The sequence below is a fragment of the Acidicapsa ligni genome, assembly GCF_025685655.1.
GTDB classification, from domain to species: Bacteria; Acidobacteriota; Terriglobia; order Terriglobales; family Acidobacteriaceae; genus Acidicapsa; species Acidicapsa ligni.
On sequence record NZ_JAGSYG010000004.1, the window covers coordinates 345,081 to 402,751 of the forward strand.

The window sequence follows — 57,671 nt, forward strand, 5'->3', positions numbered from 1 at the left end:
TCGTAATCCCAATCTCAGCGAACATTTCCAAGAGTCGGTCATAGGCAGCCGGATGATGTTTTTGATAGGTAAAGATGCTGATCTTGTTATTGAGGGATGATGGAGGCACAGCCTCGTAGTCCACAAGAGGATCTGTGTTCCTCATGCAGACCACCAGGGGTTCGCGTTCGAGAACGTGTACCTCCAGATCATCTCCAACAACCGGCAAAGTGATGATTGCCGTGTCGAGTTTGCTATTCCGAATGCGTTCTATAACCTGACCGGTATCGCCGCTCTCAGGAGCCATCTCACAATCGGGCAGCACCTCTTTATAGACCGCTGAAACAGAGTGCAGCAAACCCTTTTGAACGAAGGGAGAGAAGCCCAGTCGTAACGGCTGAAGAGTTGCCGAATGGATGGCTTGTAACGTTTGGATGAATCGTGTGCGTGTCTTCAGGCTCGACTTCGCATAACGATACATGAGTCGGCCTTCTGTGGTCAGAGTGTTGCTGTGTTCGCGGTCGAAGAGTTGGACATTCAGAATGTCCTCAAGCGCCCGAATCTGCGTGCTGACGGCAGATTGCGCAACATGAAGACGCGCGGCTGCCGCCGTGAAAGTACCGACCTCCACAACGGCTACAAAATATTTGAGAAGACGGAATTCGAGATGATCGTCGATGCTCATGCGGACCTCCGATGCTCGTCGGTGCGGACTACCGCTTACCGGCTATGAGCGAGGAAGGCACGCAGACATGCCGGGAATAAAATTGTCAATCATCGCCAACCAAAAGGTCAACTATCGCTTTGACAAATACCCCATAAGCAAAACAGATGGCCTCATCTCCTAGAAGTATTGGACAATTCATCGCTCCGGTAGGAAGGTGATAGGAAAGCTCGTCTGGGGGCTGAATGGAAAACACCGTCGAGAAGCTGCTGTACTCCCGCCGCGACGCTGCAGAAGCGCTGAGCTTAAGCGTTCGGTCGGTCGATTATCTCATCACTACGGGACGTCTTACCTGTAGGAAGGTTGGTGGGAAGATCTTGATTCCCGCAGGGGCTCTGCGGCGGTTTGCAAGAGAAGATCACCCCGAACACCTGCGCTCCGCGCAATTGAGAGTTGGTGATGTTCCGAAGAAGCCGCCCATGTCGGTATCGACGAAACGAAGTTCTCAGATGCAGATTGGTTTACGTTCACTAGTAGAGCCGAGCGCTTGATTACACAACTGGATCAAGCTTCTCAATCGCAGCTTGATTGTGCTCGGGAGCGAGATGAGCATAGCGCACAGTCATTGAGATAGTCTTGTGGCCGGCAAGCTCTTGCACAGTCCTCAAATCCACTCCGGCCATCACTAATCGGCTGATGAACGTGTGTCGTAGGCAGTGCCAAGTGAAGTTTGAAATCTTCGCGTCCTGAATGCAACGATCGAACCATGCGCGAGAATCGTTAAGGTCCTTGCTGTACTTCGACTGACAGACTCGGCCATCGTGCTCTCGCCTTTGGTGCAACAACTCCATTGCTGCGATGCAGCTCCTGTTCATCGGAACTTCGCGACTGCTTCCGTTCTTCGTTTCTTCGAGAAGAATGCGTTTACGGCGGAAGGATACTTGCGGCCACTCCAAGCTGTATTGCTCGCCCTTTCTCATTCCGGTGTGAAGAGCGATGTCCAGTTCGGGCATGTGATGAGGGCAACGCTTCTCGATAGCTTCCCGCAGTTTCTTCTCCTCCTCGACTGACAGAAAGCGCTTCCGACCATTCTTCTCGGGACGCTGCTCCACTAGACGAGCGGGATTGCCACTGACCTTGCCGTCCGCAAGTGCCAACTTGAACGCCTTGCTGAAGACGCTCTTGTACCGATTCTTCGTTGCCGGTGCCCAATCGTGACTCCCGAGCCATGTGTCGATATCGGATGGCTTGATCTCTTCGACGAGTCGATCGGCGAAGTCTCTGAGGATCATGTCCATCCTTAGCTTGAATGTGCGGAGGTCCTTCTGTCCGTGATTTTCATACCAGGCCACAGCCTCGTCCCCGATTACGCGGAAACGGATTCCTCTTTGTTTGAGGTTGACCGGAAGTTTGACACCTCGGAGAGCGTCGGTCTTGCGAACTTTGTAGAGCTTGATGGCATCTCCACGCCGACCAACTTTCTCACGGTGTAACGTGCCGTCGACTTTATACCGAATCCACCAGATGTCAGAACCTGGTTCTTTCTCATAGACTCCGCGTTCTCGCTTCTCAATTCGTCTGGGCACCGGCCTGCACCTCCATAAGTCGACAATAGCAAACGGAGAATCGCAATTTGAAGCTTGGAACAAAGTGACACCAGAAGTGACACCAGCCGATTTTGAGCATGAAAAAGCCTCTCGGACTGAGAGGCTTTTGTCTTTGTAAACTATTCATTTTGTGAAGCTTATCTTGGTGCCGGGAGGGGGGGTCGAACCCCCACGAGGTTGCCCTCGGCGGATTTTGAGTCCGCTGCGTCTGCCAGTTCCGCCATCCCGGCTTGGGGTGGGCCAGACAAAAGTATCGCACACGAAATGCCTGTCAGGCCAGCTTCGTGTCGAGTTCATCGCTTGGTTTGGGATACAGGCAAAACGGAGCGAATGCGTGTTTTTAACGTTACAGCCATGCGACAATAAGACGTGACCGTGATGACAACGTCTTCTTCCCCTGGGCACACGCCTGAAGCGGATTCGTCTCAGATTCCTGAGCCGACAATCGTTACTCCGGAGCTGCTGGTACGGCACAGCATCACTCCTGATGAGTATGCGCGCATCCAATCTGCGCTGGGCCGTGTTCCTTCCCTCACCGAGTTGGGTATTTACTCGGTCATGTGGAGCGAGCACTGCTCTTACAAATCTTCTAAAGTTCACCTCAAGCGGCTGCCTACCAAGAGTGAGCGCGTCGTGCAGGGACCGGGCGAAAATGCTGGCATCATTGATGTTGGCGACGGCTGGGCCTGCGCCTTCAAGATCGAGAGCCACAATCACCCCAGCTATATCGAGCCGCATCAAGGCGCCGCAACCGGTGTCGGCGGCATTCTGCGAGACATCTTTACGATGGGTGCGCGGCCCCTGGCGGTTATGGATTCGCTCCGTTTTGGCCCGATTACAGCCGGGGCAGAAGAGCCGGAGCTTGTCCGCAAGAATCATGCGATCGTTGAGGGCGTGGTCAGCGGTGTGGCCAGCTACGGCAATTGCTTTGGTGTGCCTAATCTTGGCGGCGAGACAAAGTTTGAGGCCTGTTATAGCGGCAACCCGCTGGTGAATGCTTTTGCGCTCGGGCTGGTCAAAATCGACGAGATTTTCTATGGCAAGGCCAGCGGCATCGGCAATCCCGTTATCTATGTTGGAGCCAAGACTGGCCGTGACGGCATTCACGGCGCCACGATGGCTTCGGAAGAGTTTCACGAAGGAACGGAAGAGAAGCGGCCCAATGTACAGGTCGGCGATCCGTTCATGGAAAAGCTGCTGCTTGAGGCCTGTCTTGAAGCGATGAAGACCGGTGCGATTGTCGGTATTCAGGATATGGGTGCGGCTGGTCTGACCTGCTCCACCTGCGAGATGGGTGCTCGCGGCGGGGTTGGTCTGGATGTCGAGCTCGACAACGTTCCTCAGCGCGAGACCGGCATGAATTCTTACGAAATCATGCTTTCCGAAAGTCAGGAACGCATGTTGCTTGTAGCCGAGGCTGGCCGCGAGCATGAGGTTCTGGATGTATTCAGCAAGTGGGGACTGGACGCGGTCATCGTTGGTACGGTCAAGCCCGAGCCGCGGCTGCGTATTCGTCATCATGGCGTGCTGGTTGCCGATATTCCTAACGAATCGCTGACGGACGATGCGCCGCTTTATCATCGTCCCGTTGGTACATGGAAGGCCCCTGTACCCTCGGAGCCGTCGCAGGAAGCGCTCAGTGAACTGGCCAAGACTCGCGACTACACTGCCGATTTGAAGAAGCTGCTTGCCAGCTCAAACATTTGCAGCAAGCGATGGGTGCATGAGCAGTACGACACCATGGTCCAGACCAACACGGTTCAGGGGCCAGGCGGCGAAGCTGGCGTAATGCGTATCAAGGGAACAGGCACACCGGGCCACGAACGTGGTCTGGCGATGGCTCTCGACGGCAATGGCCGCTGGGCTTATCTCGACCCCAGGCTGGGCGCTATGCATGCCGTGGCGGAGGCCTGTCGCAAGGTAGCCTGTACCGGAGCTGTCCCGGTAGCAGCAACGAACTGTCTTAATTTTGGAAACCCGCAAAAGCCGGAGATCATGGCTCAGCTTTCCGCTGCCATCGACGGCATCGCAGAGGCCTGCACTGCATTGGGTACGCCAATCACGGGCGGCAATGTTTCCCTCTACAACGAGACAAAGGGCGAGGGAATTTATCCTACCCCGGTTATTGGTATCGTCGGGATTCTCGACGATGTGACCAAGGCGGTCCCTGCTCATTTCCAGAAGACGGGCGATCTGGTGCTGCTGATTGGCGAGGGTATGGGCGCAAACGTTCCTGAAATTGCCCTGACCGAATTTGGATCTTCAGAGTATGCGAAGGAAGTCCTCGGCGAGCTTTGGGGAGAACCAACCTATCTGAATCTCGAGGCAGAGTGGCAACTGCACAAGTGCCTGCGTGAACTGGCTGAGCAGGGTTTGATTCACTCGGCATCTGATATCTCGGATGGCGGCATTGCAACAGCATTGGTTCAGGCGTCTTTGCCTAACTCAATTGGAGCGAGCATCGGGGTGATTCCGGTAGCGGAAGCGCCAACCGCGCTTGCACTTTTTGGAGAACAGGCTACACAGGTAATTTTGACCTGCTCGCCTGCGGACAAGGAAAAGATTGAGGAACTGGTCTTCGACTTCCCCGAACTGTCCTGTTGGCTCATTGGCGAAACAGTGGCCGATAAAGTTGAGATCAGTATTTCTTCTGAGACATCTAATACTGAGTTGGATGTTTTAATTGATTGTCCAATCTCTGAACTCCGCAAACCATGGGCCACTGCTCTGGAATCTGCTCTCTACGAAGAGGTGACGGTGTGAGCACTCTCGCTGCAGAAACCATCCTGTACCAGGGTGTTGAAGGCGTAGTTGACCAGTCTGAAGCAATCAAAGCAGCCTCTGCAGGCAATCAAGCTGTAATCGGCCGGGAAAGCAATGAAGACGACAAGCTCCGTGAAGAGTGCGGCGTCATGGCTGTCTGTGGACATCCCGATGCAGCGCGGCAAGTCTATCTAGGCCTCTACGCCCTGCAGCACCGCGGCCAGGAGTCGGGTGGCATCGCCACGGCGAATGGACAGAATCTCTCCAATATCAAGGGCATGGGCCTGATCTCCGAAATATTCACGGAAGACGTGCTTGCCAAGCTGCCCGGCGAACTGGCCATCGGCCATACTCGCTACTCCACTACCGGAGACTCGGCGCTGCTCAATGCGCAGCCCATCCGCGTGGACTCGACCAAGGGCCTTATCGCTATTGCGCATAATGGCAACCTGGTGAACCTCGGTAATCTGCGTGCGAAGCTTGAGCGCGCAGGCGCATATTTTCAGACCACTTCCGATTCTGAAATCATTGTTCAACTCATCGCGCACTCCAAGGCTACTTCGCTGGTGGATGCCATCGCCGACTCGCTGGGTCAGGTTGAGGGTGCATTCTCCATCGTGATGATGACGCGTGACCGCATCTTTGCTGCCCGCGATCCACGCGGCTTTCGTCCGCTTTCCATGGGCCGCATCAAGAACGCCGATGGCCCGGATACGATCGTGTTTGCTTCCGAGACCTGTGCCTTTGACCTGCTGCGTGCGGAGTATGAGCGTGATGTACAGCCCGGCGAACTGGTCATGGTTTCAGCAGACGGAGTCACTTCGCGTCAGTATTCAACCGGCACGCCGCAGACGAGCTGCATCTTTGAGCATGTCTACTTCGCTCGCCCGGACAGCCGTATCTATGGTCGCTGGGTGCAGGAGAGTCGCGAAGAGATGGGTCGCCAGCTTGCGCGTGAGTCGCATGTTCCAACGGATCTCGTTGTTCCTGTGCCTGACTCTGGCGTTACCGCGGCCATTGGATATGCAGCGGAAGCCGGACTGCCGTTTCGCTTCGGCCTGATTCGTAATCATTATGTCGGGCGTACCTTCATTGAGCCGGAGCAGCGTGTGCGTGATTTCGGCGTCAAGCTCAAGCTCAATCCTGTGCGCAATCTGCTTGAGGGCAAGCGCGTCATGCTCATCGACGATTCCATTATTCGCGGAACGACGAGCCGTAAGATTGTGCGCATGGTGCGCGGCGCGGGAGCCAAGGAAGTGCATCTTCGCATTACCTGTCCTCCAACCATCTCGCCCTGTTTCTACGGTGTGGATACGCCCAGCAAGCGCGACCTGATTGCAGCTAACAAATCGGTCGAAGAGATTCGCCAGTTTATCGAGGCGGACACCCTTGCTTATCTTTCGATGGATGGCCTGTTGCATAGCTGCGATGACGGGAAGGGAACTGGCTACTGCACCGCCTGCTATACCGGCAACTATCCTACGCAGTGGGTGGATGTAGATGAGATTCTGCCGGCCTCGGCAGATCGCTACGAAGTCCAACTCAAGCTGACAGAAGTGAACTAGAGTATTTTCCCTATCGATATATTCTCTGCAGCGGCTGATTGCGTGGCTTTTCACCAGGAAAAGCCACACTCTACTATCAGCGCAGTTTTCTGTTAGCTCAATTCAAAGAACAACACTTCCGTGCCACTCTGTCCTGCAACGATGGAGACCGAGACTTCCTCTGAAATCGCCAATCCGTCGCCCTGCGACAGCTCTTCGCCGTTCACAATAGCTGAACCGCGCGCCACCTGCACCCAGCCATGCTTGCGCGTGAATGCATGTTCGACGCGATCATTTGCGTCTATCTTCGTGGCATATAACTCCGCGTCCGTGTTCCAGGCCAGCGAGCCATCGTGTCCATCCGGAGAGACCAGCAAATGCAGCAGATTGTGCTCCGCATCGATAGGGAACTTCTGCTGGCTGTAGACGGGTGCAACACCGGCTTTGCTGGGCAGGAGCCAGATCTGCAGCATGTGCGCCGGATCGGTCTTTGAAGCGTTGTACTCCGAGTGGCGAATGCCCGTTCCTGCCGACATGTGCTGCAACTCCCCAGGCACAATCACGCTGCCCGAACCGAGCGAATCCTGGTGAGCCACGCCACCGTCGAGCACGTAGGTGACGATTTCCATCTCCTTGTGGCCGTGCGTGCCAAAACCTCCGCCACCCGAGATGACATCTTCATTGATCACTCGCAGGGCGCGAAAGCCCATCGACTTCGGATCATAGTAATCGGCGAAGGAGAAGGAGAATTTAGAGTCAAGCCAGCCGTGGTTGGCATGGCCGCGATCCTTGGATTTACGAACTGTAAGCATCTGAGTTACCCGTCTTTCCTGGATTATCTTCCAGCCATTTTCAATTGTTGGCCTGGCACAACATTCATGATTGAGTAGTTATTAAGTGGTAACTGCCAACCCGTGAATGTAATTGTCTGGTTAATAGAAAACAGCGTTCAGGCAATGGATGCGATTACCTTGAAAAGGGTTCAGATGGGCAATTCTACAGGACTTATGTCGAGGAAGACGGGGTGGTGCTGGCAGGAGCCGCCGCGGGCGCAGCCGGAGCTGCCGGTGCTGCGGATGTCGTGTTTTCCGCTGCTGCCGGCTTGGTTTCTGTACTCGGTTTTGCATCGGAACCAGCGGCATTTGCTGCCTCTGCCGTTTTCGATCCGCCCTTACCTGCATAGTCGTTTACGTACCAGCCGGCGCCCTCGAAGCGAAGCGCGGGGGCAGTCACCGGACGGATCAACTCGCCTCCGCATTTGGGGCAATCCTTCTCTGGCTCGGCGCTGAATTTCTGGATCTTTTCAAAACTGTAGCCGCACGCGGTGCAGCGATATTCATAGAGTGGCACTTGCATCCCTCCAGGGAAATCCTTCTACAGTACGATTCTATCGGCTTCTGTGGACTGGCAGGCATTCCTCGCCAGGCGTCCTCAAACCTTCCCGGAATTTTGTACAAAAAAAGTGCTTGCGTGCTCACCTCCTACATGTGTTACAGTCTGTAGCATTATGGCGAGTAACGTTACAGTCGGTCACGATATCTTGGAATCGGCAGAGCACGATCCAGCCGAATTAGGAGAGCTTGAGCGCAGCATTCTCCAGCTCATGTGGCAGCACGGCACTATGACGGCGGAACGTGTTCGCGAGGAGCTCGATCAGCAGGATCGCTCACTCAAAGACTCCACCGTGCGCACCGTTCTGCGGCGGCTTGAAGAAAAAGGCTACGTAACGCATGTGGTGGAGAACCGCACCTTCCTCTACTCCTCGGCCGCACCGGCGGAGATGGTGGCAGGGCGAGCGGTGAAGCGCATTCTGGAGTGGTTTTGCGAGGGCTCGGTCGAGCAGTTGCTGGTTGGCATGGTCGACTCGTCCGTGCTGGATCGCAAGGAACTGCAAAGATTGGCCGAACGAATCGCCTCGGCAAAGACGGAGAAAAATCCAGTGAGCACTGGCGGTAAAGGAGCAAAGGGATGATGACTCTCATTCTCGAAGCCGGTTTTCGTTCTCTCTTGATGGCGCTCGCCGTGTGGGGTGGCATTCGTTTGTTGCGGGTGCAGGCCGTGATTGCGCAAAAGATAGCGTGGGTGCTGGTCCTTGTTGCTGCGGGAGCAATGCCGCTGGTGATGCACGCTCCATTTCTGGCTGTGAATCGAGCGCTCAATATCCCGGTGTTTGGTTTGTTCGCTCATAAACAGGTGCCATCTGCGCCGTCAAAATTGATAACTGCTCCATTGACGGCTGCCCCATCTACCGCCGCTTCCACTATCGCCCTGAACATGGATGCGACAGGCACACCGCAGAGACAGACCTACAAACCGTCACGAATTGAGAAGAGCGTCAGCCCCTCAGCAGAGCGCCCTTCGCGTGCAACACAACATGTCGCGAGTGACGCATCCCCAAGCGCATCCAGCCTGAGAACGGAGCCAATCATGCAGGCATTGGCTGCATCGCCCGTCTTGACGTCGATGCAATCAGCTATGGGTTCCGTCTTAATGCAGATCTGGAGCTGGAGCAAAGTTCACGCCGGGCTGTTGCTGGCAATTGCCTACGGCATGGTCGGCGGAGTTCTTCTGCTTCGCACACTGATGGGGCTGTGTATTGCCCTGCGGATTGCGTTGAGGGCAAAGCCGGTTGCCGAGCCGCTGTCTGAATTCATTGCCGATGAAGATTCGCCACTGAGAGTGCGTGTAAGCGCAGATATTGCAACGCCGGTCACGATCGGCTCCAGCGTAATTTTGCCCGCGAACTACCAGACCTGGGATGAGGCCAAACTGCGCATCGTGTTGGCGCATGAGCAATCTCATGTGCGCCAGAAGGATTTCTATTTGCAATTACTGGCAGCCGTTCACGCGGCGATCTTCTGGTTCAGTCCGCTGGGGTGGTGGTTGCAGCGCAAATTGTCTGAGCTCGGAGAAGCTCTGAGCGACCGCGCCGGTCTGGCGCAGGCCTCCGACCCTGCCTCTTACGCCCAGGTACTTCTTGAATTCGCGGCCATACCGCGCACAACCCCGCTCGCAGGAGTAGCCATGGCACGTACCAGCAATCTTTCCAGCCGCATTGATCGCATTCTGAATGATCGCCGCTTCCGTCTTGATTTCCTCGGCGGACGCCGCCATGTCGCGCTCGCCGCTCTCCTGGTGCCCGCCGCATTGATCGCCGCTGTAGCGCTGATCCGAATCGGACCGGCAGTCGAGGCCGCCCAGTCGCAGAGCAGAACTGTTGCAAGTGCATCGATGGCAGCCTCCGCTGCTCCTCAAACTCAATCTCAAACTATTGCCCAGCCTGCGAATCAGGAGTCGGGACAGGTTACAGGGCCGGATCAGGTCACCACTATTGATTCAGCACTAACACCAGTTCCAGCGCTGACACCAACGCCCGCACCAGCACCGGCTCCAGTCCCTGCCGTTTCTGCTGTCGCCGAGCTGGAACCAGACGCGGAACCGGAAGAGGCTACGCCAGATGTTGAAGCTCCCGAGCCTCCCGATGATTCTGAGCTGCAAGCCCCCGTGGCGCCAGAGCCACCCAAGCATGGTCATGGCTTTGCCGCCAGCTATTCCATGGGCGAAGACGGACGGGACTCGTTCGCGATCCTGAGCGGAAACGGCGATACCGTGACCATGTCCGGCAGGCACGGCAGCGAGTTGGAGAAGGCACGCCAGAAATATCACACCGACTTCATCTGGTTTGAACGCGATGGCAAATCCTACGTCATCACCGATCCGGCAGTGGTTGCCCAAAGTCGCGAACTCTTCAAAGGCGATCCATCGCTCGGCATTCGGCAGGAGCAGTTGCAGAAGATGCAGGCAGAACTCGATAAGAAAATGCAGAATCTGAAGCCGGAGCTGATCAATTTGAACTCGCCCCAGTTCAAAGCCCAGATGACCAAGCTGAATGCGGAGATTGCCGAGCTACAGAAGGTGCAGATCAAGGAAATCAGCGACAAGGTAAATGCCGAAGTGCTCTCCAATCTGCAGGAAAAAATGGGTGACCTCCAGGGGCAGATTGGCGAAATTCAAGGCAAGATCGGCGAACAGCAGGGGCTGATTGGCGAACAGCAGGGCAAACTCGGTGAACAAATGGGTAAGCTCGGCGAAGAGATGGGTAAAATCGGCGAGCAGCAGGGCAAGAACGCCGAAGCCGCCAGCCGCAAAATGAAGTCGGTTATCGATCAGGCCGTGAAAGACGGGAAAGCAAAGCCCGTCGAGTAGCCCTGTCGAACCATTCCATGCGCAACACCGCCGGCGATTTTGCCCCAAGCCCCGGCGGTGCCTGCCAGGGAACATCCCTGTCGACGGATGATTTATGGCTCCGAATCAACGTCGTAGAGTAACTCCTGCCCAAAACCTGTGTCTAAGGCTATAGGGGTTACTTATGAAGTTGCGTCTAAAGGTTTCCTTCTGCGTTCTTGCCCTTGCGATTTTGATGAGCGCCGAACGGTCTGTCTATGGCCAATCTGCTCAATCCGCTCAGATCGTTCCAGAAACGAGCGAAGCACTCAGCAAGCTGGCAGACGAGCCCGCTGCCCATACCGGATTTGTCTTCGATCGTTCCATGTTGCAAGCCGCACGCTTTCTTCTGCAAGCTCAGGGAATGGCTCCCGAACGTGCATCAGCCGCATTGTCCAGCATCAGCTATGACAATTACCGCTACGCCCAGCCAGCCAATTATGCGCCGCAGACCATGGCCTCGATCATCGCCGCCTACCGGGCTGCTGGATGGAAGCATCTCGTCGATGCCCATGGCAGTATTCACGACGATGGTGGTCAACGCCGTGGCTCCATCACGGATCTATGGCTGCACTTTACCGGGTCGGACATCGACGGCATCACCGTTCTGGCGCGAGGAGTACGCGATATGAATCTAGTCCAGGTCACGTGCGATCTTCGCCCGCTTGATTTAGTCCACTTCAGCGGCCACTTCGGAATCCCCAAAGTCGATCCCAACGCCCTCATGGTTCCAGACCCCAAAGAGCATTAATATTGCCCATTAATATTGCCCACTGATTCTGGTATCAGGCACGGCGTTTGCCGCAAAAAAACAAAAGCCCCGGAGCGATCCGGGGCTTTTATGGTGAGACTTTGATGACTGTTTAGTAGCGATAGTGATCCGACTTATACGGCCCATCGACGGATACACCAAGATACTCCGCCTGCTTCGGCGTGAGCGTGGTCAACTTGACGCCGATCTTCTGCAGATGCAGACGAGCAACTTCTTCGTCGAGCTTCTTGGGCAGCACGTAGACGCCGATTTTGTAGGTGTCCTTATTGGCCCATAGATCGAGCTGTGCCAGCGTCTGGTTGGCAAAGCTGTTGCTCATTACAAAGCTCGGATGGCCTGTCGCGCAACCCAGGTTCACCAGGCGCCCCTCTGCCAGCACGAAGATGCTGTTGCCGGTCGGGAACGTGTACTGATCGACCTGGGGCTTGATGTTGAGCTTGACTACGCCGGGAGCTTCGTTCAGTAAGTCGATCTGGATCTCATTGTCGAAGTGGCCAATGTTGCAGACGATCGCCTGATCCTTCATCCGCTTCATGTCCTCAAGCGTGATGATGTCCAGGTTGCCGGTGCAGGTGACGTAGATGTCGCCGCGGCCCAGTGTCTCTTCAAGCGTGGTAACTTCGTATCCTTCCATCGCCGCCTGCAAAGCATTGATGGGGTCAACTTCGGTCACAATGACGCGTGCGCCAAGGCCGCGGAGCGAAGCCGCAGAGCCCTTGCCCACATCGCCGTAGCCGCAAACAACGGCGACTTTGCCTGCAACCATGACATCGGTAGCGCGCTTGATACCGTCCACCAGCGATTCGCGGCAACCGTAAAGATTGTCGAACTTGGACTTGGTGACCGAGTCATTGACATTGATAGCCGGGATAAGCAGCTTGCCTTCTTCCAGCATCTTGTAAAGCCGGTGCACGCCCGTCGTTGTCTCTTCTGAAACGCCGCGCCACGCCTTGACGACATTGTGCCAGTGCTGTGGATCCTCGGCAAAAACCTTCTTCAGCAAATCCTTGATGACCTGCTCTTCATGGCTTGACGAAGGACCATCGACCCATTTGTCGCCATTCTCAAGCTCATAGCCCTTGTGGATCAGCAGTGTGACATCGCCGCCGTCGTCCACGACGAGCTCCGGGCCTTTGCCGCCCTTGTGATTCAGTGCCTGGTAGGTGCACCACCAGTATTCTTCAAGGCTCTCGCCCTTCCATGCAAAGACCGGAACGCCGGTAGCAGCAATGGCTGCGGCTGCGTGATCCTGTGTGGAGAAGATGTTGCAGCTTGCCCAGCGGACATCCGCACCCAGGCTGGTCAACGTCTCGATCAGCACCGCGGTCTGGATGGTCATGTGCAGCGACCCGGTGATACGCACGCCAGCCAGCGGCTTCTGCGCGGAATACTTGTTGCGAATCGACATCAGGCCCGGCATCTCATGCTCGGCGATGTTTAGTTCTTTGCGGCCCCAATCGGCCAGGGACATATCGGCTACCTTGTAGTCCGTGCCCGCGATTTCGAGCGTTGACGTTGCCATTCAAATCTCCTTATCACTCTGACATATATCGCCGCATCGTGATATGTTGATATGTATCAGATTTCAGCTATGGCGTCAATTGTCAAAATCCTCCGCGTTGTAGCCGACCCCAATCGGCTGCGCATCCTCCTGCTCCTGCGCGGCGAGGAGCTTTCCGTAGCCGAGTTGCAGGAGGTTTTGGCTATGGGCCAGAGCACCATCTCCACTCACCTATCGCAGTTGAAACAGGCGGGTCTGGTTGAGGACAGGCGCACCGGCAAGAGCAATCTCTATCGGGTAAAAAGCAACGGCGCCGAGAATATTCTCACAGGCCTCCTGAAGATGGCGCAGCAGGAAATTCCCGAGTCTGGAAAAGATCAGGAAGCCATGCGGCGCGTCGTGAAAAAACGACAGGATAAGATGCGCAGCTTCTTCGACAGCGTGGCCGGGCGCATGGGCCGGGATTACGTTCCCGGCAAGTCATGGAAAGGCGTTGCCGAAGCGCTCCTGCGATTGATACCTCCCATGGTCATCGCAGACATCGGAGCAGGCGAAGGAGCATTCGCGCTTTTACTGGCCCAGCGAGCCACAAAAGTTATTGCCGTCGATACTTCGGCGAAGATGATTGAGGTCGGCAGCGATAAGGTCTTGCGTCACGGCGTAAAAAATGTGGAGTATCTCCTGGGAGATATGGAAGAGCTTCCAATCGAGGACGCGATCGTAGACCTGGTCTTCTTTTCGCAATCGTTGCATCATGCCCTGCATCCTGAGCGAGCCATCGATGAAGCATGGCGAATACTCAAACCAGGAGGCCGCATCGTGATCCTCGATCTCGTACAGCATCGCTTTGAAGAAGCGCGCGAAATATACGCAGACGAGTGGCTGGGCTTCGGCGAATCGGAACTCGAATCCATGCTGGAAAAGTCAGGTTTTAAAGGCGTGCAAACATCCGTGGTTCACAAAGAACCGGAGCCGCCGCAGTTCCAGACACTGCTTGCAGTCGGCGACAGATAACTCCCATTCGGCCAGGCATCAATAAAAATCTGTGCAATTCGTAAATCGCCTGGCCGAAGCTTTAAGCGTCGAGTTTCTTGGTCACCAGTTCATTCAGCAGTGCTGGATTTGCCTGACCCTTTGATGCGCGCATCACCTGGCCGACAAAGAACGCGGCGACCGTCTTTTTACCGCCACGATACTGCTCCAACTGCTTGGGATTGGCAGCAATCACTTCGTCAATCATGGCCTCGATGGCGCTTGAATCCGTGATCTGCTGCGGTTTTTCGCGCTCATAGACTGCCGCGAAATCCTCATTCTTTTCAAAGCAGATGTCGAAGAGCTGCTTGAGCTGCTTGGAGCTGATCTTTCCCTCTTCGAGCAGCTCCGCTGCCAGCACTACTCCTCGCAGCGAAACAGGGGATTTGTCCAGCTCGATTCCTGCAGCTTTGAGACGTCCGCCCAGCTCGCTGAGCAGTACATTCGCAACGCGGCGTGGACTCTTCGCCGTGCGTGCCACTGCCTCGAACTGATCGGCAAACGAGCGCTCCGCTGTGAGTGTATGCGCATCCTGCGAAGTCAGTTCATACTCGGCAATCATGCGTTTGCGGCGTGCTTCGGGCAACTCCGGCATTGTCGCGGCAATCTCTGCCTTCCATGCATCGGAGACGACCAACGGAGGCAGATCCGGCTCGGGAAAATAACGATAGTCGTGCGCCTGTTCCTTCGAACGCATGGAATACGTGCGTCCCTCGGCTGCATTCCACAGGCGCGTCTCCTGCGCAACCCGGCCACCGGATTCGATGACCTCGATCTGGCGCTCGATCTCATACTCCAGCGCCGCGCGGATGTAGCGGAAGCTGTTGACATTCTTGACTTCAGCCTTGGTGCCAAACTTGGGCGCGCCCTTGAGACGCACACTCACATTCGCATCGCAGCGCAGCGAACCCTCTTCCATGTTGCAGTCGGAGACACCCGTATACAGCAGAATTTCCTTGAGCCTGGTCAGATACTCGAAGGCCTCATCCGGCGTACGCAGATCAGGCTCGGAGACAATCTCCACCAGCGGCGTTCCACAGCGATTGAGGTCAACATAAGTCCGAGTTGCGGAGTCGGCAAAGCCATCATGAATGCTCTTGCCCGCATCCTCTTCCATGTGCGCGCGCGTCACGCCAATACGCTTAATGCTGCCGTCAGCAGTAGGCACATCGATCCAGCCATTCTCCGCGATAGGCTTGTCGAACTGGGAGATCTGATAACCCTTGGGCGAGTCGGGATAGAAGTAGTTCTTACGCGCAAATATCGATCGCTCGCGAATCTCACAGTTGATAGCCAGGCCGGCAAGCGTGGCAAACTCAACCGCTCGGCGGTTCAACACCGGTAACGCGCCCGGCAAGCCAAGGCAGACAGGGCAGACATTGGTGTTTGGGGCCGAACCATAATGGTTGGCGCAGCCGCAAAAGGCCTTGGTTTCCGTGAGCAGTTGCACATGGACTTCAAGGCCGATGACGGGCTCGTATTTGGCTAAAATTTCCGGGCTCAATGCCGCGATCGCGCTCATGGTTGACTTTAATTTTAGCAGCGCAGATCGAGTTAAGCGGCCGGTCGAACTACTCCGGCCTGGGGTCTTCCGCCGTGAACTCAGAGCAGCATGGCTTTTCGACTGCCTTGAACTCCATCAACTCCAGCCGAATGCCATCCGGATCGTAGAGATTGAACTGGTACTTGCCGTCTCTGCCAATCTGCGGATGCTTATCCGTGCGCCCAGTCAGGCGATTCTCTGCCGTGAGCTTCTTATAGCTTTCCGGGACCGAGACCACGCCAATCGAGAGATGATCCAGCACGCCCAGCGTCTGCAGAGACATACCGGCAGGGATACCGCTGTCGGAGGCTGAACCAGTCAGCATGTACTCCAGCCAGTCATGGCTATCCGGTGTCTGCTGCGAAACCCAATCGAGCTTATCCTGCTGCATACCGCCATACCAGTAGGGACGGAAGCCGAGCAGGCCCTTGTAGAACTTGTCTTCCGCCTCTCTCGAATGCACCATGATGCCGAGATGAATGATGTGATGGCCGATCACATGCACCGCCTCTGGCGACTTAGCCGCAGGTGAAAGCTGCACGAACTCCACCACGTTACCCTCCGGGTCCTGCACGCGAAACGCCTTGCTGCCATCGGAGAAGTGTTTTACAGACGGCGGCGTCTGCCAGCCATTGTCCTTGAGATAAAGCCGCAGCCCCTCGGCATTTTCCGTATTGTAGGCGGTGTGGTCGAGACGATTCACGCCCACGTTTGCAGGTAGCGGAAGCACCTCGACAAACTGTGTTGCATTAATTGCGTATCTCACTCCATGCGGATTTTCAGGATCAGGCTCGCGAACCGCGCCAATAATCTCGGCATAATAATGATCCGTGGCCTTCATGTCCGAGGCGTAAACCGACAGATGTGAGATGCCCGTGATCTTCGGGCGAGGATGGGCTCCGCTTTTCGCAGAGGTCTGGGCCACGCACGAGATGGTCATGAGTACACCGCAACCAAAAGCAGCAATGGACACCGAGGCAGCAAGCTTTAAACGCATGAAAAACTCCTTTAGAAATCCGCAGATACCATAGGTTCTTTGACCCAACGGTTGCAACTGATTTCTCAAAACATAATACGCCTCTTCGATTGAAGTAAAAGCCTTTACCTTCGCGCCTGTATTATTCGTCGACGCCTGTTCCCCCACGGGAAGTACAATCCCTCCATGCAGATTCAAAGCCTCCGCAAACTCGTTGCGCTTGTAGCAATCACCGTTGTGGGAGCTGCTCAGGCTGTCCGTGCGCAGGCTCCTGCAATCGCACCGTCTTCTCCAGCAGATGCAGATCATGCCCAGGCCCAAACCCAGACCCAGGCATTGGCCAAAGAAATCTTCAAGCAGCTCATCGAGATCAATACCACTGACACGCCACTCGGCAACGTCACCACCGGTACAACTGCGATGCAAAAGCGATTTCTGGATGCAGGCTTTTCTCCGGAAGACGTACACCTGCTTGGGCCGAACGAGCGTAAACAAAATCTCGTCGTTCGCATTCGAGGAACAGGCAAAGAAAAGCCCGTGCTTTTTCTTTGCCACATGGATGTAGTCGAGGCATTGCCCTCCGACTGGCACACCGATCCCTTCAAATTTGTCGAGAAAGACGGCTACTACTACGGCCGCGGCACGCAGGACATGAAAGAGTCGGACGCCGCCCTGGTGGCGACATTTCTACGCCTGCATCATGAAGGTTACAAGCCGCAGCGTGACCTCATTCTGGCGCTCACAGCAGATGAAGAGAGTGGTCGCTCCAATGGCGCAAGCTGGCTCGTGCAAAATCATCGCGACCTCGTGGATGCCGCCTTCGTAATCAATCCCGATTCAGGCGGCATCGAACTCGATCACGGCAAGCCTGTGACGGCGGATGTTGAGGCGACAGAAAAGGTCTATGCCGACTTCCAGGTGACCGCTACCAACCCTGGCGGACACAGCTCGCGCCCGCGTCCCGACAACGCCATCTACGAATTGACGGCCGCTCTCAACAAGCTTGCCGCCTACAGTTTTCCATTTGAATTGAACGGCGTAACGCGCGCTTACTTCGACGCATTGACGAAGAAAGAAAGTGGCGAAACGACAGCCGATATTCGTGCGATCCTCGCCACTCCACCGGACATGGCTGCTGTCGCCCGCCTATCGACAGAGCCAGATTTCAACTCCAACTTTCGCACCACCTGCGTCGCCACTCGGCTTGCGGCAGGTCACGCAAACAACGCACTCCCGCAAACCGCACAAGCTAACGTGAACTGCCGCATCTTCCCCGGGCACTCGCCGGAGCAGATTCGCCAGCAGCTAGTCCAGCTTTTTGACGATTCGAAACTGAGCGTCAAATATATCTCCGATGTTACCGACATGCCGATGGATACCGCTCCCGAGCGTAAAGCCATCGTTCCTCCTCCACCATTGCCGGAAGTCTTCGGTCCACTTACCGCATTGGTTCAGCAGATATGGCCAGGTACGCCCGTGACGGCCGTCATGGAAAACGGCGCCTCGGACAGCATTTATTTTGCCCAGGCAGGTATCCCCAGCTATGGCTTTTCCGCGATAGCTCTTGAACGTGGCGACGATCGCGCTCACGGACAGGATGAGCGTCTTCCCATCGATTCGTACATCAAGTCCGTTGATTTCTTTTATGCCTACACAAAGGCACTCGGGAAATAGCCGACGCAAAAATATGAGGCGAACTCCTGATCGGAAAAATTCGATCCGAAGAGTTCGCCTCATGTTGTATTTCTATTCTTGTTGTACGAGCTAAATGCCCAGCTCCTGCTTGGCTTCCGCAAAAGATTTGACTGCAAACTCTAGCTCGGCCCGTGTATGCGCTGCGGAGATTTGTGTACGAATGCGAGCCTTGCCCATCGGCACAACCGGATACGAAAACGCGACGACATAGACGCCCTTTGTCAGCAGCAACTCCGCCATGCGAGCAGCAATAATAGCGTCGCCGAACATGACCGGCACAATCGGATGCTCGCCCGCAAGAATCGTAAAGCCAGCAGCAATCATTGCCTCGCGGAAGTAAGTAGTGTTCGCGCGCAATTGTTCACGCAACTCTGTCGATTCGCTTACCAGATCCAGAACCTTCAGCGATGCTGCCACAATGGGCGGCGCAACCGAATTAGAAAACAAGTATGGCCGCGACCGCTGCCGCAGTAGCTGAATGATTTCTTTGCGGCCACTCGTGTAGCCACCGCTGGCTCCGCCAAGCGCTTTGCCCAGCGTTCCGGTAAGAATGTCGATACGGCCTTCAACCCCGCAGAGTTCAGGCGTTCCGCGGCCATTTTTACCGGTGAATCCCACTGCATGCGAATCATCCACCATCACCAGCGCATCGTACTTGTCTGCAAGATCGCAGATCTGCTGCAGCTTGGCAATATATCCATCCATGGAGAAAACGCCATCCGTAGCGATCAGCCGATGCCGTGCGCCACTCGCCTCTTTTAGCTTGGCTTCGAGGTCTTCCATATCGCCGTTGCGATAGCGAAACTTCGTTGCCTTGCATAAGCGAATACCGTCGATGATGCTCGCGTGATTCAACTCATCCGAGATAATCGCATCCTGCGCATCGAAGAGTGTTTCAAACAGCCCGCCATTGGCATCGAAACACGATCCATAAAGGATCGTGTCGTCCATGCCGAGAAAGCTGCTCAGGCGATCTTCGAGATGCTTGTGAATTGACTGCGTACCGCAGATAAACCGCACGCTGGCCAGCCCATAACCCCAGTCGTCCAACGCTTCGTGCGCCGCCGCGATGATGGAAGGATTATTCGCAAGACCGAGATAGTTATTCGCGCAGAGATTCAGCACCGAGCTACCGTTGGCAACAGTAATCTCTGCCTGCTGCGGTCCGGAGATGATGCGTTCCCGTTTGAACAGACCTGCGGATTCAATCTCGCTCAATCGTGTCTGTAGATGCTTCTCAAAACTTCCGTACATACGTTCTCCTGTTTGGCCGATAGATCAAAGATTCGTGAGATCCAGCACAACCTTGCCCGTCTGACCTGAAATCATCGCAGCGAAGCCCTTTTCATAATCCTCGAACGCATATCGATGCGTAATCACAGGAGAAATGTCCAGCCCTGACTCAATCATCACCGACATCTTGTACCACGTGTCATACATCTCACGGCCATAGATTCCCTTGATGGTGATCATGTTAAAGATCACCTGACGCCAATCCATCGGCAGTTCCTTAGCTGGTATGCCGAGGATCGCAATCTTGCCGCCGTGGCTCATATTCGCGATCATGTCTTCAAGCGCCAGTCCGTTGCCAGACATCTCAAGGCCTACATCAAAGCCCTCAAGCATTCCAAGCTGCTGCTGCACATCCTTGAGCGAAGTCTCACTCGGATTGATCGCCAGCGTTGCGCCCATTTTGCGAGCCAGGTCAAGTCGGTAAGGATTCATATCGGTAACCACAATATGCCGCGCGCCCGCATGACGAACGACAGGAATCGCCATGATTCCAATCGGCCCAGCACCGGTGATCAGCACATCTTCGCCAAGCACAGGGAAAGAAAGCGCCGTGTGAACCGCATTGCCAAACGGATCGAAGATCGCCGCAATCTCCTGGCTGATGCCCGGATGATGCCGCCAGATATTGGTCATCGGTAAAGAAATATATTTGGCAAATGCGCCGGGGCGATTGACACCCACGCCCTGCGTATTCGCGCAGAGATGCCTGCGTCCAGCCATGCAATTACGGCAGCGTCCGCAGACGACATGACCCTCACCGCTCACGATGTCGCCAGGGTAGAAGTCGTTCACGTTCGCCCCGACCTCAACCACCTCGCCGACAAATTCATGACCGATAGCCATCGGCACATTGATGGTTTTCTGCGCCCAGTCATCCCACTGATAAATATGTACGTCCGTGCCGCAGATGCCCGCATAGCGCACGCGAATCAGCACATCGTTAATCCCAATACTTGGCTCCGGAATATCTTCCAGCCATAATCCCTGCGCTGCCTGGCTCTTTACCAGTGCCTTCATAACCAGCCTCCATTGACTGAACTGCCAACTTTTCAACTTTAAGGCATTGGGCAACACTCGTCGAATTCGCGCCCCTTATGCGCCGTTTATCTAACATTCTTAATAGGCTGTTAAACTTGAAAATAAGATGATCCTCCCGTTCGTCCGCGAAATCCTCGCGGAGCTGGAGAAAACCACCGCTTTCGATCGCGTACGCAGGCACCTCAGCCTTGCTACGGGGCGCAGACGTGTCTCTGGACTAACCGCTACCGCTAGAGCCTTGTATATCCCGCTCTTCGCGCGCGTTGCCAAAGAGCCGGTGATTGTCGTCGTGCCGGATAACAAGGCCGCAGAGGCTCTGCAACTTGCCTTGCGCTCTGGCTGCGAACTCACCGGAGCCATCGACCCCAAGCGCGTACTTCGCCTGCCTGCACACGATGTCTTGCCGTTTGAAAATCTGTCGCCTCACCCCGACATCCAGGAGCAGCGCGCGGCCGTCTTGTGGAAGTTTGTCACCGGAGCTGCTTCCATCGTCGTCGTACCTGTAGAGGCGCTCGCCATGCGCCTATTTCCTCGCAGCTACTACACCGGCCTGGCCCTTAAGCTAGAGCGCGGGGAAGAGGTCGACATCGACATGTTGATTGATCACCTGGCGAGCGTCGGCTATTCGCAGGTGGACCTCGTAGAGATGCCCGGTCAGTTCGCACGTCGCGGTGGTATTTTGGACGTGTACTCCCCCGAGGCGGACCGTCCCATTCGCGTAGATTTCTTCGGCGATGAGATCGAGTCGATTCGCAAATTTGATCCGGAAACACAACGCTCCGCCTCCTCGCTGGAAGACGCGCTTCTGCTTCCGTTAACAGAGACGCCAGCAACGGAAAAGCTCCTCTCCGCCGTTCACGCGCGTCTCAGCCGACAGCGGGTAAGCGATCAGGATGCAACAGACGACTCCGGCTTTGGCGAAGATTCAGTAGGCCAACTGATCGCCGCCCAGGGAGTGACGATCTTCCCCGGCTGGGAGTTCTTCGCCGTCGTCGATGGAGCCGACACACACCTGCTGAAACTGTTGCCTCGTTGCTCGCTCTTTGTCGAAGAGCCAGCGATGGTGCGCAACCAGATAGATCGTTGGTGGAACAAGGTCGAGCAGCGCCATGATCGATCCGGCATTGGATCTCTGATTCGGCCTGAAGATATCTATCTGAGGCCGGAGATTCTTCAGGCCATGCTTGCCTCGCACCCTGGTTTGGATCTCGATCAACTTGGTGCCGTCGATATTCTTGATGAAGACACAACGCTGGGTGAGGTTGAATTTGCGACACGCCCAACGCTTCGCTTTCATGGATCGATTCCCGCTTTCGTTGAGCAGGTACGCACGCTCGTTGCGCAGGAGCAGCGTATCCTGCTGGCCGCGCCCAATCAGCCGGAGGTCGAACGGCTCGCAACTGTTCTTCGCGAGTATCAACTGCCCTATCGGCTGGGCAGCCGCAATCCGCATGTAGGCAGCGAAAATTTGTATGACGAAACAAGTCATCTCGCCGGGGACATGCGCGTACCCGTTATCGTCCGTGCACAATTTGCTGCAGGAGTCAGTTGCCCTGGCGAAAACTTCATTCTCTTCGGAGCAAATGATCTATCCGACGATGCCGATGTGACTGCGCGCACCGAGCCGCGCAAATCAAAGACTGCTGCCTTCGTTTCGGATTTTCGCGATCTTACTATCGGCGATTATGTCGTGCATGTCGAGCATGGCATTGGCCGTTACATGGGCCTCAAAGAGATCGAGCAGGACGGTCTGACAGTTGAATTCATGATTCTTGAATTCGCCGACCAGGCACGCCTGTATGTCCCGTTGACGCGACTCGATCTCATTCAAAAGTATCGTTCGACCGACGCCGGACCAGCGCCGGTACTGAACAAACTTGGCTCGCAGCAATGGACCAAGACCAAAGCACGCGTTAAGAAAGCCATGGCCGATATGGCCGATGAGCTGCTTAAGCTATACGCCGAGCGCGAGGCTGCCAAGGGTCATGCATTCAATGTTGATAACGAGTTTCAACTCGAATTTGAAGAAGCCTTCGACTACACCGAGACGGATGATCAGTTAAACGCAATTGCAGATATCAAGCGCGACATGGAATCTACGCGTCCCATGGATCGCCTGCTCTGCGGCGACGTCGGTTACGGCAAAACAGAAGTGGCGATGCGCGCCGCATTCAAGGCTGTGCAGGATGGCAAACAAGTCGCCGTGCTGACGCCCACAACCATCCTCGCCTTTCAGCATTTCGAGACATTCAAGAAGCGCTTCTCGCAGTTCCCAATCAACGTCGAAATGATCTCCCGCTTCCGCACTCCCAAAGAGCAGAAGATTATTCTGGAGCGCGCTGAAAACGGAAAAGTAGACATACTTGTTGGCACACATAGACTGCTTTCAAAAGACATCAAGTTTCAGGATTTAGGTTTGCTGATCGTCGACGAAGAGCAACGCTTCGGTGTACGCCACAAAGAGCGGTTGAAGCAGATGCGCAGAGCGATCGACGTGCTTGCCATGAGCGCCACGCCCATTCCGCGTACATTGCACATGTCCCTCATTGGGCTACGCGATATGAGCGTGATTGAGACTCCGCCAAAAGACCGTATGGCGATCCAGACTGTCGTTGCGAAGTTCGACGAAAAGCTGGTACGCGCAGCCATTGAGTTGGAGTTGGAGCGTGGTGGCCAGGTCTACTTCGTCCACAATCGCGTTGAAAGCATCTATGAAATCGCCGCCAAAATTCATGAGCTTGTGCCTGCCGCAAAAGTAACTGTAGGTCATGGCCAGATGAGTGAAGGCGAGCTGGAAAAAGTCATGCTCGCTTTTGTGCATCACCAATATGACGTTCTCGTTGCAACGTCAATCATTGAGAATGGCCTCGACATTTCGCTTGCCAATACGATCCTTATCAATCGCGCGGACAGGCACGGTCTAAGTGAGTTGTATCAACTACGCGGACGCGTCGGTCGCTCCAATCGCCGTGCGTATGCCTACTTGCTGATTCCTCCAGAGCAAGAGCTCACCGAGATTGCGCGACGCAGACTCGCCGCACTCAAGGAGTTCAGTGACCTTGGCGCAGGCTTCAAAATCGCCGCACTCGATCTCGAACTACGCGGTGCCGGCAACATGCTCGGCGGGGAACAGAGCGGTCATATCGAGGCCATTGGCTTCGAGCTTTACACCACGATGCTTGAGCAGGCAGTGAAGGAACTCAAGGGTGAAGGCGATGACGCACGCGCCGCTACGCAACTCAATCTCGGCATCGCCCTCCGCATTGAAGAGAACTACGTGCCTGAAGAAAATCAACGCCTGCGTCTCTACAAGAAGATTGCCGGTGCTGCAACGGATGAGGCTCTCGAAGATGTCCGCGCTGAGCTGCTCGATCGCTACGGAGTGCTTCCAGATCACACTGCCCATCTGCTCGCTGCCGCAAGTCTGCGCATTGCCTGCGAACGCATCGGCGTCGCGCAACTTGATCGTAAGCGCGATCTGCTGCACCTCCGGTTTACAGAAAAGGCAGCCGTTGATCCGGCGCGGCTGATGCGTCTCGTTGCGAAAAACGCCCGCAAGGGCGCACAATTCACGCCACAAGGAATATTGAAGTATCCTTTGTCTGCAACGACAGCTATGATTGCCCACGACCCAATGGAACTCATGCTTGAAGCGCGAGTATTGCTCGACAATATTCAGCTTGAGGCAGTTTCAGCCTGATTGAATGCTGCATCCAGAGAGAGATCCATGAAGACAGCCATCGCACTCTGCATTCTCGGAGCATCGACCTTGCAACCTATCTCAAGCCTCGCCGCGACGCATGACTGGAAGCAGACGTTTGTGAAGACTTCCGATGCCTACTTCGATGAACTCTACTTTCCCTACCAGCCAACGTTCGGCACGCTCAGCGGTTATCACCAATACGATACAAAGCTCGAAGACTATTCTCGCAAAAGTATCGATGCGGAGATTGCGGCCCTGCACGGTTTCGAGCAGCGTGTAGCGGCTATTCCCTCAGACACCTTAGATCAGACCACGCGCGCAGATCGCGAACTGGTGCTCTCCTCCATCCATTCCGAATTGCTGATGCTTGAGGTTGTTCGCCCATGGGAGAAAAATCCCGACAACTATTCCAGCTCTATCTCCAACGCAGCTTTTTCGCTGATGGAACGCAAATTCGCTTCACCAGAAGACAGGCTTCGTTCACTCATAGCGCGTGAAAAGCAAATGCCCAGAACCTTGGCCGATGCCCGCGTAAACCTGAAGAATCCGCCACGCATCTATACCGAGATCGCGGTTGAACAACTCCCGGGGATCGTTAGCTTCTTCCAGCATGACGTGCCTACTGCGTTTACGGATGTGAAGGATGCGGCACTCAATGCCGAGTTCGCCACAACCAACGCCGCTGTTATCTCCGCGCTCAACGAGTATCTCGGCTGGTTGAAGACCGATCTGCTTCCCCGCTCCAATGGCGACTTTCGTATCGGTGCGGAGACCTTCCAGAAAAAACTCGCGTACGACGAAATGGTCGATACACCGCTCGATAAACTGCTTGCGATTGGGAATGCGGACCTGCACAAAAACAAGGCAGAATTCAATCGCATCGCCAAAGAGCTGGAGCCCGACAAGGATCCACGCGCAGTGCTTGAAGAGTTAGGGCAAAATCATCCCGCTCCGGATAAATTGCTGCAGAGTTTCCGTGACACATTTGGCGAGCTGATTCACTTCATCAAGCAAAACAACATCGTTACGATCCCATCCGATGTACGCCCGATTCTCGAAGAAACGCCGCCATTTATGCGGGCGACAACGTTTGCCTCGATGGATACGCCGGGCCCATTTGAGCAACACGCAACGGAAGCTTATTTCAACGTAACGTTGCCCGACCCTTCCATGACCCCGGCGGAGGTCGAGGGTTATATGCATGCGTTCAACGTTGGAACCGTCATCAGCACGGCAGTGCATGAGGCATACCCTGGCCACTATGTGCAGTTCCTCTGGGTACCCACTGCGCCGAGTCGCGTACGCAAGTTACTGGGCGCAAATTCCAATGCAGAGGGATGGGCTCATTACTGCGAACAAATGATGCTCGATGAAGGTTACGGTCAGCCCGGTGCCGGTGCGAAGACGGAGCGTGAAGCAAAGTTCCTGCGGCTGGGACAATTGCAGGATGCACTGCTGCGCGATTCGCGTTTTGTTGTAGGGATCCAGATGCACACCGGCTCAATGAGCTTCGATCAGGCAGTCGACTTCTTTGTCAACGAAGGCTATCAATCGCACGAAACAGGCGTTGTGGAGACCAAGCGCGGAACCTCCGATCCGACTTATCTTTACTACACCCTGGGCAAGCTGGAAATACTCAAGCTGAGGGAGGATATGCGCAAGAAGCAAGGCACTTCCTTTTCTCTGCAAAAGTTCCACGACGCATTTCTCGGCCAGGGATTTCCACCGATCAAGATCGTTCGTCAAGCCATGCTCGGAGACGATTCTCCTACGCTTTAATCCGAGATTCAAATGCGCTATATCATCGGGCAAAAAATATGTCTGTAAATGCGATGCAGTACAATCTGTTTGACTTACTGTTGTAAATGGGTTCGGGAGTTTTCCCCTCGCTATCCAACCTACTAAGAAGGAAACTTGCATGAGCAAACGAGTTCGTACCGCTGTCTTCCCCGCAGGCGGCCTGGGCACACGCTTTCTGCCAGCCACCAAAGTAATTCCAAAAGAGATGCTGGCGCTGGTCGATAAACCCATCATCCAGTACGGTGTGGAAGAGGCCATCGCTTCCGGTATCGAGCACATCATTTTCATAACTGGGCGCGGCAAAGGCGCCATGGAAGATCACTTCGACATCAGTTATGAACTGGATGCGACGTTAGAGCGAAAAGGTAAAAAAGAGTTACTGGAGATATCGCGCAAGATATCTTCACTTGCACGCATATCGTATGTTCGCCAGAAGGAACCTCTCGGGCTCGGCCATGCTGTGCTATGTGCCAAGGAACTTGTCGGCGATGAGCCATTCGCGGTTATTCTGCCAGACGATGTAATCGACGCCACTGTGCCATGCATCAAGCAGATGATTGATGTGTATGAGGAGCGGCAGGGATCAGTGCTCGCGACCATGACCATTGAAGGGCCAGGGATCAGCGCATACGGAGTGTTGGCCGGTTCGCAGGACTCGTCCAATAACCGTATTTATAACTGCACTGGCATGGTTGAAAAGCCGAAGTTCGAAGAAGCCCCGTCCAAACAGGCAATCATCGGCCGTTATGTGCTGACACCGAAAGTCTTTGAATTGCTTGAAAAGACAGGCTTCGGCGCAGGAGGCGAACTGCAACTTACCGATGGGATTCTAGGCTTGCTTAGTCACGAAAAAGTGTATGGCTACACTTTTGAGGGCAAGCGGTTCGATGCCGGAGATAAGTTCGGAATGTTACAGGCGACCGTTGAGTTTGCATTGAATCGCGCTGATCTTGGTCCCAAATTCCGCGAGTATCTCAAGACTCTATCTCTCTAACTGCTCCCTGATTTATAGATCAAAAGTAAGGCCGGGAAGTTTATTCCCGGCCTTACTTTCATGCCTTCCATTTTATGTTGCAACCCAGGCTGGCGCGTTGGTCCGTCAGTATTGGCGCACCCGCAAGTACCGCATCCAGTGCAGCTCGCAGGTCTTCGCCAGTAACTGGAATATCTGTCCGCGGGCGACTTGAATCGAACTGGCCGCGATACACAAGTTCAAACTTGTCATCGAAAAGAAAGAAGTCTGGAGTGCATGCAGCCTGATAGGCTTTGGCAATTTCCTGTGTCTCGTCCAGCAGATAAGGAAAACGAAAACCAAAGCTCTCAGCCTGCTGCTTCATGCCTTCAGGGCCATCTTGCGGATAGGCAACGATATCGTTACTGCTAATGGCAACAATGCCCAGCGGCTTTTGCGCATAGTCCGCACCTAGTCTGCCGAGTGCTGACTCAATGTGTTTAACGTAAGGACAATGCGCACAGATGAACATAACCAGGAGTGCCTTGTGTCCGCGGAAATCATCGCGGCGAACAACCTTGCCGCTGACTACATCTGTAAGTTCAAAATCAGGTGCTGGACTACCCAGCGCTAACATCGTTGATTCAGTTCGTGACATGATCGGCTACCTTTAAAATAAGAGTGGAGATTGTTTGTTGGGCATATCTATCCCAAAGTGTTGATAAGCCAGCCTGGTCGCGATACGCCCGCGCGGGGTGCGATCGAGAAAGCCAATCTGGATCAGGAATGGCTCATACACTTCTTCAAGCGCATCCTCATCCTCAGCTAGAATTGCCGCCAGTGTACCCAGTCCAACCGGGCCTCCATCGTACTTCTGAATGATGGTCATCAGCAGCTTACGATCGATTTCATCAAATCCATGCGCGTCTACTTCCAACATCTTTAACGCAGCGTGAGCCGTCTTGCGATCGATCTCGCCATTACCGCGTACCTGCGCATAATCGCGCACACGGCGCAGCAAGCGGTTCGCGATGCGTGGAGTGCCGCGTGAGCGCAGCGCAATCTCCGCGGCGCCATCGGCATCGATAGGGACCTGCATCACCTCGGCAGAGCGTTCGACAATGATGCGAAGCTCTTCTTCCGTATAAAACTCAAGCCGCAGTAAAATCCCAAATCGCGAGCGCAGCGGCGACGAAAGCATTCCTGGTCGCGTCGTCGCTGCGACAAAAGTAAACGGGCGGATCTCCATTACATGCGTACGCGCCGCCGGGCCCTGGCCGATGATGATGTCCAGCTTGTAATCTTCGAGCGCGGTGTACAGCTTTTCTTCAAGCACTGACTGCAGACGATGAATTTCATCCAGAAAGAGCACTTGCCGCTCGCGTAGATTGGTCAAAATGGCGGTCAGATCGCCCTGAATCTGCAGCGTCGGTCCTGATGTCTGCTGAAATCCCACATCCATCTCGTTGGCGATAATCGTTGCCAGCGTTGTTTTACCTAGTCCCGGCGGCCCAAAGAGCAACACATGATCCAGCGCCTCGCCACGCGACTTGGCAGCTTGTAGCGCGATCGCCAATTGCTCCTTGGCCTTAGCCTGCCCGATGAACTCGCCCAGCCAGCGCGGACGCAGCTTGAGTTCAAAGCTTTCCTCTTCGCCAGCGCGCGCGGCGCTTACCAGCCGTTCCGGATCGTCCTGCCTGTCTTTCGCCATTTTGTCCCGTGCCGTACTTCTCGCAGTCTATCGGGTGCTGGCCCGACGGGCAAACTCCACCTGTTGGCTCGTCAGATGCCCTTGTTTGAAGCACTGCCTGCTCAATTCTGCTTTACGCAAATTTCAGCCCGCTGCTGGTAAAGTTGTCTGGCAGCAGGGAAACGAGGCAAAGCGTCATGATCGTAGTCGAAGAACAGGTGGAATTAGTCACTCCCTGGGGGCCTATGCGCACCCATATCGTGAAGCCGGCAGCAGCAGGGAAGTACCCTGGCGTCGTCTTCTACTCTGAGATATTTCAAGTCACCGGCCCGATCTTGCGTACAGCCAAGGCCATTGCCGGTCACGGATATATCGTCGCCATCCCCGAGATTTATCACGAGTTCGAAAAGCCCGGTGAAGTCTTCCCCTACAACCAGGAGGGAACCGATCGCGGCAATGTGCTCAAGACGACCAAGGAACTCGCCAGCTATGACGCCGACGCTCGCGCTGTGCTCGATCATCTCGCCGCGCGTCCGGATTGCACCGGCCAGCTTGGTGCAATGGGCATCTGTATCGGCGGTCATCTCGCATACCGCGCCGCGCTCAACCCGGACGTGCGGGCAACCGTCTGCTTCTACGCGACGGACATCCACAAGCACAGCCTTGCCAAGGGCATGAATGACGATTCGCTCCAGCGTGCAAGCGATATTCGCGGCGAACTGCTGATGATCTGGGGTCGCCAGGACCCGCACATTCCGCTCGAAGGCCGCATGGCAGTCCTCAATCGGCTCAACGAGGTAAACGCGCAGTTCACCTGGCACGAGGTCAACGGCGCCCACGCGTTTCTACGGGACGAAGGCGCGCGTTATGATCCCGAACTGGCTCGCCAATGCATGACACTGGCGCTCGATCTCTTCCACCGCAAGCTGGGCCAGGGCGACCTGAATGCCGCCGCCACCAGCACCAACACTCGCAACTAACTGCCCCGTAACGAACGGCAAGAAGTAGTGGCGGAAATTACGGATGCAGCGACGGTTTCTGCGCACGCAGCCAGGCCAGTAACCCGACCGGATCATCCGTGATGATCGCGTCCACATGAGCGTCGGCCAGTTTCTGCCACTCTTCTGCTGTATCCGCCGTCCAGGGAGCGACCTGCGCACCATATTGATGCGCGGCAGCCACCTGCTCCGGCGTGGCCAGCATCCATTCAGGGCTGATGATTTCTGCGCCCGTTTCTTTCGCAATCGCAACCAGATCCTTGGTCGGATCGGTATGCCCCATCAGCGCGTCGTATTGCGGACGGCCCACCAGCGCAGATAGCCGGATCGCAGGCCACTGCTTGCGCATTTCAGCAAGAGTGCGCCAGTCAAAGCTCTGCAGAATAATCCGCGACGGATCGACATTGTGCTTCTTGATGGCCGCGACAATCAATGCCACAAACTCCGCAGGAGAAGGCGTCAACTCAGGGTGATTGGGAAAGCTCTTCGTCTCCACATTGAACTGCACCGTTGTTCCCTGTGCAAGATCGAGTACTTCGTCAAAAGTCGCGACCTTGGTTCCCGGCACCGGCACCTGCGTTGGAAATCCGGGGAGCGCCACCGAGCCGCAGTCATACTCGCGAACCTCGGCCAGAGTCATAGTGCGAATCGGGGTCTTGGGAGCCAGCTTGGGGCCTGAGCAAATCCTTTCGCCGGGGTAGGAGTTCGGCGCGAGGGTCGGATTGTGCGATACGACAAGCTGATTATCCTTGGTGACAGCAAGATCCAATTCCAAAACATCCACGCCGTTTTCAATAGCAAATTTGAAGGCAGGAATCGTGTTCTCCGGCCGCCATGAACGCGCACCCCGATGTCCATGAACCAGAATCTCGGTCGGCTGTTTTTGCGGCGTCCGTGTTGAAGGATCCTGGGCAAACGATGTTGCAGTGTTTATCAAACCGAATCCAATGCCCAGCCCAGCGGCCACGAACCATCCCATAACTATTTTCACGCTTTTCCTCACAGGCAAAAGTTTACCGGCCATTTGTTGCAGGAGTGTTGCAGCACTACCGCTTCGCCACCCGGATTCAGCGTGCTGAATTCGCTCCGGTAAACTGAGTTTGGACACAGACTTCCAGATGGCTTTTCGTTTCGCGACTCTCCGCCGCTTTCGTTTCAATCTGCCTCAGCGCATCGCTGCCGGGCTTCTCCTGCTGCTGCTCGTGCAGGGCTTCTGGCTCACGTCCCGTCAAACCCTCTCCGAGCGCGACTACCAGTATGCGCGCTGCGGTCGCGAAATGTGGGAACATCCATCGCCACTGGCAGGCTACTTCACAAGCTGCGGAAATATCCACGATGGCATTCTTGCGTACCGGCTCGCTGGCCTGCCCCTCACGCTCAATCTGGAATACGAGCGCTTCACCGACAACTTCCGCAAGCCAGAGGACAAGGTAGTTCATACGCTGGACGTTCCCGCTTCCACATGGGAACTGCGTCACCAGATGACCCACATCCTGCTGCTGCTGCGTCTGCCCTTTCTTTTCGTGTCGGTGATTCTTGGCGGAGCGCTATGGTGGGTTACGCGGCGGCTCTTTGGCAATCTCGGCGGATACACAGCGCTGACACTCTACTGCTTTTCCCCGGCAATCCTGCGCGCTTCGATTGCGCCGAATCCTGAAATTCTGACCGCGCTCGGATTTTTCGGCGGCATCTATACCTGCATCGGTATGGCACATGCCATGCAAGGCCCACGTCGCAAATGGCGCCCGCGCATGGTGTTGCTGACGCTCTGTTTCGGAATTGTCGCAGCCTCCCATATCGCCGCGCTGCCTCTGCTCGCCGGTCTGGGCTTTGTGCTCATGCTGTGGATTGCAGAAGGCCGCCGCAGCCAGCTGCTTCCTGTTCTCCTGGTCGCTTCCATCGGGTCTGTCCTGCTGCTCTTCGCATGTTACGGATTCTCACCCGACGCCTTCAGTTACATCTTCCGGTCCGATGCAGGCCAGCTAGGTTTCGCGCTTGAGCCTGCCCACCGCTTCTTCTGGACGCTGAGCAACGCAGGCATCACCATCGCCTCCGTCTCAGCTCTGCTGCTCTACCTGGGACTGCGCAAGACTCTCTACTTCGGCAATACAGCGCCGCTGCTGACAGCCATCCTGCTCTTCGTCCTGATGACTTCCGGCGTACCGGGCGCTCCGTGGCTCTGGGCGCAACCATTCCTGCTCACATTCATCGGTGGAGTCTTTGCCGACGCTTACGAAAGCCCGCGCGGCAGGCTGGCCATCGCGGCCGCTGGTGCCGTCGTGCTTCTGCAAGCCATCTTCTGCGTGCTCAGCCTGCCCGGACTGCTCTGAGCCCACTCTGGCCAGGGAGAAATGCCCCTATGATTTCAGCGCCGGAACCTTCTTGCCTTCCTTCCGGGCCTTTGAAAGCCCAATCGCAATCGCCTGCTTTTTGTCTGTCACTTTCTTCCCGCTCCGACCGCTTTTGAGCGTTCCTTCTTTCATCGCTTTCATTTCCACCTCAACATCCTTTGAAGCGCCCGGCGAATACTTACGAGCGGATGTCTTCTTGGCTGCTTTCGTTGGCATATAGAATCCTCCTGCACGCTCTGATGGCCGGATCTTTCGCGTTAGTTGTATGCAAATGAAGAACTCCCACGATTTTTTGGACGCGCCGCGCAGGCCACTTAGACACGCGAATCAGAAAGGGAACTAACTCTAACCCAGGCATTTACAAGATAGAAAATGTCGGTCGCGACGCCTCTAAATTACACGCACCCGGAACCCCGGCAACGATGTTAGGCCGATACTCTTTTCAGGCATTCTTTTCTGGCGCGTAAGTTAAGGAATTATAAGGACTTATTGCTATCTTTTAACCTTGCTCTTATGCGTCGAAAAGCCTAGACTAAGAGACATAGCTAGCGAAGCCCTGGCAAATATCTTCCTGCACCTTTCCCGCCCCTTCGCTGGCGCAAACATTTATGGCAGACGATCACAATCCACAACTCCCTCTTGAAGCAGGCGGCCCACCGAATGGCGGGTCTAACATCGTTTCCATCAACATCGAAGACGAGATGCGCCGTTCGTATCTCGACTACTCGATGTCAGTCATCATCGGGCGTGCTCTGCCGGATGTGCGCGACGGTCTGAAACCAGTCCATCGCCGCGTCCTCTACGCCATGAGCGAGATGGGCCTGGAGCACAACAAGAAGTACACCAAGTGCGCCAAGGTAGTCGGCCAGACCATGGGTGTCTACCATCCCCACGGTGACTCGGCCATCTACGACACCATGGTCCGCATGGCGCAGCCGTTCTCTCTGCGCTATCCCATGATCGATGGCCAGGGTAACTTCGGTTCTGTCGACGGCGACCCGCCGGCGGCCATGCGTTACACCGAGTGCCGCCTGCAGCGTATCGCTGGCGAAATGCTCGCGGACATCGACATGGAGACCGTTGACTTCGTCCCCAACTACGACGAGTCCACCTCCGAACCATCCGTCCTGCCCACGCGTATCCCGACCCTGATCGTCAACGGGTCCAATGGTATCGCCGTCGGTATGGCGACCAACATTCCGCCCCATAACCTCACAGAAATCATCAACGCCACCATCGACCTGGTGAACAATCCCAGCGCTGGCCTGATCGATGTTCTGCGTCACGTGCAGGGACCGGATTTCCCCACCGGCGGATTTATCTTCGGCAAGACCGGCATCGCCCAGGCCTACACCACGGGCCGCGGACGCTTCCTGATGCGCGCCAAGGTCGGCACGGAGCAGATCACCAAGGAAAAGCTGGCGATCATCGTCAACGAAATTCCTTACCAGGTGAACAAGTCCAAGCTCATCGAACGCATTGCCGAGCTTGTGAACGACAAGATCATCGACGAGATCAGCGACGTGCGCGACGAAAGCGATCGCGACGGCATGCGCATCGTCATCGAACTCAAGCGCGGCTCGCAGCCTGAGATTGTGCTGAACCAGCTCTACAAGCACACCCAGATGCAGGAGAGCTTCTCCATGATCTTCCTCGCGGTGGTCAACGGCCAGCCGCGAGAGCTGGGACTGGCTCAGGCCATCCGTTGCTTCATCGATCACCGCATTGAAGTTGTTCGCCGCCGCACCGTGTTTCTCCTGCGTAAAGCCCGAGAGCGCGAACACATCTTGGAGGGCTACAAAATTGCCCTCGACAATCTCGACACTGTAATTCGCATCATTCGTGGATCGAACTCTCGCGCCGAAGCCCGCGAAAATCTCTACGTCTGGGGCAAGGGCGCCGACATTGTCGTCAACCTCGATCGCCAGCGTTTGCCCGGCGAAGAGCTCGGCCTTACCTATCGCCAGATCGATGCCATCCTCGAACTGCAACTGTATCGTCTGACCCAGCTCTCCATCGACGAAATCCTCAAGGAACTCGGCGAGATTCGTATCCGCATCGCAGAATACGAACACATCCTCGCCAGCGAGCCCAAGCTGCGCTCAGTCATCGTCAAGGAGCTTGAAGACGTTCGCGACAAGTACGGCGATGCACGCCGCACAGTCATTGTCGACGAGACCGCCGAGTTGCAGATGGAAGACCTCATCGCCGACGAGCAGGTCGCTATCACCGTCTCGCACCAGGGGTACCTCAAGCGCACGCCGATCTCCATCTATCGCCAGCAGCGTCGTGGCGGCACCGGCCGCACCGGCATGAAGACGCGCGAAGAAGACTTCGTAGCCCAGCTCATCATCGACTCCACGCACGCCTACCTGCTCTGCTTCACCAATACCGGCCGCGTCTACTGGCTCAAGGTCTACGAGATTCCCGATGTCAGCGCCGCAGGCAAAGGCAAGTCCATGCAGAGTCTCCTGAATCTGCAGCCGGGCGAAAAGGTAGTCACAATCCTGCCCGTTCGCAATCTTGAAGAAGAGGGCAAGTTCATTCTCTTCGCCACACGCAACGGCATCGTAAAGAAGACCCCGCTCAAGGACTTCAGCAACGTCATGGCTCGTGGCATCATCGCCATCGCCATCGAGAAGAGCGACGATCTTATCGAGGCCACAATCACAGACGGTAAGCAGACCATCTTCCTCGCATCCCGCGAGGGCATGGCCATCCGCTTCCTCGAAGAGTACGACGCAGAACGTAGCGGTATCGGTCTTCGTCCCATGGGCCGTAATGCCGCTGGCAACAAGGGTATTTCGCTCAAGAAGAACGACGAAGTCATCGGAGTAGCCATCACTATCTCTGATGAAACACGCGATAAAAATCGCGATGAGTACGCCGCCGCGCTCAACATGACCGACAAACTCGTCGCTCTTCGCAACGAACTCTCGCTGGCGAAGGATGCCCTGCAAAAAGCGCGCGAAGACAGGCGACATGGCGATTCCGAAGATGAAGTCTTGAAGGCTGCGGAAAAAGTGGCAGACAAGGCAGTCGATGACGCATGGAAGTCCCTGAAGGCTCTCGATGAGCGTCTCGGCGTCAGCAAATCACTCATCCTGACGGTCACTGAAAACGGCTTCGGCAAGCGCACCGATATCGACGAATATCGCCTCACCGCTCGCGGAGCACAGGGCGTCAATAACCTCAAGGCCACGCCAAAAGTCGGCAAGACTACAGCGATCCTTCCCGTGGATGAAACCTCGGAGTTGATGGTCATCAGCCAGTTTGGCAAGATGATCCGCATCGACACCAAGACCATTCGCGCCGCAGGCCGCTCCACTCAAGGAGTTAAGCTGCTTAACCTCGAACCAGATGACAAGGTCGCCGCCGCAGTCGTCATTCCTGCGGAAGAGATCAAGGAAGAAGATCAGGGCACACTACTGCAGTAGTGCTGGAGCAATTCAGGCCCTGAAGTCACGTCCTAAAGTTATTTAATAGAGCAAGTTGCAAAACACAAGAGCCATCCACTCAGTGGATGGCTCTTGTGTTTGATAAAAGGGATTTTTCCGGACGACAACTATGCCTGAAGGGAGCCTCGTGCCTATTCCTCTGCAAATCGTAGTCATGCAATTGCAACAATGCCGTCATGTCGCAGCAATACAGGAAGCATAGCTTCGGGGACGAAGTTGACCAGGACACTTCACGAGGTGATTAATTCATATGCCTACTGACCGTCGTACATTCCTTCAGTTGTTGACCACGGGCGCAATGAGTGCAGCATTTCCGGCAAGCATCGCCAAAGCACTTTCAATCCCAGCGAATAATCGAACCGGAACGATCGAAGACGTCGAGCATATCGTCATCCTGATGCAGGAGAATCGTGCATTTGACCACTACTTCGGCACGCTTCGCGGCGTTCGCGGCTACGGTGATCCACGCGCTGTAAATCTTCCCTCCGGCGATCCAGTCTGGTACCAGCCCAACCCCTCAGGCGGTTACACGCTGCCCTTTCATCCGGGAGCTCCCGACCTCGGACTCCAGTTCATTCAGGATCTGGCCCATGACTGGACCACAACGCACGGCGCCTGGAATGAGGGCAATCATGACCAGTGGGTTCCGCAAAAGGGAACAACCACTATGGCTCATCTCAATCGAAGCGACATCCCATTCCACTATGCCCTCGCCGATGCTTTCACCATCTGCGACGCGTATCACTGCTCGCTCCTCGGCCCCACCGATCCCAATCGTTATTACATGTGGACAGGCTGGGTGGGCAACGACGGCAAGAATGGCGGTCCCGTCATCGACAATGCCGAGGCAGGCTACGACTGGTCAACCTACCCAGAACGTCTGGTGAAGGCCGGCGTTTCATGGAAGATCTATCAGGACCAGGGAGAAGGTCTGAATGCCGCCAACTCCTGGGGCTGGACCGGCGACAACGCCTACATTGGAAACTACGGCGACAACTCGCTGCTTTACTTCCACCAATACCAGAACTCCCAGCCCGGCAGCCCTCTGTATCAGGCCGCTCTCACAGGTACCGATATCCTGACCGGCGGCACACTCTTTGATGAATTCCGCAAAGACGTTGCCACCAACAAGCTCCCTAAGGTTTCCTACATCGTTGCTCCCGAAGCCTATACCGAGCACCCGAACTGGCCTGCAAACTACGGCGCGTGGTATGTATCGCAAATCCTCGAAGCGCTGACTTCGAATCCTGAAGTCTGGAGTAAGACCGCGTTTCTGCTCACCTACGACGAGAACGATGGTTTCTTCGATCACTCTGTTCCCCCCACCGTTCCCCCATCCGACGCGCTCGGTAAGTCCACCATCGACACCGTGAACGAAATCTTCGAGGGTGATTCCGAATATCCAGCCGGCCCTTACGGCATGGGAGCTCGCGTGCCCATGATCGTCATCTCCCCCTGGAGCAAAGGCGGCTACGTCAGCTCCGAACTTTTCGATCACACCTCGATCATTCGCTTCATCGAAAAGCGCTTTGGCCCTCATAATCCGGAGTTGGTTGAGCCAAATATCACCCCCTGGCGCCGTGCTGTTTCCGGCGATCTCACCTCTGCCTTCAACTTCAAATCACCGAACGCCGCCAAGGTTCCGCTGCCGAGCACTACCGCTTACGTCCCACCCGACAATAACCGTCACCCCGACTACGTGCCGGTACCTCCAACAGAACAGGCACTCCCAATACAGGAGCCAGGAACGAGGCCAGCTCGCGCCGTTCCTTACGAACTGCACGTTCGCGGCGAAGCCGACTTCAATGCAGGCACCTTCAAAATTCACTTCAGCAATGCCGGTAAAGCCGTTGTGTACCAGGTGCGATCAGGCAGCAGTTCCGAAAGTGCACCCCGAACCTATACCGTTGGCAGCGGAGCCGAACTCTCCGACACCTGGAACATCAAAGGCAACGGACAAACAACCTATGACCTCTCCGTCTACGGTCCGAACGGTTTCCTGCGCGCATATCGAGGCAGTGTTTCCGGAACAGACAAAGCCAACATTGAGATCGGGAATGTGTACGACAAGCAACAGAATCGAATCATCTTCTTTGCCGTCAATCGAGGCACAGAAACACGCAAGCTCCGCCTCACCGATTCCTATACGGGAGACGTTGTGACGGGCGACTTCAAAGCGGGCGAAACCGTCGAAAAGAGCTGGTCCCTGAACCATTCTCATGGCTGGTACGACTTCACCATCGAAGACGAATCGGACGCCAGCTTCCGCTATCAATTGGCAGGCCATGTCGAAACAGGCGAGGACAGCATGACCGATCCCGCCATCGCAGCAACGAAATAAATTACCGGTAATAACTCGGGGAGTCTTCACGCTAAGCTGTGTGAAGACTCCCCTTTTCTATGTGCAGACCAGTTATCGGACCTGCGCGCACCTCTCTTAATACTCGAAAGATAAGCAACCCGCCTAGTAAACTGACCTAGCTCAGCTTCTCCGCGGACCCCGCCTATGTGCCGGTCTGCCCTGTTTTTATTGTCGATTTCGTTGGCCCTTGGTCTCACTGCTACGCCGTTGCAGTTGGCAGCCGCTCCTGCGCGCGCTCACCATCATGCAGGTGCCCGCAGCAGAGCAGGCGCAAAGACAAAGAAGATATCGGCAGCAACGAGTCGCACTTCTGCTCGCGCACATTCCGGCTCACAAACAGCTAAGCAAGCCCGTTCGCAAGCGAAATCCCGTAGAGTCAAGTCCGCATTGCCATCGCGAGCCAGGCTAACCGCACGGCCCGTGCAAACCACATTCACTTCTCGTCGCGTAAGACGCGCTATGCGTGGCAGGCGCTACAGAACCGTCCCTGAACCAATGCCGAGATTGCAGAGTGTGCACCTGGCTATGCCTCCTCCATTGCGTGGTTCGCACGAATCCCTGGTGCATCAGAATGCAATGGCCGAAGCCGATGGTCTGGAGCGCATTCTGGACGATGCCGATCTGAACGATCGCATCCTGCATGGATCTCTCGTTCCAGTTCCCACCTCATCTATGCTGCGCGTCAACACCGATCTGCCGGAAAATCGCCGCTACTGCCGCCCCTGGACAGCGAAGTTCCTCAGGGATCTGTCGCAAGCGCATGCAGCGCATTTTGTTGGAGGCTCCCTTGAAGTAACCTCCGCTGTGCGCACCGTCGAATATCAACGCAGGTTGCGCATGATCAATGGCAATGCCGCCGCCGCCGATGGAGACATCGCATCGCCCCATCTCACCGGCGGTACCATCGATATCGCCAAGCAGGGGATGACCGCGCGCGAGATCGGCTGGTTCCGCGCCTGGCTGATTCCGCTGGAGCAGGCCGGTAAGATCGATGTCGAAGAGGAGTTTCGCCAGTCCTGTTTCCACATCTCCGTATACAAGAGCTATACCGAAAAAGCCGCGCACAATAATCTGGAGACTCCACTCGCCTCTGCCTCCATGCTGGCGACACGCGGACGCTGATCCAACACAGCTACCGCAGCCGTATGATTTTGTTGGCTCGTTTTCGCCGCAGTAAAGGTACAATCTCGGGCAAAGGCCACAGTGCTTCTGCACAGCCTTTACGAGAGGCGAATACGCATGAGCGATCTCCAATATCCTGTTGTTCCTGAAGCTCCGGCACTCACCCAGGTCCAACGTGTTGTTTACACCTTCACCGCCCCATCAAAGACCTTCAAAGATATCAAGAGGAGTACGAGCTGGTGGCTGCCGTTTTTGTTGTCGGTCATCTTCAGCTACGCGCTTTTTGCTTCGATCGGCGCCAAGGTAGGTTGGACTCAGGTCACGGAAAATGCCATCCGGATGAGCCCCAAACAAGCTGAGCAGATGGATAAGCTCACGCCCGAGCAGCGCGCAACGCAGATAGCGATTGCAACCAAATTCACAGAAGGGATTTTCGCGGCTGTCCCTGTTTTTTCCATCCTGGCAACCGCGGTCATTGCCGCTGTCTTTTTTGCGACAATCAATTTCGGCTTCGGTGGAAAAGCCACCTTCTGGCAAGCCTTTGCGGTTACCTGGTATGCAGGTCTTCCCGCCCTCATCAAAGTAATTCTTGGAATAGCCGCACTCTTTGCGGGGGCTGCACCCGAGAGTTTCAACTCACGCAACTTTTCCGGCACGAATATCGGCTACTACCTGTCGCCTGATACGTCAAAGCCGATATTAGCGCTCGCCACATCCTTTGATGTTGTGACCATTTGGACATTGGTGCTGTATTCCATTGGGTTTTCTATCATTGCAGGAACCAAGCGCAGTGCCGGTTATATAACTGTTTTCGCCTGGTGGATTTTGATGGTTCTAATCGGCGCGGGTTGGGCCGCTGCCTTCGGATGAGAAGAAGAGCCCTATAAAACTAAAGCGCGAATCGATAGGATTCGCGCTTTAGTTTTTGTATATGAATTTTGAATAGTTATTCCGTCCAACGCCGCATGACCAGCGAAGCATTGATGCCGCCAAACCCGAAGGAATTCGAAAGCGCAATATCCACCTTCGCATCAATCGCCTTGTTTGCCACATAATCCAGAATGCAATCCTCCGCGACGTTATCAAGATTCGTCGTCGGTGGAATCTTCTGGTTCATCAACACCATGGCGGTGATACCGGCTTCCAAACCACCCGCCGCGCCCAGCAGGTGTCCGGTCATTGACTTCGTGCTGCTCACCTTCAGCTTCTTGCTCGTAGCGTGCTCGCCAAAGACCAGCTCGATAGCACGCGATTCATTCCCATCGCCAGCCGGAGTCGAAGTCGCATGCGCATTCAGATAATCCACATCCTCAATCGCAACTCCTGAATCACGCAAAGCCGCGCGCATACTGCGCTGTGCCCCAGCGCCATCCGGAGCAAGGCTGGTCATGTGATACGCATCCGCGCTCATGCCGTAACCGATAATTTCGCCCAGGATCTTCGCGCCGCGAGCCTTGGCAAACTCCAGCTCTTCCAGGACCAGCATTCCAGCGCCTTCGCCCAGTACAAAGCCATCCCGGTCTTTATCGAATGGTCTGCTGGCCGCCTGCGGGTTATCGTTGCGTGTTGAAAGCGCACGCATCGCCGCAAAACCGCCAACCGTCAGGCTCGTTACCGCAGCCTCTGTTCCGCCCGCAAGCATCACATCGGCTTCGCCATGCTGAATCATGCGGAAAGAATCGCCAATAGAATGCGCAGAAGTGGCGCATGCCGTTGCCGTCGCCGAGATTGGTCCCTTGGCTCCGTAACGAATGCTCACCTGGCCCGCCGCCATATTCACAATGGCCGCAGGAATAAAGAACGGAGAGATCTTGCGCGGTCCGCCAGCCAGCAGATTATTGTGCTCGCGCTCAATAATCTCAAAGCCGCCAATACCCGAGCCGATGAAAACACCCACTCGTTCTTCAATCTCCGGAGTGATCTTCAGCCCTGACTGCTCTAGCGCCTCTTGCGTGGCCGCAATCGCCAGATGAGTGAAGCGGCCCATCTTGCGCGATTCCTTCTTGTCAATGAACTGCAGCGGATCGAAGTTCCTGACCTCTGCGGCAAAAGTGACAGGGAAGCCCGTGGCGTCAAAGGCCTGGATAGGCCCAACTCCACTGACCCCAGCCAGAAGCTGGCTCCAGACGTGGGGGGTGGTATTACCTACCCCACAGATCAGTCCGATGCCCGTAATGACGACGCGGCGTGTCACTTCTTACTTGCCTGCCTTCGCGTTCTTGTCGATGTAATCGATTGCGTCCTTGACGGTCTTGATCTTTTCCGCGTCTTCGTCGGGGATCTCGATGTCAAATGCTTCCTCAAACTGCATGACCAACTCAACTACGTCAAGCGAGTCGGCGCCGAGGTCTTCCTGGAAGCTGGCGTTGGGGGTAACCTCAGCCTCGTCGACCTGAAGCTGCTCGACGATAATCTGCTTAACTTTCTCTTCCACTGCCATGTCAATCTCCTCAGAATTTTTATAAAAACTTGCAAATCATTTTCGGGCTTTCTGACTGGTCCGATTCGCAGCGTAACACACTTGGCGTCATGCCCGATGCCTGCGTTCGTGCCGTTAGCCGCAGAAATAAAGTCTGTGCAGCCCCGAAACTCCAAGTCTATCGGGGTGCACGATGGCATGTAAAGCGAACCGGCATTCTTATGCAGACATAAAGCTCGGATAATGGGAAAAATTAAGCCTTGGTTTTTGATATGGAATCACCGGCAAAAGCTCCCGACTTTGCACAGCCAAAAGGCGTAGAATAGGCGAAACAGTGGAGGGCGATTTCTGTGGGAACATCCGTAGCACTGCTGGTAGGAGTTCTGCTGGGCGTTGTTTTGGGCTTGATTGCAGGCATTTTTTTCTCGACAGGCAAGACCGAAACTCAGAAATTACTCCGTACTCAAAGCGAGCAGACCCTTCGCGACCAACTGGCCGCAGCGCAGCGCGAGTCCGATCGCTGGCGCAATGAGGCCGAATCGCTCGCCTCCCTCAAAGGGCAACTGGCCACAGAGACCACACTCGCTGCCGAGCGGCTCCGCCAGGCAGAGGCCTTGCGTACGGAGGTAGACACGCTTCGTCAGCAATGGAACGCCAGCACTGAAACAGATCGCAGCCGATCCGCGCAGATCAGCCACCTTGAGACCACGCTTCAAAAAGAGCGGGAGAGCGCGCATGAAAAGCTCAAGCTGCTCACCGATGCCAAGGCGGAGCTGACCAATCAGTTCGAGGCGCTCGCGGGCAAAATCCTGGACGAAAAATCCACCAAATTTACAGAGCAGAACAAGCTCAATCTCGACCAGCTACTAGGACCACTGCGCCTGCAGATCAACGACTTCCGCGGCAAAGTCGAAGAGGCACAAAAAGATTCGCTGGCCGGGCGCGTGGAACTGCGCAGCAAGCTCGAATCTCTCGAAAAGCTCAACCAGCAGCTCACCGCCGAGGCGCATAATCTCACCACCGCACTGCGCGGCTCATCCAAGGCCCAGGGCGATTGGGGCGAATTCATCCTGCGCGATCTGCTCGAAAAAGCAGGCCTGCGCGAAGGCGAGCAGTACAGCTTCCAGGAGAGTTTCAGCGGAGCAGTCGATGAAGATGGCGCTCGCGGTAAAGCTGCCCGTACCGACGTAATCCTCAATCTGCCCGGCGGCCGGCACCTCGTCGTCGACTCCAAAGTCTCGCTCAATGCCTATACCGACTATTGCAACGCCGCCGCCGATGAACTCCGCAAGTCCGCACTAAGGCAACATCTGGTCAGCGTTCGCGCCCATCTCGATGGCCTTTCCAAGCGCAACTATCACAAGCTGGCCGGTCTCGAATCACCCGATTTCGTCGTGATGTTCATCCCCGTCGAACCGGCCTTTTTGCTCGCCATGCAGGAAGCAGGCGACCTCTGGCGCGAAGCCTACGAGCGCAACGTTCTGCTCGTAGGGCCGACCACCCTGCTCTTCGTCATCCGCATCGTAGACAACCTCTGGCAGCAGGAGCAGCAAGCCCGCAGCGTCGCCGACATCGTCGATCGCGGCACAAAGCTCTATGAGAAATTCGTGAACTTCGTCAGCGATTTAACCAAAATCGGAGACAGCCTCCGAGCCGCTGACGCCAGCTACCAGAGCGCCATGAGCAAACTCGGCTCCGGCTCCGGCAATCTCATCCGCCAGACAGAGATGCTGAAGAAGGCAGGCATCCGCACCAGCAAGCAGCTACCGCCCAAGCTCCTCGAAACCGCAGGCCTGGACGCAGAAGAACAAGCCGAGCTGACCTTGGCCGCAAGTGGCGAAGCAACCCCGGAAGCAAGCTGATCGAACGCAACATTGCGTGTTCCAGCATTGAGTGGTCCAGCATTGCCTGATTAATCTTTCAGCTCTGCAAACGCTGTCCGCATCCGCTTCCACGTGATGTCCAACCCCTCCGGCAAAACCCGCGTCTCCGCCACCGTAGTCATGAAATTGGTATCGCCCACCCAGCGCGGCAGCGCATGCAGGTGCAGATGTCCTGCAACTCCCGCCCCGGCTGCCTCGCCCAGGTTCATCCCAAAATTTATGCCATGCGGATTGTAGAGCTTCCGCAACATCCGCTCCGTCTTCTGCGCAAGGTCCATCAGTTCATGGGCCGTCTCCGTGGGCAGAGCGGCCAGGCTCGCCTCATGCACATGCGGAATCACCATCACATGCCCCGAAGTATAGGGAAACGCATTCAAGCAGATAAAGCAGTCGGTCCCGCGCAGCACCAGGCCCGCCGCGGATTCTGCCTCATCACGCGCCATTCCGTGGGCGATCGCGTAATCCACCGAGCCCAGCAAGTTGCAGAAAACACAGCCCAGATCGCCCGGCCAACTGCCAAGACTCGGAGGAACGCCAGGACGGATTGCCGTCTCTGCATTAGTGACATAACGATAGCGCCAGGGAGTCCAGAGCTGATCCATAAAGCCGAGTATAGACAAACCCCGGCTGTAGACGAACCGGATATAGCCGAACCGATACTTCAGGTAACGCGGAAGAACAGGCAGCGCGGAAGAACAAGAGATTCCCGATCCGGAATCTCACCGGTGCTTGAGGGCCGCAAAACAGGCCAGACGGCTAAAAACACAAAACTGCCCCAGTCAGGAACCGGATTGCACCAAAAGTAGAGCACATAGTTTGAATATCTCGTTGCAAAGTCCAGATGAGCCAAAGCCTTGCATTGACGCGGTTAATCCGGCATTGCTACACTGCACGAGTACCCTTATGCGAGGATTCCAGCATACGGGTGCGGCCGCCCACTGGCCAGCTACTCCTTGACAGGTGATTCCCAGTAGATAGACGAAGCTTCGAGCCATCAATTTTTGGCACGAATCGTCGTCCCCTCAAGTGAATCAAATCTCATAGGACCGTGACTGGATGAAGCAGGATGGCCGCGTAACCTCAGCCGAAGGCAAGCGCACGGCAGAGGCGATTACCGATGACAGGAAATTTAGGTCTACCTGTCGCGGGACCCGGAATCCCGGAGCTGGCAGTCATGGCAGACGTCCTCAATCTTGAAACCGAGAGCACACCCCTGAGCACCCAACTGGAAACCCCTGAACTTGAGTCCGCGGCCGAGCTTGTAGAGTCGTCGCACGAATCCACGTCTAACCCCGTTGTCGCTGAATTGCCTGAAACCGTGGATGTTCCCACGGCAGATGCAGATCTTGGCATAGTTACAGCTGATGCGCACATTGTAGCGGCACCGGAACCCGAAGTAGTTGCAGCACCGGTCGAAGAGCCCGTTGCTGTTCTCGAACCGGCCACCGAAGTCGCAGTCGCAGCAGCCGTCGCTGAGCCGGTAGTTGAAGCGCCAGTTGCTGAAACTGCACCCGTTGTCGCTGCTCCGGCGCCCGTTGTTTCGACGCCCAAGGTTGCCGAATCCAAGGCAATCACGCCCGTCGTAGCCAACGTTGCCTCAGTTCACGATCATGATTTCGATGGTGGCGAAGACTTCTCCGCCCAACTCGAAGCCTTTGAGCGCGAGCAGGCTGCAGAGGCCGCTGCGGTTGAAGCCTATGGCGACAGTGTTGTCACCGGCACAATCATCAAGCTGACAGACAAGCACGCGGTTATCGACGTAGGTCTCAAGTCCGAAGGTCTGCTCCCCATCGAGCAGGTTCTGGATCATGCTGGCGAACCAAAGTTCAAAGCCGGCGACCAGATCGAAGTAGTCATCGAGCGCGAAGAGCCCGAGGGCGGTTACCTCGTCTCTTACGACAAGGCACAGCGCCTCCGTGTCTGGGACGTGATCGAAAAGGCAGCCAACGACAAGACCCCGATGATCGGCACCGTAGTCAGCCGCGTCAAAGGCGGCCTGACCGTCGATATCGGCCTCAAGGCCTTCCTGCCCGGTTCGCAGCTTGAAGTTCGCCCTGTCCGCAACCTGGACGGTTACCTCGGCACGCAGATCGAAGTTCGCGTCATCAAGCTAAACAAGAAGCGTGGCAACGTCGTTGTCAGCCGCAAGGAAATTCTCGAAGAAGAGCAGAACGCCAAGCGTTCTACCACTCTCGAGCACCTGGAAGAGGGCGCGATCCTGACCGGAACGGTGAAGAACCTGACCGATTACGGCGCGTTCGTCGACCTCGGCGGCATCGACGGCCTGCTGCACATCACCGACATGAGCTGGGGACGTCTCACCCATCCCCGCGATCTCGTCAACGTCGGCGATGAAATTCAGGTCAAGGTGCTCAAGTTCGACAAGGATAAGCAGCGCGTATCCCTCGGCTTCAAGCAGCTTACGCCTGACCCATGGCTCGACGCCGTAGAGCGTTACCCCATCGGAGCCCACGTTCACGGCCGCATTCTTTCGGTCACCGACTACGGCGCGTTCGTCGAGCTGGAGCAGGGAATCGAAGGTCTGGTTCACGTCTCCGAGATGACCTGGTCCAAGCGGATGAAGCATCCGTCCAAGCTGGTCAAGCCAGGCGATGAAGTGGAGACGGTTGTCATCTCCGTCAATCCTTCTGACCGTCGCATCTCGCTGGGCATGAAGCAGCTCCTCGAAAATCCCTGGGAAAACCTCACCGAGCGTTATCCCACCGGACAGATCGTTGAGGGCCGCGTTCGCAACCTCACCGACTTCGGTGCCTTCATTGAAATCGAAGACGGCATCGACGGCCTGGTACACGTCTCGAACCTGAGCTGGACCAAGCGCGTCAAGCATCCCTCGGAAGTGCTGAAGAAGGGCGAAAAGGTCAAGGCTGTCGTTCTCGGCGTTGAACCTGAAAACCGTCGCCTCTCTCTCGGCGTGAAGCAGCTCCAACCCGATGTCTGGGAGACGTTCTTCACCCAGCACCGCGTCGGCGATGTGGTTCACGGCAAGGTACTGCGGACGGCTCAGTTCGGAGCATTCGTTGAAGTTGCTGAAGGAGTCGAAGGCCTATGCCACGTCTCTGAAGCAGTCGATGCGCATGGTCAGCCGCTGACGCTCGAGCAGGGCCAGGAGCACGAGTTCAAGATCATCAAGATGAATGTGGAAGAGAAGAAGGTCGGCCTCAGCATCCGCGCCGTTGGCGAAGAAGCAAGCCGTTCCGAAGTCGAGTCCTACAAGGCTCCGTCTTCGTCCTCCTCCTCCAGCTCCACCACCACTCTTGGCGACCTAGTCAACTGGTCCAAATTCCAGCGCTAACTTGCTGTAAGCATGACGAAAGGCCACCTCGAAAGAGGTGGCCTTTTTTATTTGCCGTAAGAATCTCTTTACATAGAAGTCCGAGTGGAGTACGCTCTATTCCCATAGAACTTCGAGTGGAGGGTGTTCCGTGAAAAAGAGAGAAGAGACAAGTGCCGACATGCTGAAAGGCACCCTGGACATGATGATCCTGCGCACCCTCGTCACCGGAGACGCCCACGGACACACCATCGCTAAAGTAATAGAGCACACCTCCGAAGATGTTCTTGAAGTAGAGCAGGGCTCGCTCTATCCCGCTCTCCACCGGCTCGAAGATCGCGGCTGGCTATCGTCCTACTGGGGCCTGAGCGAAAACAACCGCAAAGCCAAGTTTTACCGCCTGACCGAAACCGGTCGCAAACAGTTGATTCATGAGACAAACCGCTGGCGCCAGATGGCCCGCGCGATCGGGCTGGTCATGGGCGAATACGTCATGGGCGAGAAGACACTCGCCGGGGAGAATGACCTATGAGCTGGAAGAGATTCTTTCGCCGCAGTCAGGCCGATGCAGAGCTGGTGCAGGAGATGGAATCCTATCTGGCCGAAGAGATGGATGAAAACCTCGCCCGCGGCATGTCCCGCGAAGAGGCCCGGCGTCGAGCCTATGTGAAGCTCGGCAATCCTCAGCAGGTGCGCGAGGGGCTCTGGCAGCAGAATACCCTTTCCGCAGCCGACAGCCTTCTACGCGACTTGAAATATGCCGTCAGAACCTTGGCCCGTTCCCCGGGATTTACCGTCATTGCGGTCCTGGTGATGGCGCTCGGAATCGGCGCAAACGTAGCGCTCTTCACCGTGGTGCGCTCCGTCCTGTTGAAGCCGTTGCCGTTTGAAGACCCGGATCGGCTGATGATGATCTCCGAAGCCGGAGCAAGCGACTCCCCCAATCATCCCGTAGCCGGCGGCATATACGCAGAGTGGAAGAAGCAAAACCGCAGCTTCGCAGACCTGGCGATCGTCGGCAGCGCTGAGATGAATCTCTCCGGATTAGGCAAACCCGGAGCGGGCAGCCAGTTGCCAGAGCAGATACAGGGCGCCAACTGGAGCTGGAACACGCTTCACGTTCTCGGAATCCAACCTGCGCTGGGGCGAGACTTCACCGCCGAAGATGACACATCTCCAGCCAATGGCACCGTGCTGCTCAGTTGGGGACTATGGAAGCGGCGCTTCGGAGGCGATCCCGCGATCCTGAACCAGACCATCTATCTGAATACCCGCGCATACACGGTCATAGGAATTCTCCCCGCCTGGTTCTCCTATCCGGATACCTCCACTCAGCTATGGACGCCCATCTATCACGACAATCCAGAGGCGGCGATGCTGGTCCTGGACAATCACCAGTTCCAGGTAATAGGACGGCTTCGTCCGGGATTCACCGCAGAACAAGGCCGGTCCGAACTCTCAGTCCTGACGCGGCGTGTGCACAACCAGCACATGGACGATCCCTTCGTGAGCCTCGGCGCGAATATCCGGCCTCTGCTGGAAGACATCGTCGGAGATATCAGGAAGCCTCTATACGTGCTGCTTGCCGCCACAAGCTGCGTACTCCTGATCGCCTGCCTGAACGTGGCAAACCTGCTCGTTGCGCGCGCAGCCTCACGCAGCAAGGAGCTGGCAATCCGCACAGCTTTAGGTGGAGGCCGCCTGCGTCTGCTGCGCGAGCGGCTCGTGGAGAGCTTTGTGCTGACGGCGGCAGGCGGCGCATGCGGGTTGTTGCTCGCATACGGAGCAGTAGCCTGGCTGGTCAGCACCCGGCAGGACATGGCGCGTATCGAAGCAGTCCATATCGATGGCGTTGTAGCTCTATTCACCGCAGGTCTGATCGCCCTGTGCGCAGTCTTCGCCGGGTTGATCTCCTCAACGAGCATTAAAGATCAGCAATTGCTGGGCTCGCTGCAAGAGTCGGCTAGAGGGTCGAGCACCGGCCAGGGACGCGCCTCATTGCGCCGGACATTGCTCGCCTTGCAGGTCGGTCTGACCGTTGTATTGCTGGTGACCGCCGGTCTTCTCCTCAAGAGCTACCAGCGCATACGCTCCGCCGACGTGGGCTGCATCACGCAAAATGTGCTCACCATGCGCCTCAGTCTTTTCGGAGCACGCTACCAGGACCCGGCCCAGCAGGTGAACTTCTACATTCGTCTGCTGGATCGCGTCCGCGCACTCTCGGGAGTGACCGCGGCAGGCTTTGCAGATGCGGTTCCAGGCCAGGGCTACTGGGGAGACACGGGATTCAAGGTGGTTGAGCATCCACCTCTGCCAATCGGCAGAGGGCTATTTGCCATCGACCGCTCAGTCGATCCCGGCTACTTTGCCGCCATCGGAATTCCTCTCCTGCGCGGGCACGGCCTCGATCCGAGCAAACGGCTCAACCTCGCAAACGAAGTCGTCATAAGCAAACTATTCGCCGACCGCTATCTCCCCAATGAAGACCCGCTCAACAAGCACCTGATCACTCTCGACGGCCATCTCTTCACCATCGTCGGCATAGTCGGAGATACCCGTTACAGCATCGCCACCGAGCCAGTCCCGATGCAGTATTTTTCTCTGTACGCCGGTCTCTCCAATCGCGGATCGTTGGTGATTCGCTCCAATCGGGATGTAGCGATGCTGGCTACACCGATACAGAGAATTGTGCAGGAACTGGACCGTGATATGCCCGTCTCCGATGTGTTGACAATGGAGCAGCTACTAGGCGATTCCACCCACGATCAGAGCTTCAGCGCCACTCTCCTGCTGGCATTCGCTGCTCTGTCTCTCGTGCTTGCCGGTGTCGGCCTCTTCGGAGTTCTGTCCTACCTCGTAGCGCAGCGCACCAGCGAAATCGGCATTCGCATCGCGCTCGGAGCACAACGCACGCAAGTGCTTCGACTGATGCTGCTCGATGGACTCAAGCCCGCAATCTTCGGTCTCCTTCTCGGCCTCATAGCGAGCGCCGGAACCGTGCGCCTCATCCGCTCCATGCTCTATGAAACGCAGCCACTCGACCCGGCAGTCTTCCTCATCGTGACCGTCGCACTCTTGTTCGTAGCAGGACTAGCCTGCGTACTGCCCGCATGGCGTGCCTCCAGGCTTGATCCAATGCAGGCTCTCCGGGCAGAATAGCTTGCGACGGAATAGCTGGCGACAGGATAGCTCGCGATCCGATCAGAGAAATCGCGCAGAATTCGCTACGATAGGTCATGGCGTCTGTTGTTCCACCGATGCGGCGATCCACCACGCGTCGCCGCTTTCTCAAGACCAGCGCTCTCGCTGTGGCCGGACTCGCCCTTTACTCTGGCGAGGTCGAACGTCATTGGATCGATCTGAAGCACATTGACATCGCCCTGCGCGGTCTTCCGCCCGCCTTTGAAGGCGTGCGTATCGTCCAGCTCAGCGATATCCACATGGACGAGTTCACCGAGCCATTTTTTCTGCGCCATGTCGTGCAGCGCATCAACGCGCTCCAGCCGGACATCGTCCTTCTCACCGGAGACTACGTCAGCGCCAACGAGCGAGCAGCCAGTTTTGCAATCGGTGCCGCGTGGCAGTGCGCCGGTATCCTCAAAGAACTAACCTGCCCGCAGCGCTACTCCATCCTCGGCAATCACGATGTCATCGTCGGTACGGACGAGGTCACCGAGGCCCTCACCGCCAGCGGTATTCCCGTGTTGAACAACACGCATCTGCCTCTCGAACGGAACGGGGATCGCATCTGGCTGGCAGGTCTCGATGATCCATTGGCCGGCCATGCCAATGCTGAATCCGCCATCCCTGCTTCGATCCGCAATGTGCCCAACGAGCCCGTCATCCTGATGTGCCACGGCCCGGACTACATAGACCACATTCTGCGCCATCCCGTGGGTCGCTCTATCGACCTCACCCTGAGCGGACATACCCACGGCGGCCAGGTTCGCATACCATTGACCCCGGCCTTTAACCTGCCTCCGATGGGGCAAAAATATGTAGAAGGGCATTTTCAACTGGGAACTATGCAGCTCTATGTAAATCGCGGTATCGGCACCGTCGGATTACCATTCCGATTCAATTGCCCACCGGAGATCACCCACATCACGCTGCGCCGGGCCTGAATCAAAAGAGCACTTACGCAGGAATTCCGCGCAGGCGCCGTTCGCGAGTTGCCAGCCACTGCGTAAGCCCCAGCCCCATCAGCACCGCCAGCGCTGCAAAAAGATAAATCGGCGGATAACCGAATCCGCCAATGATCGCACCCGCAGCCGGTCCAATGACCATCAGCGCAAAGTCCATGAACACGGCATAAGCACCCAGTGCCGAGCCCTTATCCTGCGGCGAAATATGCCGCACCGCCTCGACACCCAGCGCCGGAAAGACCAGCGAAAACCCAAACCCGGTCAATGCCGCACCCGCAAAAGCCAATCCCTCGGAGTGCGTCAGCCACAGCAACAGCAGTCCCAGCGATTCCACAAAAAGGCATGCAGAAGCGACAGTGAATCCGCCCATTTTGTTGATCGCATTCGCAAACAACAGGCGTGCAAAAACAAACAACGCGCCAAACAGCGTGAGCGCAAACGCCGCTCCCGACCACTGCCGATGAGCAAAGTCGAGCGTGATAAATGTCGCCAGCACGCCAAAACCAACACTGCCCAGCGCCAGCCCTAATCCGTATGGCGCAACCTTCCCAAACACGTGATGGAACGGCAGCTTCTCCCCATGCGTCACGGGTACCCGGGGCAGCCGCAACCCTAGCGCTATGGGCAAAACTCCCAGCAGAATGACAAAAATACCAATCGACCAGAATCCCAGCAGTTTTTCAAGGTACACGCCCAGCGGAGCCCCAAGCGCCAGCGCGCCGTAGGTGCAAATGCCGTTCCAGCTAATCACAATAGCCGTGTGCTCCGTGCCCACACGTAAAATTCCCCACATCGTAGCGCCCGTCGAAGTCATGCTTTCGCTAGCTCCCAGCAGCAGCCTCCCGATCACCAGCAGCGAAAACCCAAGCAGCGGCAGGTGCAGGCAAAATGCGGCCAGCAGGGTGAATACGCCACTGACTCCGCATGTCACCAGGCCGTAGAGCACAGTGCGTTTGGCTCCCAGCCGATCTGCCATGCGCCCCGCCTGCGGTCGCGTCACTACGGTTGCGACATACTCCATGCTGATGATCAGCCCGGCAAGCACCGTGCTGAATCCCAGGTTGAGATGTACATACGACGGCAGAATCGCGAGCTGAACGCCGATCGCCAGGTAGCACGTAAATGTAAAAAACACATAGGGAAGAATGCGCAGCGTCGCCGATCGCTGCGACGATGGCTCTGCCACCACCCCGGCAGAAGACATCGCCACGGCAGAATCGGAACCAGACGCAGACAATACGTTAGAGGGAGTCATCATTACTTTCGCTTACCCAAATTGGATGTCCGGATCGGTCCAGAAGAATCAAGTTGGCGATTGAACAGGTTGCACTGGCTGAGCAGGTAGAGCCGTTTGAGCAGTCTTTTCTATTATAGATTTTCCGGATTTTGCGCCGCCGAATCAGCCTTCGCGAAGCCCAGCCCGCGCCCGAATCTCACCCGTTGTTATCCTTATAAGGACATGGCCAGCTTTTACGTTGAAAACTTCGGATGCCGCGCCGCCCGCGCCGATGGCGAAGCCGTCAGCACCCGCCTGCGAGCCGAGGGCCTCGCCGAACTGGCCCTCCCCGATGCCGACGTCGTGGTAATCAACACCTGCAGCGTTACCGCCGAAGCAGATCGCGATGCCCGGGCCTTCATCCGCAAGGCAAAGCGCCTCAATCCCCATGCAAGAGTTGTCGTTACCGGCTGCTACGCCCAGCGCGCACCAGCAGAAATAGCCGCTCTCGACGGCGTCTCCGCAGTCGTCGGCAACAGCCACAAGGGCCTCGTTCCCGAGATTGTGCGACAGCTCACCTCAACGAACCCCCCAGCGCCTCAACTCATCTCTCCCGAAGGCCTGCTCTCCAAAAGCACCGCGCAAATCTGGGCCGACGATAGCTTCGCCCATTCCTACATAGAAGACGCACAGGTGCTGCCAGGCGCACAGACCCGGCCCAACCTCAAAATTCAAGAGGGATGCAGCAACCGCTGCACCTTCTGCATAATCCCCACCACACGCGGCTCATCGCGCAGCCTCTCGGCAGACAAAATCCTCGCCCAGGTCCGCGGATTCGTCGCTGCCGATGGCAAAGAACTGGTCATCTCCGGCATCAATCTTGGCCGCTGGGGACGCGACCTCCATCCATCGCAATCACTGGCATCGCTCATCCAAACCATCCTCAGCGAAACATCCCTTCCCAGGCTCCGCCTAAGCTCCATCGAGCCCATGGACTGGACCCCGGAGCTGATTGAATTGATCCAATTCAGCAATGAGAACGCGCCCGGCCGCATCGCCCGCCACGCGCATCTCCCGCTGCAATCCGGCTCCGACGCCGTTCTGCGCAGAATGCACCGCCGCTACCGCCCCTGGCATTACGCTGAAAAGGTCTCCGCACTGGTCGATGCAGCCGGGCCCGAACTCGCAGTCGGCGCCGATGTAATGGTCGGCTTCCCCGGCGAAACTGACGCCGAGTTCCGCGAAACCCATGACCTGATCGCCGAACTGCCCTTCACCTACCTGCATCTCTTCCCGTTCTCGCCCCGTCCCGGCACCCGCGGCTGGGATCTCCACCGCGAAAGCCCCGTCGCCCCGCAAATCGTCGATGAACGAATGGCGATTCTTCGAGCACTCGCAGCCAGCAAGATGCACAGCTTCCGCGCAAATCTCATCGGCCGCACCCTGCCCGCAATTACGCTTAACACCGCGCCAGACCTGGCCGCAAAGGGTAGAACCAGCGCCCTCACAGACAACTATCTCCCCGTGGAACTGGCTCAATCGCTGCCTGCAAACCAGCTTGTAAATGTTGATATCACGGCAATCAATCCCGCCGGAATCCTGATAAGTGAAAGACATTCATCCGAGACCAATCTGCCTGTGGCAATCTAGTAGCATGATCCAAAAGAATTTCTGGCAAGGTCTCCGGCAGATCTCCGTCTCAATCCTTACGATCGCTTCTGCAACCCTCACTATCGCGCCGAACGCCGCAGCTCAGGCCGCCGCCGCCCGCAAGACACAGAACGTTATCGTCGTCATAATCGATGGAATGCGCTGGCAGGAAGTTTTTAAAGGTGTAGACCCGGAGTTGATCAAAACGGTAGGGCCCGCCGGTCTTCCCGCTGGCAAAGAACGCGCCGCTTATGCTGAAAAACTTTTCGCCCGCTCGTCCCAGTCTGAGAGCCGTACCGCACTCATGCCTTTTCTCTGGAACGAGATCGCAGCCCACGGGCAACTCTTTGGCAACCGCGACCTTGGCTCCGACTCGCACGTTACCAACGGCTTCAACTTCTCCTACCCCGGCTACAACGAAACCCTCACCGGCTCAGGCGATCCCAGGATCAACTCCAACGACAACATCCCTAATCCCAACGTGACCGTCTTTGAATGGCTCAACAAAAAGGCAGCTTTCCACGGTCACGTAGCCGCCTTCGGAGCATGGGAAGACTTCAACGGCATCTTTAACAAAGCCCGTTGCGGATTCCCCGTCAACGCCAGCTATGACGCCTTTACCGACATGCCCGCCACACCCGAGTTGACGCTTCTCAACCATCTCAAAACAGAAGGCGTCCGCATCTGGCCCGACGAAGTCTTCGACCCGCCCATGTTTTATACGGCGCTCGAATACGTGAAGTACGCCAAGCCTCGCGTTCTCTTCATCGGCCTCGGTGAGACAGACGACTGGGCCCACGCCGCAAGCTACGCCGAGTATCTTAATTCCGCGAATCGCTCCGACGCCTACCTCGCCGCGCTCTGGAACCTCGTTCAATCCATGCCCGAGTACAAGGACAAAACGACATTGGTAGTGCTCCCCGATCACGGCCGCGGCAACGGCGCCAAGTGGACCGACCACGGTCAGGACATCCCCGAATCCAGCCAGACATGGATGGCCTGGATCGGCCCCGACACCAAGCCACTCGGCGAGCGCAAGAGCACAACTCCAGTCACAGAAAGCGAAGTAGCCGCTACACTAGCCGCCTTGCTCGGCGAGGATTATCACGCGGCTATCCCAAATAGCGGGGCAGCAATCCACGACGTTTTGCCCCAGTAAAAACCGCGACAAGAAAATGACATTTCTTGTATTGGCCGCAGCATGGCGGGTGAACTAGAATCCTCGCCATGACACTACGAGTTGTACGACCTATATTGCTTCGCACTATCGTTGCGCTTTTTGCAATTACACTTATGGCATCGAGTTCCTCCGTACTCCACGCGCAGGACTGGGCCAAGGCCAATCTAAATAAATCTCCGCGTCATCGCGAATGGGTATCCATCAAGTACGGCAACCGCACCGTACAGGCCTTCATCGCCTACCCTGAGGTCAAGGAAAAGGCTCCCGTCGTCCTCGTCATCCACGAAATCTTCGGCCTCAGCGACTGGGCCCGTGAAATGACCGACGAACTCGCCGCAGCAGGCTACATCGCCATCGCCCCCGACCTGCTCTCCGGCCTCGGTCCAAACGGCGGTGGCAGCAGCGCCTTCCCCGATCAGGACGCAACCGTCAAAGCCGTCTCCGGTCTGAATCCCGACACCGTCACCGCCGACTTGAACGCCACCGCCGATTACGCGAAAAAACTCCCCGCATCCAACGGCAAACTCGCCGTAGTAGGCTTCTGCTGGGGCGGCGGAAACTCCTTCGCCTTCGCCACGCATCGCAAAGATCTGAGCGCAGCATTCGTCTTCTACGGCCCCGGTCCCGACGCGTCGGCAATCCCGTCCATCACCGCCCCCGTCTACGGTTTCTACGCAGGCAACGACGCCCGCATCGGAGCCACCGTCCCCGGCACAACTGAAGCCATGAAAGCCGCTGGCAAAAAATATGAGCCAGTAAGCTTCGAAGGCGCAGGCCACGGATTCATGCGCGCAGGCGAAGCCCCCGACGCCACCCCCGCAAACCAAAAAGCCCGCACCGAAGGCTTCAATCGCCTCGCCACCCTGCTCAAAGCGATGTAAATGCAAAAGCCGGATGAGAAATATCCCCATCCGGCTTTTCTGCTTTACCCAGCAATACTTCAATATCCGATCGTGAATCGCTCCCGCTCATGCTGTGGCTTCTCTAACTCATCCACAAGAGCAATCGCATAATCCTCCAGCGAAATCCGGCTGTCGCCCTTCTCATTTGCAATCAGCGCATCCTTACCCAGCCGAAATTTCCCCGTCCGCTCTCCCGGCACAAAGAAACCGGCAGGACTGAAATACGTCCAGTTGATATCCGACTTCCTCGCCATCTCCAGCACCTTTGCATGAGAAACAGCGATCGGCATCCACTCTGCCGGCAAATGGCCGCTCTCGATGACCGTTACCCCCGGCGCAACCTCCAGCGTTCCCGCCCCGCCCACAATCAGCAACCGTGCCTTCCCAGCCTCTTTCACCGCATCAATCAGGATCTGCGTAACCGTAAGCAATTTGTCCGTATCCGCCGCCGGAGGACCATACGCGCTCACCACAGCATCCGCGCCCTTGATCCTCGCGACCACGCCGGCAGTCGAATCCAGATCTCCCTGGACAACGGTCAGTTCTGCCTGTGGTGTCAATTTCGACGGATCCCGAACGATTGCCGTTACCTGGTGGCCGCGTGAGAGAAGTTCAGTAAGAATGCGGCTGCCAGCATTACCGGTAGCTCCATAAAGGGCGATTTGCATGTGTATATCTCCTGGGCAATATATGCCGCTACACCCTAGATCGTTGCAATGAGTAATTCGTCGCAATAAAAGTTACGAATAAATCGGAAATACAAATACTCTGAGACCGCAACCCTGTCCGTGAATCTATAGCCAGTACGGCAAATATCCAATGAATTCCAAATTTTCCATCGCGGTCCACGTTCTCTCCCTGCTGGCATCCACGCCCGGCGAGCGCCAGACCTCCGAATTTCTCGCCATCAGCATCGGCACCAATCCCGTAGTCATTCGCCGCCTGCTCGCCAACCTGCGCCGCGCTGGATTGGTCACATCCAAGTCGGCAGGCGGCGGTGGCTGGATGTTGACTCTCCCTTCGGATCAACTGACGCTCGACCGCGTTCGGCAAGCTGTCTCCGAAGGTGAATCCGCCAAAATGCACCGCAACCAGCCCCACCCCGCCTGCGCGGTCGGCAAAGATGTACGCCGTGTCCTCGGCGACGTTTACAAGCGCGCAGACAAAGCCGTGGACAGGGAACTGGCGCAAATCTCCATCGCGGCAATCCTCGCCTCGGCCCTGCAGGAAGAACAATCACTGGAAGCATCAATAAATCCGCAATCCTTCCGCACAGCAGCCTGCATCTAACCAGTGATATACTTGGAGCGCAAGCCTGCGTTCGAGTAACGACGCGGCCACAACACGGAGGAGCACCATCGCACTCGACAAACGTTCAGCAAAATCATTTATCCGCATCAACGAAAGAATCCGCGCACGCGAAATTCGCGTCATTGACGAAAATGGGGAACAGATGGGTATCCTTCCGCCGTTCGAGGCGTTGAAGATTGCCCGCGAGCGCGGCCTCGATCTGGTCGAAGTCTCGCCCAACGCTATCCCTCCCGTCTGCCGCATTCAGGATTACGGCCGCTTCCTCTACGAAAAAGACAAGAGCGAAAGCGCTGCCCGCAAGAAGCAGAAAGTCATCGTCGTCAAGGAAGTAAAATTCTCCGTCACCCTCGACGAACACGACTATCAGACCAAGAAGAATCAGGCCATTCGATTCCTCAACGAAGGCGATAAGGTCAAGGCCAGTCTGCGTTTCCGTGGTCGCCAGATGGCTCACCGGGAATTGGGATACTCCAAGATCAACCGCCTCATTCAGGACATCGGCGATGCAGGGATTGTCGAATTCATGCCCCGCATGGAAGGCACCATCCTGCACGCCATCATCGCTCCCTCCAAAAAGCAGGAGCAGCCCAAGCCCAAGCCAGTTGC

The 57,671-nt window shown here is 56.2% G+C and carries 45 protein-coding genes and 1 tRNA gene (2 of these 46 cut by a window edge); 27 read left to right on the top strand and 19 right to left on the bottom strand.

From position 1 onward, the window contains the following. Positions 1-664, bottom strand: partial view of a LysR family transcriptional regulator gene (locus OHL19_RS15710; protein WP_263358669.1) — the 5' portion only. 353 nt of this gene lie to the left of the window's left edge; 664 of the gene's 1,017 nt are visible here — the first part of the coding sequence; its start codon is at positions 662-664; its stop codon lies beyond the left edge, outside the window. Positions 665-888: 224 nt separating this feature from the next. Between OHL19_RS15710 and OHL19_RS23145 the strand changes: the two genes are divergently transcribed. After that, on the top strand, positions 889-1,194 hold the full coding sequence (locus tag OHL19_RS23145; RefSeq protein ID WP_396126786.1) for a helix-turn-helix domain-containing protein: 306 nt from the start codon (positions 889-891) through the stop codon (positions 1,192-1,194). Here OHL19_RS23145 and OHL19_RS15715 read toward each other — a convergent pair whose 3' ends face one another. Then, complete coding sequence (locus OHL19_RS15715) at positions 1,195-2,229, bottom strand: tyrosine-type recombinase/integrase (protein ID WP_263358670.1); 1,035 nt, start codon at positions 2,227-2,229, stop codon at positions 1,195-1,197. Between the two features lie 164 nt (positions 2,230-2,393). Next, positions 2,394-2,480 (bottom strand) — tRNA-Leu (locus OHL19_RS15720). Between the two features lie 148 nt (positions 2,481-2,628). Here OHL19_RS15720 and purL point away from each other — a divergent pair. Next, positions 2,629-5,013, top strand: a complete 2,385-nt coding sequence (gene purL / locus OHL19_RS15725) for a phosphoribosylformylglycinamidine synthase subunit PurL (RefSeq protein ID WP_263358671.1) — start codon at positions 2,629-2,631, stop codon at positions 5,011-5,013. Positions 5,014-5,162: 149 nt separating this feature from the next. After that, a complete protein-coding gene (gene purF / locus OHL19_RS15730) occupies positions 5,163-6,578 on the top strand; it encodes an amidophosphoribosyltransferase (RefSeq protein ID WP_263358942.1) in 1,416 nt (471 codons plus the stop codon). Between the two features lie 92 nt (positions 6,579-6,670). Here the strand turns inward: purF and OHL19_RS15735 are convergent, their stop codons facing one another. Continuing rightward, complete coding sequence (locus tag OHL19_RS15735; RefSeq protein ID WP_263358672.1) at positions 6,671-7,369, bottom strand: pirin family protein; 699 nt, start codon at positions 7,367-7,369, stop codon at positions 6,671-6,673. 193 nt (positions 7,370-7,562) lie between these two features. Beyond that, positions 7,563-7,913, bottom strand: a complete 351-nt coding sequence (locus OHL19_RS15740) for an FmdB family zinc ribbon protein (RefSeq protein WP_263358673.1) — start codon at positions 7,911-7,913, stop codon at positions 7,563-7,565. 151 nt (positions 7,914-8,064) lie between these two features. Between OHL19_RS15740 and OHL19_RS15745 the strand changes: the two genes are divergently transcribed. From OHL19_RS15745 to OHL19_RS15755, 3 genes are all read left to right on the top strand, one after another. Continuing rightward, positions 8,065-8,529 (top strand): BlaI/MecI/CopY family transcriptional regulator, encoded by a 465-nt coding sequence (locus OHL19_RS15745; protein ID WP_263358674.1) that lies wholly within the window; start codon positions 8,065-8,067, stop codon positions 8,527-8,529. Beyond that, positions 8,526-10,763, top strand: coding sequence for a M56 family metallopeptidase (locus OHL19_RS15750; protein WP_263358675.1), 2,238 nt, complete (start codon positions 8,526-8,528; stop codon positions 10,761-10,763). Before OHL19_RS15745 ends, OHL19_RS15750 begins: the two co-directional genes overlap by 4 nt. Before the next feature lie 163 nt (positions 10,764-10,926). Beyond that, a complete protein-coding gene (locus OHL19_RS15755; RefSeq protein ID WP_263358676.1) occupies positions 10,927-11,532 on the top strand; it encodes a hypothetical protein in 606 nt (201 codons plus the stop codon). 112 nt (positions 11,533-11,644) lie between these two features. Here OHL19_RS15755 and ahcY read toward each other — a convergent pair whose 3' ends face one another. Next, positions 11,645-13,075 carry an adenosylhomocysteinase gene (gene ahcY / locus OHL19_RS15760; protein WP_263358677.1) on the bottom strand — a complete coding sequence of 477 codons (1,431 nt, stop codon included), beginning with the start codon at positions 13,073-13,075 and terminating at the stop codon, positions 11,645-11,647. Between the two features lie 69 nt (positions 13,076-13,144). On the opposite strand from ahcY, the gene OHL19_RS15765 reads away from it, so the two are divergent. Continuing rightward, complete coding sequence (locus OHL19_RS15765; protein ID WP_263358678.1) at positions 13,145-14,068, top strand: ArsR/SmtB family transcription factor; 924 nt, start codon at positions 13,145-13,147, stop codon at positions 14,066-14,068. Between the two features lie 61 nt (positions 14,069-14,129). On the opposite strand, the gene gatB is transcribed toward OHL19_RS15765, so the two are convergent. Next, positions 14,130-15,608 carry an Asp-tRNA(Asn)/Glu-tRNA(Gln) amidotransferase subunit GatB gene (gatB, locus tag OHL19_RS15770; protein ID WP_263358679.1) on the bottom strand — a complete coding sequence of 493 codons (1,479 nt, stop codon included), beginning with the start codon at positions 15,606-15,608 and terminating at the stop codon, positions 14,130-14,132. Between the two features lie 49 nt (positions 15,609-15,657). Continuing rightward, positions 15,658-16,626, bottom strand: a complete 969-nt coding sequence (locus OHL19_RS15775; protein WP_263358680.1) for a VOC family protein — start codon at positions 16,624-16,626, stop codon at positions 15,658-15,660. Positions 16,627-16,791: 165 nt separating this feature from the next. Here OHL19_RS15775 and OHL19_RS15780 point away from each other — a divergent pair, with 165 nt between their 5' ends. Continuing rightward, complete coding sequence (locus OHL19_RS15780) at positions 16,792-18,279, top strand: M20/M25/M40 family metallo-hydrolase (RefSeq protein ID WP_263358681.1); 1,488 nt, start codon at positions 16,792-16,794, stop codon at positions 18,277-18,279. A 90-nt stretch (positions 18,280-18,369) separates the two neighbouring features. On the opposite strand, the gene OHL19_RS15785 is transcribed toward OHL19_RS15780, so the two are convergent. Together OHL19_RS15785 and tdh are read right to left on the bottom strand one after the other, a co-directional pair. Next, positions 18,370-19,554: a glycine C-acetyltransferase gene (locus tag OHL19_RS15785; RefSeq protein WP_263358682.1), complete on the bottom strand. Its 1,185-nt coding sequence runs from the start codon at positions 19,552-19,554 to the stop codon at positions 18,370-18,372. A gap of 24 nt (positions 19,555-19,578) precedes the next feature. Beyond that, positions 19,579-20,610: an L-threonine 3-dehydrogenase gene (tdh, locus tag OHL19_RS15790; protein WP_263358683.1), complete on the bottom strand. Its 1,032-nt coding sequence runs from the start codon at positions 20,608-20,610 to the stop codon at positions 19,579-19,581. A 127-nt stretch (positions 20,611-20,737) separates the two neighbouring features. Here tdh and mfd point away from each other — a divergent pair, with 127 nt between their 5' ends. From mfd to galU, 3 genes are all read left to right on the top strand, one after another. Further along, entirely contained in the window at positions 20,738-24,331 is a 3,594-nt protein-coding gene (gene mfd, locus OHL19_RS15795) for a transcription-repair coupling factor (RefSeq protein ID WP_263358684.1), read from the top strand. 27 nt (positions 24,332-24,358) lie between these two features. Further along, positions 24,359-26,113, top strand: coding sequence for a DUF885 domain-containing protein (locus OHL19_RS15800; protein ID WP_263358685.1), 1,755 nt, complete (start codon positions 24,359-24,361; stop codon positions 26,111-26,113). Between the two features lie 139 nt (positions 26,114-26,252). Beyond that, positions 26,253-27,128 carry a UTP--glucose-1-phosphate uridylyltransferase GalU gene (gene galU / locus OHL19_RS15805; protein ID WP_263358686.1) on the top strand — a complete coding sequence of 292 codons (876 nt, stop codon included), beginning with the start codon at positions 26,253-26,255 and terminating at the stop codon, positions 27,126-27,128. 58 nt (positions 27,129-27,186) lie between these two features. Here galU and OHL19_RS15810 read toward each other — a convergent pair whose 3' ends face one another. Then, positions 27,187-27,744: a thioredoxin family protein gene (locus tag OHL19_RS15810; RefSeq protein ID WP_263358687.1), complete on the bottom strand. Its 558-nt coding sequence runs from the start codon at positions 27,742-27,744 to the stop codon at positions 27,187-27,189. A 12-nt stretch (positions 27,745-27,756) separates the two neighbouring features. After that, positions 27,757-28,797 carry a Holliday junction branch migration DNA helicase RuvB gene (gene ruvB / locus OHL19_RS15815; protein WP_263358688.1) on the bottom strand — a complete coding sequence of 347 codons (1,041 nt, stop codon included), beginning with the start codon at positions 28,795-28,797 and terminating at the stop codon, positions 27,757-27,759. A 176-nt stretch (positions 28,798-28,973) separates the two neighbouring features. Here ruvB and OHL19_RS15820 point away from each other — a divergent pair, with 176 nt between their 5' ends. Beyond that, entirely contained in the window at positions 28,974-29,756 is a 783-nt protein-coding gene (locus OHL19_RS15820) for a dienelactone hydrolase family protein (protein ID WP_263358689.1), read from the top strand. Positions 29,757-29,793: 37 nt separating this feature from the next. Here OHL19_RS15820 and OHL19_RS15825 read toward each other — a convergent pair whose 3' ends face one another. Further along, positions 29,794-30,765 (bottom strand): glycerophosphodiester phosphodiesterase, encoded by a 972-nt coding sequence (locus tag OHL19_RS15825; RefSeq protein WP_263358690.1) that lies wholly within the window; start codon positions 30,763-30,765, stop codon positions 29,794-29,796. Positions 30,766-30,892: 127 nt separating this feature from the next. Here OHL19_RS15825 and OHL19_RS15830 point away from each other — a divergent pair, with 127 nt between their 5' ends. Then, positions 30,893-32,104: a glycosyltransferase family protein gene (locus OHL19_RS15830; RefSeq protein WP_263358691.1), complete on the top strand. Its 1,212-nt coding sequence runs from the start codon at positions 30,893-30,895 to the stop codon at positions 32,102-32,104. A gap of 27 nt (positions 32,105-32,131) precedes the next feature. On the opposite strand, the gene OHL19_RS15835 is transcribed toward OHL19_RS15830, so the two are convergent. Next, positions 32,132-32,341, bottom strand: coding sequence for a DUF6496 domain-containing protein (locus OHL19_RS15835; RefSeq protein ID WP_263358692.1), 210 nt, complete (start codon positions 32,339-32,341; stop codon positions 32,132-32,134). A gap of 392 nt (positions 32,342-32,733) precedes the next feature. Here OHL19_RS15835 and gyrA point away from each other — a divergent pair, with 392 nt between their 5' ends. The 4 genes from gyrA to OHL19_RS15855 all read left to right on the top strand — a co-directional run bounded on the left by gyrA (position 32,734) and on the right by OHL19_RS15855 (position 39,937). Beyond that, entirely contained in the window at positions 32,734-35,562 is a 2,829-nt protein-coding gene (gene gyrA / locus OHL19_RS15840) for a DNA gyrase subunit A (protein ID WP_263358693.1), read from the top strand. 271 nt (positions 35,563-35,833) lie between these two features. After that, the gene (locus OHL19_RS15845; protein WP_263358694.1) at positions 35,834-37,924 is read left to right on the top strand and encodes a phosphocholine-specific phospholipase C; all 2,091 of its coding nucleotides are present in this window, start codon (positions 35,834-35,836) and stop codon (positions 37,922-37,924) included. A 546-nt stretch (positions 37,925-38,470) separates the two neighbouring features. Further along, positions 38,471-39,067, top strand: coding sequence for a DUF5715 family protein (locus OHL19_RS15850; RefSeq protein ID WP_263358695.1), 597 nt, complete (start codon positions 38,471-38,473; stop codon positions 39,065-39,067). Positions 39,068-39,184: 117 nt separating this feature from the next. Continuing rightward, entirely contained in the window at positions 39,185-39,937 is a 753-nt protein-coding gene (locus tag OHL19_RS15855) for a YIP1 family protein (protein WP_263358696.1), read from the top strand. Between the two features lie 76 nt (positions 39,938-40,013). Here OHL19_RS15855 and fabF read toward each other — a convergent pair whose 3' ends face one another. Beyond that, positions 40,014-41,261, bottom strand: coding sequence for a beta-ketoacyl-ACP synthase II (fabF, locus tag OHL19_RS15860; protein ID WP_263358697.1), 1,248 nt, complete (start codon positions 41,259-41,261; stop codon positions 40,014-40,016). 3 nt (positions 41,262-41,264) lie between these two features. Next, positions 41,265-41,507, bottom strand: a complete 243-nt coding sequence (acpP, locus tag OHL19_RS15865; protein ID WP_263358698.1) for an acyl carrier protein — start codon at positions 41,505-41,507, stop codon at positions 41,265-41,267. Positions 41,508-41,836: 329 nt separating this feature from the next. Here acpP and rmuC point away from each other — a divergent pair, with 329 nt between their 5' ends. Next, positions 41,837-43,348, top strand: a complete 1,512-nt coding sequence (gene rmuC / locus OHL19_RS15870; protein WP_263358699.1) for a DNA recombination protein RmuC — start codon at positions 41,837-41,839, stop codon at positions 43,346-43,348. Between the two features lie 50 nt (positions 43,349-43,398). On the opposite strand, the gene OHL19_RS15875 is transcribed toward rmuC, so the two are convergent. Further along, complete coding sequence (locus OHL19_RS15875) at positions 43,399-43,971, bottom strand: HIT family protein (RefSeq protein WP_263358700.1); 573 nt, start codon at positions 43,969-43,971, stop codon at positions 43,399-43,401. A gap of 515 nt (positions 43,972-44,486) precedes the next feature. Here OHL19_RS15875 and OHL19_RS15880 point away from each other — a divergent pair. From OHL19_RS15880 to OHL19_RS15895, 4 genes are all read left to right on the top strand, one after another. After that, positions 44,487-46,682: a 30S ribosomal protein S1 gene (locus OHL19_RS15880; RefSeq protein ID WP_263358701.1), complete on the top strand. Its 2,196-nt coding sequence runs from the start codon at positions 44,487-44,489 to the stop codon at positions 46,680-46,682. 160 nt (positions 46,683-46,842) lie between these two features. Then, the gene (locus OHL19_RS15885) at positions 46,843-47,193 is read left to right on the top strand and encodes a PadR family transcriptional regulator (protein WP_263358943.1); all 351 of its coding nucleotides are present in this window, start codon (positions 46,843-46,845) and stop codon (positions 47,191-47,193) included. After that, positions 47,190-49,820 carry an ABC transporter permease gene (locus OHL19_RS15890; protein ID WP_263358702.1) on the top strand — a complete coding sequence of 877 codons (2,631 nt, stop codon included), beginning with the start codon at positions 47,190-47,192 and terminating at the stop codon, positions 49,818-49,820. The genes OHL19_RS15885 and OHL19_RS15890 overlap by 4 nt, the downstream gene beginning before the upstream one ends. A gap of 77 nt (positions 49,821-49,897) precedes the next feature. After that, positions 49,898-50,785: a metallophosphoesterase gene (locus OHL19_RS15895; RefSeq protein ID WP_263358703.1), complete on the top strand. Its 888-nt coding sequence runs from the start codon at positions 49,898-49,900 to the stop codon at positions 50,783-50,785. A gap of 13 nt (positions 50,786-50,798) precedes the next feature. Here OHL19_RS15895 and OHL19_RS15900 read toward each other — a convergent pair whose 3' ends face one another. Then, a complete protein-coding gene (locus OHL19_RS15900) occupies positions 50,799-52,064 on the bottom strand; it encodes an MFS transporter (protein ID WP_263358704.1) in 1,266 nt (421 codons plus the stop codon). Positions 52,065-52,265: 201 nt separating this feature from the next. Here OHL19_RS15900 and mtaB point away from each other — a divergent pair, with 201 nt between their 5' ends. The 3 genes from mtaB to OHL19_RS15915 all read left to right on the top strand — a co-directional run bounded on the left by mtaB (position 52,266) and on the right by OHL19_RS15915 (position 55,733). Continuing rightward, a complete protein-coding gene (mtaB, locus tag OHL19_RS15905) occupies positions 52,266-53,672 on the top strand; it encodes a tRNA (N(6)-L-threonylcarbamoyladenosine(37)-C(2))-methylthiotransferase MtaB (RefSeq protein WP_263358705.1) in 1,407 nt (468 codons plus the stop codon). 4 nt (positions 53,673-53,676) lie between these two features. Continuing rightward, on the top strand, positions 53,677-54,831 hold the full coding sequence (locus tag OHL19_RS15910) for an alkaline phosphatase family protein (protein ID WP_263358706.1): 1,155 nt from the start codon (positions 53,677-53,679) through the stop codon (positions 54,829-54,831). Positions 54,832-54,965: 134 nt separating this feature from the next. Beyond that, on the top strand, positions 54,966-55,733 hold the full coding sequence (locus tag OHL19_RS15915) for a dienelactone hydrolase family protein (RefSeq protein ID WP_263358707.1): 768 nt from the start codon (positions 54,966-54,968) through the stop codon (positions 55,731-55,733). A gap of 59 nt (positions 55,734-55,792) precedes the next feature. On the opposite strand, the gene OHL19_RS15920 is transcribed toward OHL19_RS15915, so the two are convergent. Beyond that, positions 55,793-56,422: an NAD(P)-dependent oxidoreductase gene (locus tag OHL19_RS15920; protein ID WP_263358708.1), complete on the bottom strand. Its 630-nt coding sequence runs from the start codon at positions 56,420-56,422 to the stop codon at positions 55,793-55,795. A 151-nt stretch (positions 56,423-56,573) separates the two neighbouring features. Here OHL19_RS15920 and OHL19_RS15925 point away from each other — a divergent pair, with 151 nt between their 5' ends. Both OHL19_RS15925 and infC read left to right on the top strand, forming a co-directional pair. After that, positions 56,574-57,044, top strand: a complete 471-nt coding sequence (locus OHL19_RS15925) for an Rrf2 family transcriptional regulator (protein ID WP_263358709.1) — start codon at positions 56,574-56,576, stop codon at positions 57,042-57,044. A gap of 106 nt (positions 57,045-57,150) precedes the next feature. Next, positions 57,151-57,671, top strand: partial view of a translation initiation factor IF-3 gene (infC, locus tag OHL19_RS15930; protein ID WP_263358944.1) — the 5' portion only. The gene runs 94 nt beyond the window's last position; 521 of the gene's 615 nt are visible here — the first part of the coding sequence; the start codon lies at positions 57,151-57,153; its stop codon lies beyond the right edge, outside the window.

What these genes read in the sequence shown, in the direction of transcription:
- OHL19_RS15830 (WP_263358691.1), top strand. Translation starts at nt 30,893, where the DNA reads ATGGCTTTTCGTTTCGCGACTCTCCGCCGCTTTCGTTTCAATCTGCCT.
- OHL19_RS15845 (WP_263358694.1), top strand. Translation starts at nt 35,834, where the DNA reads ATGCCTACTGACCGTCGTACATTCCTTCAGTTGTTGACCACGGGCGCA.
- purL (WP_263358671.1), top strand. Translation starts at nt 2,629, where the DNA reads ATGACAACGTCTTCTTCCCCTGGGCACACGCCTGAAGCGGATTCGTCT.
- OHL19_RS23145 (WP_396126786.1), top strand. Translation starts at nt 889, where the DNA reads ATGGAAAACACCGTCGAGAAGCTGCTGTACTCCCGCCGCGACGCTGCA.
- OHL19_RS15745 (WP_263358674.1), top strand. Translation starts at nt 8,065, where the DNA reads ATGGCGAGTAACGTTACAGTCGGTCACGATATCTTGGAATCGGCAGAG.
- OHL19_RS15780 (WP_263358681.1), top strand. Translation starts at nt 16,792, where the DNA reads ATGCAGATTCAAAGCCTCCGCAAACTCGTTGCGCTTGTAGCAATCACC.
- OHL19_RS15810 (WP_263358687.1), bottom strand. Translation starts at nt 27,744, where the DNA reads ATGTCACGAACTGAATCAACGATGTTAGCGCTGGGTAGTCCAGCACCT.
- OHL19_RS15775 (WP_263358680.1), bottom strand. Translation starts at nt 16,626, where the DNA reads ATGCGTTTAAAGCTTGCTGCCTCGGTGTCCATTGCTGCTTTTGGTTGC.
- OHL19_RS15880 (WP_263358701.1), top strand. Translation starts at nt 44,487, where the DNA reads ATGACAGGAAATTTAGGTCTACCTGTCGCGGGACCCGGAATCCCGGAG.
- mtaB (WP_263358705.1), top strand. Translation starts at nt 52,266, where the DNA reads ATGGCCAGCTTTTACGTTGAAAACTTCGGATGCCGCGCCGCCCGCGCC.
- OHL19_RS15920 (WP_263358708.1), bottom strand. Translation starts at nt 56,422, where the DNA reads ATGCAAATCGCCCTTTATGGAGCTACCGGTAATGCTGGCAGCCGCATT.
- OHL19_RS15820 (WP_263358689.1), top strand. Translation starts at nt 28,974, where the DNA reads ATGATCGTAGTCGAAGAACAGGTGGAATTAGTCACTCCCTGGGGGCCT.
- purF (WP_263358942.1), top strand. Translation starts at nt 5,163, where the DNA reads ATGGCTGTCTGTGGACATCCCGATGCAGCGCGGCAAGTCTATCTAGGC.
- OHL19_RS15750 (WP_263358675.1), top strand. Translation starts at nt 8,526, where the DNA reads ATGATGACTCTCATTCTCGAAGCCGGTTTTCGTTCTCTCTTGATGGCG.
- OHL19_RS15900 (WP_263358704.1), bottom strand. Translation starts at nt 52,064, where the DNA reads ATGATGACTCCCTCTAACGTATTGTCTGCGTCTGGTTCCGATTCTGCC.
- OHL19_RS15735 (WP_263358672.1), bottom strand. Translation starts at nt 7,369, where the DNA reads ATGCTTACAGTTCGTAAATCCAAGGATCGCGGCCATGCCAACCACGGC.
- OHL19_RS15755 (WP_263358676.1), top strand. Translation starts at nt 10,927, where the DNA reads ATGAAGTTGCGTCTAAAGGTTTCCTTCTGCGTTCTTGCCCTTGCGATT.
- OHL19_RS15875 (WP_263358700.1), bottom strand. Translation starts at nt 43,971, where the DNA reads ATGGATCAGCTCTGGACTCCCTGGCGCTATCGTTATGTCACTAATGCA.
- OHL19_RS15890 (WP_263358702.1), top strand. Translation starts at nt 47,190, where the DNA reads ATGAGCTGGAAGAGATTCTTTCGCCGCAGTCAGGCCGATGCAGAGCTG.
- OHL19_RS15915 (WP_263358707.1), top strand. Translation starts at nt 54,966, where the DNA reads ATGGCATCGAGTTCCTCCGTACTCCACGCGCAGGACTGGGCCAAGGCC.
- gatB (WP_263358679.1), bottom strand. Translation starts at nt 15,608, where the DNA reads ATGAGCGCGATCGCGGCATTGAGCCCGGAAATTTTAGCCAAATACGAG.
- OHL19_RS15800 (WP_263358685.1), top strand. Translation starts at nt 24,359, where the DNA reads ATGAAGACAGCCATCGCACTCTGCATTCTCGGAGCATCGACCTTGCAA.
- OHL19_RS15910 (WP_263358706.1), top strand. Translation starts at nt 53,677, where the DNA reads ATGATCCAAAAGAATTTCTGGCAAGGTCTCCGGCAGATCTCCGTCTCA.
- OHL19_RS15740 (WP_263358673.1), bottom strand. Translation starts at nt 7,913, where the DNA reads ATGCAAGTGCCACTCTATGAATATCGCTGCACCGCGTGCGGCTACAGT.
- OHL19_RS15785 (WP_263358682.1), bottom strand. Translation starts at nt 19,554, where the DNA reads ATGTACGGAAGTTTTGAGAAGCATCTACAGACACGATTGAGCGAGATT.
- acpP (WP_263358698.1), bottom strand. Translation starts at nt 41,507, where the DNA reads ATGGCAGTGGAAGAGAAAGTTAAGCAGATTATCGTCGAGCAGCTTCAG.
- gyrA (WP_263358693.1), top strand. Translation starts at nt 32,734, where the DNA reads ATGGCAGACGATCACAATCCACAACTCCCTCTTGAAGCAGGCGGCCCA.
- OHL19_RS15885 (WP_263358943.1), top strand. Translation starts at nt 46,843, where the DNA reads ATGCTGAAAGGCACCCTGGACATGATGATCCTGCGCACCCTCGTCACC.
- OHL19_RS15925 (WP_263358709.1), top strand. Translation starts at nt 56,574, where the DNA reads ATGAATTCCAAATTTTCCATCGCGGTCCACGTTCTCTCCCTGCTGGCA.
- galU (WP_263358686.1), top strand. Translation starts at nt 26,253, where the DNA reads ATGAGCAAACGAGTTCGTACCGCTGTCTTCCCCGCAGGCGGCCTGGGC.
- tdh (WP_263358683.1), bottom strand. Translation starts at nt 20,610, where the DNA reads ATGAAGGCACTGGTAAAGAGCCAGGCAGCGCAGGGATTATGGCTGGAA.
- OHL19_RS15895 (WP_263358703.1), top strand. Translation starts at nt 49,898, where the DNA reads ATGGCGTCTGTTGTTCCACCGATGCGGCGATCCACCACGCGTCGCCGC.
- ruvB (WP_263358688.1), bottom strand. Translation starts at nt 28,797, where the DNA reads ATGGCGAAAGACAGGCAGGACGATCCGGAACGGCTGGTAAGCGCCGCG.
- OHL19_RS15765 (WP_263358678.1), top strand. Translation starts at nt 13,145, where the DNA reads ATGGCGTCAATTGTCAAAATCCTCCGCGTTGTAGCCGACCCCAATCGG.
- OHL19_RS15835 (WP_263358692.1), bottom strand. Translation starts at nt 32,341, where the DNA reads ATGCCAACGAAAGCAGCCAAGAAGACATCCGCTCGTAAGTATTCGCCG.
- mfd (WP_263358684.1), top strand. Translation starts at nt 20,738, where the DNA reads ATGATCCTCCCGTTCGTCCGCGAAATCCTCGCGGAGCTGGAGAAAACC.
- OHL19_RS15850 (WP_263358695.1), top strand. Translation starts at nt 38,471, where the DNA reads ATGCCTCCTCCATTGCGTGGTTCGCACGAATCCCTGGTGCATCAGAAT.
- ahcY (WP_263358677.1), bottom strand. Translation starts at nt 13,075, where the DNA reads ATGGCAACGTCAACGCTCGAAATCGCGGGCACGGACTACAAGGTAGCC.
- OHL19_RS15855 (WP_263358696.1), top strand. Translation starts at nt 39,185, where the DNA reads ATGAGCGATCTCCAATATCCTGTTGTTCCTGAAGCTCCGGCACTCACC.